The organism is Candidatus Polarisedimenticolia bacterium (genome assembly GCA_036001465.1).
In the GTDB taxonomy this organism is placed as follows: Bacteria; Acidobacteriota; Polarisedimenticolia; order Gp22-AA2; family Gp22-AA2; genus Gp22-AA3.
The window spans coordinates 1-46,339 of the sequence record DASYUH010000053.1 but is presented as its reverse complement, the minus strand read 5'-3'; the positions used below and the strand labels follow the sequence as shown (position 1 = coordinate 46,339).

General features: G+C 70.6%; 26 protein-coding genes. 21 read left to right on the top strand and 5 right to left on the bottom strand.

Features of this window, described 5'->3' with window-relative positions:
* Window positions 1-46: 46 nt before the first annotated feature.
* On the top strand, window positions 47-3,403 hold the full coding sequence (locus VGV60_10780) for a S41 family peptidase (protein HEV8701743.1): 3,357 nt from the start codon (window positions 47-49) through the stop codon (window positions 3,401-3,403).
* 36 nt (window positions 3,404-3,439) lie between these two features.
* Here VGV60_10780 and VGV60_10775 read toward each other — a convergent pair whose 3' ends face one another.
* The gene (locus VGV60_10775; GenBank protein ID HEV8701742.1) at window positions 3,440-4,414 is read right to left on the bottom strand and encodes a DUF6268 family outer membrane beta-barrel protein; all 975 of its coding nucleotides are present in this window, start codon (window positions 4,412-4,414) and stop codon (window positions 3,440-3,442) included.
* Window positions 4,415-4,560: 146 nt separating this feature from the next.
* Here VGV60_10775 and VGV60_10770 point away from each other — a divergent pair, with 146 nt between their 5' ends.
* The 19 genes from VGV60_10770 to VGV60_10680 all read left to right on the top strand — a co-directional run bounded on the left by VGV60_10770 (window position 4,561) and on the right by VGV60_10680 (window position 41,080).
* Window positions 4,561-5,139: a hypothetical protein gene (locus VGV60_10770; GenBank protein HEV8701741.1), complete on the top strand. Its 579-nt coding sequence runs from the start codon at window positions 4,561-4,563 to the stop codon at window positions 5,137-5,139.
* A 348-nt stretch (window positions 5,140-5,487) separates the two neighbouring features.
* Complete coding sequence (locus tag VGV60_10765; protein HEV8701740.1) at window positions 5,488-9,699, top strand: putative metal-binding motif-containing protein; 4,212 nt, start codon at window positions 5,488-5,490, stop codon at window positions 9,697-9,699.
* Between the two features lie 133 nt (window positions 9,700-9,832).
* The gene (locus tag VGV60_10760; GenBank protein HEV8701739.1) at window positions 9,833-11,056 is read left to right on the top strand and encodes an efflux RND transporter periplasmic adaptor subunit; all 1,224 of its coding nucleotides are present in this window, start codon (window positions 9,833-9,835) and stop codon (window positions 11,054-11,056) included.
* A gap of 10 nt (window positions 11,057-11,066) precedes the next feature.
* Complete coding sequence (locus VGV60_10755) at window positions 11,067-19,463, top strand: SDR family NAD(P)-dependent oxidoreductase (protein ID HEV8701738.1); 8,397 nt, start codon at window positions 11,067-11,069, stop codon at window positions 19,461-19,463.
* Entirely contained in the window at window positions 19,463-24,430 is a 4,968-nt protein-coding gene (locus tag VGV60_10750; protein HEV8701737.1) for a beta-ketoacyl synthase N-terminal-like domain-containing protein, read from the top strand. Before VGV60_10755 ends, VGV60_10750 begins: the two co-directional genes overlap by 1 nt.
* A complete protein-coding gene (locus VGV60_10745; protein ID HEV8701736.1) occupies window positions 24,430-24,753 on the top strand; it encodes an acyl carrier protein in 324 nt (107 codons plus the stop codon). The genes VGV60_10750 and VGV60_10745 overlap by 1 nt, the downstream gene beginning before the upstream one ends.
* The gene (locus VGV60_10740) at window positions 24,750-26,369 is read left to right on the top strand and encodes an alkaline phosphatase family protein (GenBank protein HEV8701735.1); all 1,620 of its coding nucleotides are present in this window, start codon (window positions 24,750-24,752) and stop codon (window positions 26,367-26,369) included. Before VGV60_10745 ends, VGV60_10740 begins: the two co-directional genes overlap by 4 nt.
* Window positions 26,370-26,385: 16 nt before the next feature.
* Window positions 26,386-27,279 carry an alpha/beta hydrolase gene (locus VGV60_10735; protein ID HEV8701734.1) on the top strand — a complete coding sequence of 298 codons (894 nt, stop codon included), beginning with the start codon at window positions 26,386-26,388 and terminating at the stop codon, window positions 27,277-27,279.
* Window positions 27,276-27,938, top strand: coding sequence for a hypothetical protein (locus VGV60_10730; protein ID HEV8701733.1), 663 nt, complete (start codon window positions 27,276-27,278; stop codon window positions 27,936-27,938). The genes VGV60_10735 and VGV60_10730 overlap by 4 nt, the downstream gene beginning before the upstream one ends.
* Window position 27,939: 1 nt before the next feature.
* A complete protein-coding gene (locus VGV60_10725; GenBank protein HEV8701732.1) occupies window positions 27,940-30,873 on the top strand; it encodes a class I SAM-dependent methyltransferase in 2,934 nt (977 codons plus the stop codon).
* Window positions 30,866-31,945 (top strand): methyltransferase domain-containing protein, encoded by a 1,080-nt coding sequence (locus tag VGV60_10720; GenBank protein HEV8701731.1) that lies wholly within the window; start codon window positions 30,866-30,868, stop codon window positions 31,943-31,945. Before VGV60_10725 ends, VGV60_10720 begins: the two co-directional genes overlap by 8 nt.
* Before the next feature lie 26 nt (window positions 31,946-31,971).
* Entirely contained in the window at window positions 31,972-32,757 is a 786-nt protein-coding gene (locus VGV60_10715) for a class I SAM-dependent methyltransferase (GenBank protein HEV8701730.1), read from the top strand.
* Window positions 32,757-33,689: a class I SAM-dependent methyltransferase gene (locus tag VGV60_10710; protein HEV8701729.1), complete on the top strand. Its 933-nt coding sequence runs from the start codon at window positions 32,757-32,759 to the stop codon at window positions 33,687-33,689. Before VGV60_10715 ends, VGV60_10710 begins: the two co-directional genes overlap by 1 nt.
* Window positions 33,676-34,527 (top strand): SDR family oxidoreductase, encoded by an 852-nt coding sequence (locus VGV60_10705; protein ID HEV8701728.1) that lies wholly within the window; start codon window positions 33,676-33,678, stop codon window positions 34,525-34,527. Before VGV60_10710 ends, VGV60_10705 begins: the two co-directional genes overlap by 14 nt.
* A complete protein-coding gene (locus VGV60_10700; protein HEV8701727.1) occupies window positions 34,524-35,276 on the top strand; it encodes an SDR family oxidoreductase in 753 nt (250 codons plus the stop codon). The genes VGV60_10705 and VGV60_10700 overlap by 4 nt, the downstream gene beginning before the upstream one ends.
* A 13-nt stretch (window positions 35,277-35,289) precedes the next feature.
* Window positions 35,290-36,252: a PHB depolymerase family esterase gene (locus VGV60_10695; protein ID HEV8701726.1), complete on the top strand. Its 963-nt coding sequence runs from the start codon at window positions 35,290-35,292 to the stop codon at window positions 36,250-36,252.
* 16 nt (window positions 36,253-36,268) lie between these two features.
* The gene (locus VGV60_10690; protein ID HEV8701725.1) at window positions 36,269-37,405 is read left to right on the top strand and encodes a tetratricopeptide repeat protein; all 1,137 of its coding nucleotides are present in this window, start codon (window positions 36,269-36,271) and stop codon (window positions 37,403-37,405) included.
* Complete coding sequence (locus tag VGV60_10685; protein ID HEV8701724.1) at window positions 37,402-39,738, top strand: PqqD family peptide modification chaperone; 2,337 nt, start codon at window positions 37,402-37,404, stop codon at window positions 39,736-39,738. Before VGV60_10690 ends, VGV60_10685 begins: the two co-directional genes overlap by 4 nt.
* 322 nt (window positions 39,739-40,060) lie before the next feature.
* Window positions 40,061-41,080 (top strand): hypothetical protein, encoded by a 1,020-nt coding sequence (locus tag VGV60_10680; GenBank protein HEV8701723.1) that lies wholly within the window; start codon window positions 40,061-40,063, stop codon window positions 41,078-41,080.
* A gap of 4 nt (window positions 41,081-41,084) precedes the next feature.
* On the opposite strand, the gene VGV60_10675 is transcribed toward VGV60_10680, so the two are convergent.
* The 3 genes from VGV60_10675 to VGV60_10665 all read right to left on the bottom strand — a co-directional run bounded on the left by VGV60_10675 (window position 41,085) and on the right by VGV60_10665 (window position 45,007).
* Complete coding sequence (locus tag VGV60_10675) at window positions 41,085-43,130, bottom strand: PAS domain S-box protein (GenBank protein ID HEV8701722.1); 2,046 nt, start codon at window positions 43,128-43,130, stop codon at window positions 41,085-41,087.
* A complete protein-coding gene (locus VGV60_10670) occupies window positions 43,130-43,597 on the bottom strand; it encodes a GAF domain-containing protein (protein HEV8701721.1) in 468 nt (155 codons plus the stop codon). The genes VGV60_10675 and VGV60_10670 overlap by 1 nt, the downstream gene beginning before the upstream one ends.
* 225 nt (window positions 43,598-43,822) lie before the next feature.
* Window positions 43,823-45,007, bottom strand: a complete 1,185-nt coding sequence (locus VGV60_10665; GenBank protein HEV8701720.1) for a zinc-dependent metalloprotease family protein — start codon at window positions 45,005-45,007, stop codon at window positions 43,823-43,825.
* A 266-nt stretch (window positions 45,008-45,273) separates the two neighbouring features.
* On the opposite strand from VGV60_10665, the gene VGV60_10660 reads away from it, so the two are divergent.
* Window positions 45,274-45,483 (top strand): dodecin family protein, encoded by a 210-nt coding sequence (locus tag VGV60_10660; protein ID HEV8701719.1) that lies wholly within the window; start codon window positions 45,274-45,276, stop codon window positions 45,481-45,483.
* 100 nt (window positions 45,484-45,583) lie between these two features.
* On the opposite strand, the gene VGV60_10655 is transcribed toward VGV60_10660, so the two are convergent.
* Window positions 45,584-46,339 (bottom strand): hypothetical protein (locus VGV60_10655; GenBank protein ID HEV8701718.1); only part of this gene is annotated, 756 nt, incomplete at its 5' end.

Here is a 46,339-nt window from a genome sequence, read left to right as displayed (position 1 = left end):
CCACAACGGGTAGAAACGCGGCGCACCGCCAACCGAGGAGCCCCCGATGCGCCGCGCGCCGTCCCACCGCCTCGTTCCGCTGATCGTCGCCGTCCCGGCCATCCTGCTGGGCGCCCTGGCTCTGGCCTTGCCCCGGGGGTCGCCGGCGGCGGCCGAGCCGGACGAGGCGGCGGCGACCCGCCTGCTCCGCTTCCCGACCCTGTCGCGCGATGCGATCGCCTTCGCGTATGCCGGCGATATCTGGAGCGTGCCGCGCGCGGGGGGCGTGGCGCGGGCGATCACCACGGACCCGGGGATCGAGATGTTCCCGCGCTACTCTCCGGACGGAACGATGATCGCCTTCACCGGTCAGTACGACGGCAATCGGGACGTCTACGTCGTGTCCGCCTGGGGGGGCGAGCCGCGGCGCCTGACCTTCTGGGCCGACACCGGCCAGCCGAGCGAGCGGGCCGGGCCGAACAACATGGTGATCGGCTGGACGCCCGACGGAAAGCGGATCCTGTTCCGCTCGCGCCACCAGGCCTGGGAGGACCGCGCCGGGCGGCTGTACACCATCGAGCTCGACGGCGGACTGCCGGAGCCGCTGCCGATGCCCGAGGGCGGTCTCGCCGCCTACTCCCCCGACGGCCGGCGCGTGGTCTACAACCGGATCTGGCTCAACTTCCGCACGTGGAAGCGCTATCGCGGCGGAATGACCCCGAACCTCTGGATCTACGATCTGTCCGGGAACCGGCTCGACAAGCTGACGGAGAACGACAACAGCTCGACCGAGCCGGTCTGGATCGGCGACCGGATCTACTTCACCTCCGACCGCGATCGGACCGGCAACCTGTTCTCGATCGATCCGGCGTCCCGGCAGGTGGCGAAGCTGACCGACCACAAGGAATACGACGTCCGCTGGGCGAGCGGCGGCCCCGGGGGGATCGTCTACGAGAACGGCGGAGACATCTTCTTCTACGATATCGCCGCCTCACGCTCGTCGAAGGTCGCGATTCGCGTGCCCTCCGAGAGGCCGGCGGCGCGCCCCGGGTTCGTCGCGCTGGCGGACAAGATCACCGAGTTCGGCCTGTCGCCGGACGGCAAGCGCGCCTTGTTCGTGGCGCGCGGCGAGGTGCTGACCGTCCCCGCCGAGAAAGGGAACACGCGCAATCTGACCAACTCCTCCGGAGCGCACGATCGGGGGGCCTCATGGTCCCCCGATGGAAAGTGGATCGCCTACCTGTCCGACCGGACCGGCGAGGAGGAGATCTGGATCGCCCCGCAGGACGGCTCCGCGGAGGCGCGCCGCCTGACGACCGACGGCCACTGCTGGCGCTTCGCGCCCCTCTGGTCCCCCGACAGCCGGAAGCTCGCCTTCGCAGACAAGGACCAGAAGCTCTTCTGGGTCGACGCCGCGACCGGCAAGGCGACCCTGGCGGACCAGGCGAAGGAGTTCGAGATCTACGACTACGCCTGGTCTCCGGACAGCCGCTGGCTGGCCTACAACAAGCAGGACCCGGACCAGATGCGCCAGATCTTCCTCTACTCGCTCGACACCGGCAGGGTGACGCGCGTCACCTCCGAGATGAGCGACAGCCGCGCTCCCGTCTTCGATCCGCAGGGGCGCTATCTCTATTTCCTGTCCGACCGCGACCTCAACGCCAGCATCGGGAGGTTCGACCTGTCGTACGTCTACAACAACCTGACGCGCGTGTACGCGCTGACCCTGCGCCGGGATCTGCCGTCGCCGCTGGCCCCCGAATCGGACGAGGTCAAGCCGGGCGGAGCCGGGGAGAAGGCGGAGGACAAGAAGAAGGAGGAGGGCGCCAAGGACGCGGCCAAGGAGGTCCCGCCGCTCCGCATCGACCTGGAGGGAATCGAAGAACGCATCGCCGCTTTCCCGATGGAGCCCGCGACCATGTCGCACCTCGCGGCGGGCAAGACGATCGTCTACTACATGACCGGTCCCTCGCCGACCCTGGGCGGGGCGGGAGGCGGCGACGACGGGCCGAAACAGGCCCTGCACGCCTTCGATCTCGAGAAGCGGAAGGACGCCGTCGTGATCGAAGGGATCGACGAGTACGACCTGTCGGCCGACGGCGCCAGGATCATCTATCACTCGAAGGACAAGTACGGCCTCATCGACGCGAAGCCCGGCACGGCGCCGGCCAAGGTCGGCGACGGAGCCCTGAAGCTGGACGGCATGTCGATGCGCCTCGACCCGCGCGCCGAGTGGCGCCAGATCTTCGACGAGGCCTGGAGGCTGGAGCGCGATTTCTTCTACGTGCCGACCATGCACGGCGTCGACTGGCCGGCGATGAAGCGGAAGTACGGCGTGCTGCTCCCGTACGTCGCCCACCGCGAGTCCCTGACCTTCCTCATCGGCGAGATGATCGGCGAGCTGAACATCGGGCACGCCTACGTCGGGGGCGGAGACGCCCCGAAGGCGAAGACCGTCCCGATCGCGCTGCTCGGCGCGGACTACCGGCTCGATCCGTCGAGCGGCCGGTACCGCATCGATCGGATCCTGGAGGGGCAGAACTGGGTCGACGCGCGCCGCTCGCCGCTCACCGAGCCGGGCGTCGACGTCCGCGCCGGCTCATACATCCTGAAGATCGACGGCGTCGACCTGAAGGCGCCCGGCGTCCCCGACGAGCTCCTGCAGAACAAGACTTCCGGCACCGTGACGCTCACCGTCAGCGGCCGGCCGGACGGGAACGGGGCGCGCCAGGTCACGGTCCGGCCGCTCGCCGACGAGGAGGGGCTGCGCTACTTCGACCGGATCGAGACGAACCGCCGGAAGGTCGACGCGGCGACCGGCGGGAAGGTCGGCTACGTGCACATCCCGAACATGGGGGGGGACGGGCTCAACGAGTTCGTCCGCCAGTACTATCCGCAGATCCGCAAGCAGGGGATGATCATCGACGTGCGCAACAACGGCGGCGGCTTCGTGTCGGAGATGATCCTGGAGCGCCTGCGCCGCGTCCTGGCGGGCATGGGGAACAGCCGCAACGGCGGGGTCGGGACCTACCCCTCGCAGGTGTTCTACGGCCCGATGGTCTGTCTCATCAATCACTACTCGGCGTCCGACGGCGACATCTTTCCCTATTTCTTCAAGAAATACGGTCTCGGCCCGCTCATCGGCACGCGCACCTGGGGCGGCGTGGTCGGCATCCGCGGCTACTCGCCGCTCGTCGACGGCGGCTATGTCACGCGCCCCGAGTTCGGCACGTACGGCCTGGACAACCAGTGGATCATCGAGGGGCACGGCGTCGACCCCGACATCGAGGTGGACAACCGCGACGACCTGGTCGTGAAGGGACAGGACCCGCAGCTGGAGAAGGGGATCGAAGTCGTCCTGGCGGAGATGCGCAAGAGCCCGAAGACGCTGCCGCCGGTGCCGCCGCCTCCGACGAAGAACTAGGAGCCTGCAGAAGCACAGTGCCGGCTCGTTGGAGGGCTACTTCTTCCAGTCGTCGAGGATGCTCTTGCCGAAGGTGAAGCGCGCACCGACCTTCAGGTAGCCGGTCGCCACGGTGCTGTCGTCGACGAACTTGTCGCCGCCGATGTTCTCGTCGCCCGAGAAGGCGAACTGGAGGGTCTGCGTGGTTCCGCCCTGAGCATAGAGGGACACGGCGTCTCCCGTCTTCCATTCGAGCTCGGCGGTCAGCCGGCTCTGCAGGGTGCTCAGGTAGACGATCTCCGGCTGCCCGGGAAACTCGCCGTCGTTGGCGAAGCGGTAGCGATTGCCGGCGAACCCGAGGGCCAGCCGCAGCGCCAGGTCGTCGCGGATCCGATAACCCGCGCTGACCGAGAAGGGCAGCGTCCCGATCAGGGTCCACTTCGGGTTGATCCACCAGACCATTCCGAGGACGGGGAGCGCCAGCCCCTTTCCGAGCTGGTACGTCGCCGCTCCTCCGTACACCAGGGTGATCCACTCGCGGACCTTGTGGGTCCCGAGGAACAGGGCGTAGGGGCGCGCCTTGAGGTCGTGAATGGTGCGATCGTCCTCGGCGAAAGAGCCCCCGGCCGACGCGACGTACAGGTTGCTGTTCTTGCTCAGCCAGACGCCGCTCGCGGCCAGGACGCCGCTGTAGAGCTGGCGCTGCTCGCCGGTCAGGAACGAGATGTTCGGCGTCGAGCGCGAGGCCAGCACGTGGGCGAAGAACTGCGAGCCCCGGTACTTCTTGTCCCAGCGCACGTGAGTCTTGCCGAGCGGGATGTTGGCTGCGAACGACAGCGCGTCCGATCCGTACTCCTCTCCGGGCTGCTCGTCGAACGGCTTGTCCTGGAAGGTCTCGCCGGACAGATCGATCTGCGGCCGGAACAGGCGCAGGTCGATGTCCTCCTGCGCGAAGACGGCGGAGCCGCGGCCGATGAGAACGGACAGCGAAGCCAGGACGAAGCGCGCGGAACGGGACACGTGCGTGGCCACAGCCGCGCATCATACTTCATGGTCCCTCCCGTCGAACCACTGTTGCCGATCCCACCGTGCCGTGGTAGAACGTCCGGGACTTCGCAGCACGGGAGCGGCGCGGTCGGCACCCGATCATCCATCCGCAATTCAGGAGGGCGAACTCGATGAGACGAGCGAGCATGCGCATGGCGCCGGCGTTGGCCTTGTTGTTCTTCGTCGCGGGTCTCATCGGTCCGACGCTCGCTCATGCGGACTCGAAGGGGAACGTGAACTTCATCATCGGCGGGAAGGGGCTCGACAGCGACTGGGAGCCGAACGAGGACCAGGGGGAGTTCGGCGCCGAGGTGACCTGGGGTCCCGCCGACTGGCCGATCGCGTTCGCGACGGACATCCTGGCGTCGAGCGCCGGCGGCGATCTCCTGGGGATCGAAATCAACGATCAGTCTTCGGAGCTGGCCTTCGGCGTGCGCAAGATCTGGGAGGCAGGCCGCGCGCGCCCCTACATCGGCGGTGGCATCGCCAAGATTGACGCGCAAAGGGAAGCGAACGGCGTCACGAACGAGGACTCCACGCTGGGGGGCTGGATCGGTGCCGGCATCTTCTGGCGACTCGGATCGCGCTTCAACATCGGTCTCGCCGCCCGCGTCTCGCGCGGCGAGGTGACGGTGGCCACGACGAAAGGCGAGGCCGGCGGCTCGCACGCCGGACTCATCCTCGGCTGGGGCTGGCCGGCCCAGAAATAGCCTCGAAATCTCCCGGGCCACGACTCGAGGACGGCTTCCGTCCATACGGTGAACTGTGGCAGCGGAACGCCGAGAAACGGCTTGACAGTAAAGGACATTTGGCGTATTAGTCCACGCACAAATCACCCTTCGATTCGTCAGTACGGACGGGGATTTCGCGGCCAGGGGGTTGGTGCAGGCGAGAGCGGTCCACGCAGGTGCCCGGGGGAGTCCAAGGCGTGGATGGCCTTCCTGATGCCATTCCTTGTCATGGGCCGCCAGGTACACGATTGAGACGGTCGGTACGGTGTCCATTATTCTTTCACACATCCCATCCATGCTTCCGCCAACAGGCCAGGAGACACTACGATGAGTGACGTCAGGGGATTGAGAGTCTGTCGCGCGTTCGGACTCTGCGCCGTGCTCGCCTGCTTGATGCTGCTCCTGGCGATGGGCGGCGTGACGCCGGCCTACGCAGACTGCACCGACGACGACGGAGACGGCTACGGATCCCCCGCCAGCGGCGACTGCACCCACCCGGAGCTCGACTGCAATGATTCCTCCGCCAGTATCCATCCCGGGGCGACCGAACTGTGCGACGGCATTGACCAGAACTGCGATGGCAACGACACCGACACCTTCGACGTGGGCGATCCGTGCTGGATCGGCGATCCGTCCGGGTGCTCGTTCGGCGATGCCGGCGGCTGCTGCCTGACGGTTGGCGTCAAGACCTGCACGGACGACCACCTGGCCACCTTCTGCAAGCTCGGTCCGGAGGGCCAGAACCTCCAGTCGACCGAGGGACCCGCGGGGGCCGCGAGCTGTTTCGACGGCCTGGACAACGACTGCGACCTCCTGACCGACCACGAGGAGACCGACTGCCAGACCGCCGAGATCTGCAACGGCTTCGACGATGACAACAACGGCGCCGTCGATGACGGCTTCGGGCTGGGGTCGGCGTGCTCGGTCGGCACAGGCGCCTGCGAGAACTCCGGCACGGTCATCTGCAACGAGACCCATACCGGAACGACCTGCACCGCCACGGCGGGAGCCCCCAAGTCCGAGAACACGCCGCTGACCGGCCGGTGCGTCGACGGCATCGACAACGACTGCGACGGACTCACCGACCTCGCCGACCCCTCCTGCCAGACCGCCGAGAAGTGCGACGGCCTCGACAATGACGGGGACGGCACGGCGGACGAGGATTTCACCGATCTGGGGGACTCGTGCACGGTGGGGGCGGGCATCTGCCAGGCCAGCGGCACCATGATCTGCAGCCCCGACAGGACGGCGACCGTCTGCAGCGCCGTCGCGGGCGTGGCGAGCGTCGAGGGACCGAGCGGAACCACCTGCCACGACACGCTCGACAACGACTGCGACGGCTTCGCCGACGCGCTCGACGCGAGCTGCAGCTCCGCCAACCTGTCGGTCTCCTGCGCCCTGCCGTACACGACCGGGGCAAAGGGCAACGACTGCGGCGGCAAGCAGCAGAGCCGGATCAGCTTCAATGTCACCGGAGGCGGGCCGGCCGCCGTGGTCACGGCCGAGCTTCTGGCGCTCGACGTGAACGGCAACGTCCTGAAGATTCTCACGGTCCAGAACGGCGACATGGCGCAGCTGGCGAGCCGGAAGGATCCCTTCGATTTCAGGGCCGAAAGCAGGACGAACTCCAAGGGGACGGTGCACCAGGTGTTCGCGCCGATCCCTCTCCTGCGCGTCACGGTCCAGGACGGCCAGAACAAGGCCCAGGCGTTCTGCTCCAACATCCCGTACCTCGACGTCCTCGAGCCCTCCGGCACGGTGGTGACGGAGGGGGCGGGCGATACGACGCACGTCCTCGCCGCCATCCCGCTGGTGAACCCGGCCACCCTGCTCATCAAGGTGGACGGCGTCAACGTGGCGACGGCGCTGGGCCTCGACCCGGCGACCGCCTTCCCGGGCGGCCCGTACAGCGGCGACATCACGATCCACGGCGAGACGGTGCACGTCTCGGAGCTGATCGTGCGCAGCGGCGCGGTGGACGTCCTCAGCTCCAACACCGTCTCCCTGGATCTCGAGGGCCTTCCCTGCGGCGGCCACGTGATGGTCGTGGACGGCGACAAGCGGCCCGGCTCCTATCCCGACTTCCCGGCCGCCGTCTGCGTCGTGGACGACCTGCGCGACAAGGGGACCTCGATGTCGTTCAGCATCGACATCACGTCGCCGACCCCCCTCGAGGTCACGTCCGCGGTGCCGACCCCGGTCCAGGGGGAGATCTGCCACGGGCTGCAGATCGCCAGCGCCAGCGTCAACGGGCTGGATCTGCCGACCGCGGGGGCCGTCCTGACCCCCGGTGACGGCGAGGACTCGGGCGACACGTGGAAGCTGGCGATCAACACCGCCCTCGGCCAGACGGACATCGCCCAGGACCTGGCGACTGGGGACGTGGCCCTCGGCACCTTCGACGCCGGCTCGAACCGCCTGGTGGCCGATGCCACCGACGTCCAGGGGAACCGCGCCTTCAAATCGCTGATCTTCGCCACCGGCGACGTCGCGGCCCCGGGTGTCGGCTCGGTCGCCGCCGGCCGGTTCCGGTCCGACCTGCCGGACCAGGTGCGCGGCATGATCCTGAACGGCCTGATCACCGAATCCGGCAGCGTCGACATCCCGAACTCGTTCGTCGTCGGGCTGTCTCCGGCGGCCGTCCAGACGATCGTCACCAAGGGGTGCGAGACGGCGGCGACCATCTTCGTGAACGCCATGCACACCCAGATTCCGAACGGCAAGGTGGTCGACACGCGCGAGGTCAGCGGCGGGTGCTCCTGCAACCCGACCGTCACGACCCGCGTGCAGAGCATCGACATCGACCCGACGGCAATCTCCTGCCCGGTGACGTTCGAGAACGACAAGATCAAGGTCGCCATCAACCTGCCGCCCATGTCGGTCACCCTGCACGCGGGCGGCTCCTGCAAGACGACCGCCAAGGTCTGCATCCCGTTCACCGACATCTGCTCGCCGGGCGTCTGCCTCGCCGAAACGATCGTCGACACCACGTTCTCGATGACGGTGTCCAACATGGGCGTGAAGTTCGACATCACGGAGGGGCAGCTGGAAGGGACCTCCCCCCCGAACCCGCCGACCTCCGGCCACTGCGAGGCGGACCCTAGCATCCTGTGCTCGGCGCCGAGCGACTGCCCCGGCGCTCCCCCCAAGTGCATCGTGGCCACCTTCTCGACGGGCGGGCAGGTGACCGCCGAGGTCAACTGCCTGGCGTCGGTGTGCAACTGGATCCTGGACGGCCTGATCGCCATCAGCAACACGATCTTCGGCACCAGCTTCGACCCGGTCCTGGTCAGCTTCTCGTTCAGCCCCGACTTCACCACCGAGATCGGCGCGAACGAGCCGGACCCGATCGAGCTGGGGGAGATGAAGGTCGATCCCGAGCGCGTCGAGGCGTTCGGCCAGTCGCTGCGCGGTGATCTGGTCGACGTCGAGATCAACCCCAGCGGGCTGCGCGGCAGCCTGACGGGCCAGTTCGCCACGCTGACTCCGGATCCCGGCCAGCCCGAGACGCCGGGGGCCGTGCTCACGCCGGCGCCGCCTCCCGCGCCGCCGGTTCCGGGGGCGGGGAACGCCTTCGTGGTGGTCGCCGACGACACCCTCAACCAGCTGTTCGCCAGCATGACGTCTTCCGGCACGCTGCAGACCGGCTGCCAGAACTCCGGCAAGACGATCGGCGACCTGCTGCCGGCCAACTGCGAGCTTTTGACCGGGTCGACCTCGGGCGCCACGGCCTTCCTGCAGGGCGTCTGCCACGCCATCCGCGGCCACGACTGCGAGGCGCTGCCCGGGGCGACGTCGCCTGTCACCACCGGCGACCAGGCCACCGAGCAGGGGACCTGCCACGGCGTCAAGAGCGACAACTGCCTGGCCATCCCGATCACGACCGGCGGCGGGCTCGGGGCGACCGAAGTCCTCGCCTGCACCACCGCGCAGCTCCTGCACCTGAACATCGGTCTCGCCGCCAGCCAGCCGCTGCTGTTCTGCGTCAAGACCGAGATCCCGCCGCGCCTGTTCATCCAGGACGTCGCCGCGACGCCCGGCGTGGAGACCAAGCTCCGCGTCAACGACCTGGTCGTGGCGATGGTGGTCGACCGGAACGCCAACGGCCTGGACGGCACTCTGGCCTCGACACCGAACTGCTTCGGCACGGGGGCGACCGCCACCGGGGACTGCAACGCGTTCGGGGTGTGCATCGACTTGAACCTCAGGACCAGCCTGCAGTTCGAGACCTGCGCGGACGGCAAGCCGGGACTGACGGCCCACTACCTGGGGCTCGAAGCGCTCAACCGCCGTGCCGGGGTGATCTGCAGCGCCCCGACCGCCACCTCGGACGACGTCATCACGGGAGTGGCGGCCGAGAACAGCACCATCAACGTCCTGGGGACCAAGGTGGACGCCTTCACCCCGCCGGTGTGCGCCAACGGGCTCACGCTGAACGGGTTCGTGAACTTCCTCAATCCGAAGCTGATCGCGGTCGAAACGGACGGTGACACGACGTTCCAGGACTACATCGGCATCACCGGGGACATCGCACCCTGATCGCCGGCAAAGAGATCGAAGGCCCGGCCGCCTGACCGCGGCCGGACCCGTTCCCTGACGGGCTGGCCTCTCCGGATGCGGAAGAGTCGGAGAGGCCAGTCTATTTCGGGGAGCCATACGGAGGACGACGAGCATGCCCCAGACAGCCACAGGACCCCGTCCGGCGCCGTCGGTCCCGCCCGCGCCGGCCGACGCGAAGGGGCGGGCGGCACGCGATCCCCGGGGAGCGGCCGCGCAGAAGAAGCGCTCGTGGTGGAGGACGGTGCTCGCCTGGACCATCCGCCTGGGGATCGTCGCCGTCATCCTGTGGGCCCTGTTCCTCCCCTACCCGTACCAGACCGGCGGCCCGTTCCGCTTCCTGCCGGCGAAGCGCGTCGAGGTGCGCTCCGAAGTCGAAGGCCTGGTGGACACGATCCTGGTGAAGGAAGGCCAGTGGGTCGAGAAGAACCAGAGCCTCGCCACGCTCTCGGGCCGCACCCATCAAAAGAACCTGAAGGCGGCCCAGGCCAAGCTCGACGAGGCCAAGGCGGACCTGCAGCTCCTGAAGGCCGGGGCCCGGCGGGAGGAGATCGAGCGGGCGCGGGCCGACGTGCGCACCGCCGAGACGAGCCTCGCCTGGAGCGGGCCGCGCGCCGATCGCTTCGCCCAGCTGTTCGAGCAGAAGCTGGTGTCCGAGCAGGAGTACGAGAACGCCCTGAGGCAGCGCGACGTCGACAAGGCGATGCTCGAGGAGGCGAAGGCGAACCTGAAGGTCGTCACGAGCGGCGCGCGCCCCGAGCAGGTCAAGGCGGTCCAGGCGGAGATCCGCAGCCTGCAGGCGCTGGTGGACAACTACCGGACCGACGTGCAGCGCACGACGCTGAAGAGCCCGATCGCGGGCTGGGTGGTCACCCCGCGCATCGAGGAGATGGCCGGGACCTACCTGAAGCCGGGGCAGCGCGACCTGGTCGTGCAGATCGAAGACTCCCGGACCATCCGCGCCGAGGTGGAGGTGCCCGAAGAGGACGCGGGGGCCGTGAGCGTGGGGGCCGGGGTGAAGGTCGTCCCGTGGGCCTTCCACGAAGTCACCTTCCACGGCAAGGTCGTCAGCATCGCGCCGGTCGCGGCGAGCAACGCCGCCGAATCGAGCACGGCGACCGTCGTCGGAGCGGGGCAGGGGGGGACGCAGGTCTCGCTGTCCGGCTCTCCGGAGCGGGCCGTGCGCGTGATCACCGAGATCCCGAACCCGGACGGCGTCCTCAAGACCGACATGACGGGGTACGCCAAGATCGCCACGGGCAGGCGTCCGGTCTGGGACGTCCTGTTCCGTCCCATCATCCGCTGGTTCAAGGTGGAAGTCTGGTACTGGATTCCCTGAGCCTTCTGATATGCGCGAGTTCCGCATTCTCTGCCTGACACCTCCGGGGCCGGCCGACCCCGCGGTCGCCGCCGCGGCGTCCCGCGCCGGCGCCCTGGGCGTTCTCGATCTCGAGCTGTGCTTCGACGAGCCGGGTGCCCGCCTCGCCCTCGGCCGGCTGGAGCGCCTGGCCCGCGCGGCCTGCGGCGTGAAGCTCGACGGGACGCGCATCCCCTTTCTCGATGCCATGGCGCGCGCCCTCCCCGACCGGGTGCGCACCGTCATCCTGACCCCCGGCGACCCGGCGCTCCTGGGCCCGCGCATCGGCGCCTGGCGCGCCGCCGGCATCGAGGTCCTCCTGGAGGCGGTGTCCACGGAGGAGGCCGCTCTGGGCGCCGATCTCGGCGTGGACGGCCTCATCGCCAAGGGACACGAGGCGGCCGGCCGCGTGGGCGACGAGACGACCTTCATCCTGCTGCAGCGGCTCCTGACGCGCGGCTCCCTGCCGGTCTTCGCGCAGGGCGGCATCGGGCTGCACACCGCCGCGGCCGCCTGCGCGGGCGGCGCCGCGGGCATCGCGCTCGACGCGCAGCTTCTCCTGACGCGCGAATCGCCCCTGGGGCGCGCCGCGCGCGAGGCGATCGCCCGCATGGACGGCAGCGAGACGACCCTCTTCGGCTCGGCCCTCGGAGAGACCTGGCGCCTGTACGACCGATCCGGCCACGCCCCGTCGGACGACCTGCGCGGGGTCGAGCGCGTCCTTCAGGATGGCGGGCCGGCAAGCGCCGGGCGACTGGCGGACTGGCGGCGGGGGATCGCGGAGCGCGCCGGATGGGACGACCCGAAGCGCCGCGTGATGGTCCTCGGCCAGGACGCGGCGTTCGCCGCGCCTCTCGCGAAGAGCTTCCGGACGGTCGGCGGGGTCGTCGAAGGGATGCGCCGGGCGATCGAGTCGCATGTCAAGGCGGCGGTGGCGCTCAAACCCCTCGAGCTGGGTTCCCCCCTGGCCCGCTCGCACGGGACCCGCTATCCGATCGTGCAGGGACCGATGACGCGCGTGAGCGACACGGCGCCGTTCGCCCTCGAGGTCGCGAAGGGAGGCGGCCTGCCGTTCCTGGCGCTGGCCCTGATGCGGAAGGCCGAGGTGCGCGCGCTGCTCGAGGAGACCCGCCGCGTGCTGGGGGACAGGCCCTGGGGCGTGGGCATCCTCGGCTTCGTGCCGATCGAGCTCCGCCAGGAACAGCTCGACGCGATCGACGAGTTCCATCCTCCCTTCGCGCTGATCGCCGGCGGGCGCCCCGACCAGGCGAGGCGGCTCGAGCGCGACGGCATCGCGACCTACCTGCACGTCCCCTCGCCGGGCCTTCTGAAGCTCTTCCTGGAAGGGGGCTCGCGCCGCTTCGTGTTCGAGGGGCGCGAGTGCGGCGGCCACGTCGGCCCGCGCTCGTCCTTCGTGCTCTGGAACTCGATGGTCGACACGCTTCTCGAGTCGCTCCCCGCCGACCAGCTGGCGGAGTGCCACGTGCTGTTCGCGGCCGGGATCCACGACGCCCTGTCGGCCTCCATGGTGGCGGCCCTGGCGGCCCCCCTGGCCGAGCGCGGCGCGCGCGTCGGCGTGCTCCTCGGCACGGCCTACCTGTTCACCGAGGAGGCGGTCGCGTCGGGCGCCATCGTCCCCGGATTCCAGGAGTCGGCCGTGCGCTGCCGGCGCACCGTCCTCCTGGAGACCGGACCCGGGCACTCGACGCGCTGCGTCGATTCGCCGTTCGCCGCCGCCTTCGAGAGCGAGCGCCGCCGGTTGACGGCCGAGGGCCGCCCGGCCGAGGAGATCCGCAACGCCCTCGAGGCGCTCAATCTGGGACGACTGCGCATCGCCTCCAAGGGGGTCGATCGCCACCCCGGCTTCGGCCGCGACCCGGGCGCCCCGAAGCTCCAGCCGCTGACTCCCGAGGAGCAGCAGGTCCAGGGGATGTTCATGATCGGCCAGGTGGCCGCCCTGCGCGACGCCACCTGCACCATCGAGGCGCTGCACCGGGACGTGTCGGTCGCCTCCACCGCGCGCCTGGCGGAACGTGCCGCTCCGTCCGTCGTCACGGCCGGGGCCGCCACCCGCGAGAAGCCGTCGGACGTTGCCATCGTCGGCATGGCCTGCCTCCTGCCCAAGGCGCCGGGACTGTCCGCGTACTGGGAGAACATCCTCGACAAGGTGGACGCGATCACCGAGGTCCCGGAGGACCGCTGGGACTGGACGCGCTACTTCGACCCCGATCCGAAGGTGCGCGACCGGGTCTACTCGAAGTGGGGCGGCTTCGTGGACGACGTGCCGTTCGACCCGATGCGCTACGGCATGCCGCCCAATTCCCTGTCCTCGATCGAGCCGGTCCAGCTCCTGACGCTCGAGGTGGCGCGCGCCGCCCTCGAGGACGCCGGCTATCTCGACCGCGCCTTCCCGCGGGAGCGCACCTCGGTCATCCTGGGGGCCGGCGGCGGCATCAGCGAATTGGGGAACCTGTACGCCTTCCGGTCGCAGCTCCCGAGCTTCTTCGACGCCCCCATGCCCGAGCTCATGGCGCGCCTCCCGGAGTGGACCGAGGACTCCTTCCCCGGCATCCTGCTCAACGTTGCCGCGGGGCGCGTGGCGAACCGCTTCGATCTCGGCGGCGCCAATTTCACCGTGGACGCCGCCTGCGCCTCGTCGCTCGCGGCCCTCTACCTGGCGGTCAAGGACCTGGAGACCGGCAGCAGCGACATGGCCCTGGCCGGCGGCATCGACACGGCGCAGAACCCGTTCATGTTCCTGTGCTTCAGCAAGACGCGCGCCCACTCGCCGCGCGGCCGCTGCCGCACGTTCGACGAGACCGCCGACGGCATCGTCATCAGCGAAGGGCTCGCGATCCTGGTGCTGAAGCGCCTGGCCGACGCCGAGCGCGACGGCGACCGGATCTACGCCGTGATCAAGTCGATCGCCGCCTCGAGCGACGGGCGCGACAAGGGCCTCACGGCGCCGCGGCCCGAGGGGCAGGCGCGGGCCCTCGATCGCGCCTACGCCAAGGCCGGGTTCTCCCCCGCCACCGTCGGGCTGATCGAAGCGCACGGCACCGGCACGGTCGCCGGCGACCAGGCCGAGGCGACGACCCTGAAGCGCGTCTTCGAGGCGGCGGGAGCCTCCCGCCAGTCGTGCGCCATCGGGTCGGTCAAGTCGATGATCGGCCACACCAAGTGCACCGCCGGCGTGGCCGGCATGGCGAAGGTCGCGCTGGCGCTGTACCACAAGGTCCTGCCGCCTACATTGAATGTGGAGAGGCCGAACGCCACGGCACGCTTCGAGGAGAGTCCGTTCTACGTCAACTCCGAGCTGCGCCCGTGGCTGTCGCCGGCGGCGGGGCACGCCCGCCGTGCCGGCGTGTCGGCGTTCGGATTCGGGGGCACGAACTTCCATGCCGTCCTCGAGGAGCACGCCGACGAGATCGCTCCCGACAGGCCCGCGCTCCGGGAGCGCTCCGCGGCCGAGATCTTCCTGTGGCGCGGCCCGTCGCGGAGGGAGATCGAGGACGGGGTCGGGAGGGTCCAGGCCGCCCTGGGGCGCGGCGCCCGCCCGCAGATGTCCGACCTGTCCTGGACGCTCTGGCGGCGCGCCGCCGAGAGATCGGACCCCACGCTCACGCTCGCCGTCATCGCCTCGTCGGCCGAGGAGCTGGATCGGAAGCTCCAGGCCGCGCTCGAGCGCCTGCGCGCCGGCGCGACGTCGATCTTCGATCCGTCGGGGACGTATTTCACCGAGGCGCCGTTCGGCAGGGGCGGGCGGATCGCCTTCCTGTTCCCCGGTCAGGGCTCGCAGTATCCGGACATGCTGCGCGACCTCGCGGTCCGCTTCCCCGAGGTGCGCCTCGAGTTCGAGCGGGCCGAGGCCGCGCTCGCCGGCCGGCTCCCGCTGCCGCTCGGTCGCTACGTGTTTCCGCCCCCGGCGTTCACGCCGGACGAGGAGCGCGCCCGCCGGGAGGCGCTGACGCGGACCGACGTCGCCCAGCCGGCCCTGGGGGCGGCGGGCCTGGCGGCGCTGCGCCTGCTCCACCTGTTCGGCGTGCGCGCCGACATGGTCGCCGGACACAGCTACGGCGAGTACGCCGCCCTGTGCGCCGCCGGCGTGTTCGACGAGGAGACCCTGGCGCGGCTGTCGGAGGCCCGCGGGCGCTCGATCCTCGAGACGGCGAAGGACGACCTCGGCACCATGGCGGCCATCGCCGAGACTCCCGCCCGGATCGCCGAGGCCCTGCGGCCGATCAAGGACGTCTGGATCGCCAACCTGAACGCCCCGCGCCAGACGGTGATTTCCGGGACGCGCGAGGGGGTGCGTCAGGCGATCGATCGCCTCAAGGAGGACGGCATCGAGGCCCGCCCCCTGCCGGTGGCCTGCGCCTTCCACTCACCGGTCATCGCGCCCGCCCGGGACCGGCTCGCCGCCGTCCTCTCCGAGGTGACCTTCACCGCGCCGCGGATGGAGGTCTTCTCCAATTCGACCGCAACCCCCTACCCGCGCGATCCGAAGGCGGTCGCCGCGCTCCTGGCCGAGCACCTGGTCGAGCCGGTGCGCTTCGCCGACGAGGTCGAGGCGATGCACCAGGCCGGCGCGCGGCTGTTCGTCGAGGTCGGGCCGAAGAACGTCCTGACCGGCCTGACGCAGCAGATCCTGAGCGAGCGCCCGCACCTGGCGGTCGCGTCCGACGTCCCGGGACGTCCCGGGCCGGTGCAGATCCTGCACCTCCTCGGGCAGCTGGCGGCGCACGCCGTGTCGATCGACCTGGAGGGTTTGTTCCGCGGCCGGACGGTGCGCGACCTGGACCTGAAAGACCTCGAATCGGACGCCGCCGCCCTGCCGCTCTCTCCGGCCACCTGGATGGTCAACGGCGCCTCGGCGCGCCCCCTGGGCCAGCCGCCTCGTCGCCTGACGCCTGTCTCCCTGCCGCAGCCGCCCGCTCCGGAGCCGGCTGCCCCGGAGACCCCCTTCGCGGACGCTCCGGCCGCAACCCCCGCCGCCGCGACCGAAGCCGCAACCGGCGAGGACGCCACGGCGCAGGTGGTGCTGCAGTTCCAGCAGCTCATGAGCCGCTTCCTCGACACCCAGAAGGACGTGATGCAGGCCTTTCTCGAAGGGAAGGGAGCCGCCGCGATCGGCGCGCCGGCCGAATCGCTCCCGGCCCCGTCCGCCTCGAGCAGACCGGCCGCCGAGGCTGCGACCCTGCCGGTCGCCGCCGTCGTCACGGCGTCCCTGCCGCCTGAAGATTTGAAGCGGCGCCTCCTGACCATCGTCGGCGATCGCACCGGCTACCCGCCCGAGATGCTCGATCTCGACCTCAACATCGAGGCCGATCTCGGCATCGATTCGATCAAGCGGGTCGAGATCCTCGGCGCCTTCCAGCGCGCCTGCCCCGCCGACCTGCAGCACAGGCTGCAGGATTCGATGGAGAGCCTGTCGCGCATCCGGACGCTGCGCGGCATCCTCGACCTCGCGGCCGCCGCGGGGACCGCCGCTGCCCCTGCCGCGCCGCCGGCGGGCCCCGCGAACACGGCCTCGTTGTCGGCGGAGGAGATGAAGCGGCGCCTCCTGGCCATCGTCGGGGATCGCACCGGCTATCCGCCCGAGATGCTCGATCTCGACCTCAACATCGAGGCCGATCTGGGCATCGACTCGATCAAGCGGGTCGAGATCCTCGGCGCCTTCCAGCGCGCCTGCCCTGCCGATCTGCAGCACGCGCTCCAGGATTCGATGGAGAGCCTGTCGCGCATCCGGACGCTCCGCGGCATCCTCGACCTGGCGGCCGCCGCAGGGACCGCCCCGGTCGCGCCGCTGCCGATTGCGTCCGCGCCGGCCTCCGTGCCGGCAGCTTCTGCACCGGCCGCTGACTCCGTGGCCCCGGCCCGCCCGGCGGGGAGCGCCGGGCGGAGGGAGGCACAGGACGTTCCGCGCTTCCTGCTCCGCCCGGTCGAGCTGCCCGCGGCCGGCGGGCCGCCGTATGCGCCGGGGGACCGCACGGTCCTGATCACCGACGACGGGCTCGGGACGGCCCGGTCCCTGGCGGCGATGATCCAGGAGCGCGGCGGACGGGCCCTCATCACGGACCCCGCCGATGAATCGGGAATCGCCGAAGCGCTCGCCGAAGCGCGGGCGCAGCACGGCCCGATCGGGACGGTGGTGCACCTCCGGCCGCTCGCGGCCGGGGCGGCCGGAGCCGACACCGATCCGGCGGCCTGGAAGCCGGCGATCGATCGCGAGATCCGCGGCCTGTTCGAGCTGGCGCGGGCGGCGAGCGCCGACCTCCGGGACGCCGGCGACGCCGGGCGGCTCCTGGTCGCCACCGCGATGGGCGGCGCCTGCGGTCTCGATCGGAAGCCGGCGGACCCCTTCTTCCCCGGGCAGGGAGGCCTCACCGGGCTGATCAAGACGATCGCCCGCGAATGGCCGGAGACGCGCTGCAAGACGGTCGACTTCGACGCCCCCTCGACGCCTCACGAGCGTGCGGCCCTCCTGCTCCAGGAGCTGGCCGCCCGGGACGACGAGGTGGAGGTCGGGTACAGGGGGTCCCGCCGGATCGCGGTCCGCCCGCTGCCCGCCGCTCTCGCCGGCGATGCCGCCCGGGAGCCCGGGCCCGATTCGTCCTGGGTGGTCCTGATCACCGGAGGAGCGCGCGGCATCACCGCCGAGATCGCGGAGGAGCTCGCCGCGCGCTACCGGCCGACGCTGGTCCTGACCGGACGGACTCCTCTTCCCGAGACCGCCGAGCCTGCCGCAACCTCGGGCGCCGCCTCGTCTTCCGACCTCAAGGCCGCCCTGATCGACGAGGCGCGCCGCTCCGGCACGGCGCAGACGCCGGCGGCGATCGAGACGGACCTCAAGCGCATCCTCCGGGACCGGGAGATCCGCGCCCGTCTCGAGTCGATGCGACGGGCCGGGGCCACGGTGCGCTACGAGCCGGTCGACGCGCGTGACGACCAGGCGTTCGGGCGGCTCATCGACGACCTGTACCGGGACTACGGCCGGATCGACGCCGTCATCCACGGCGCCGGCGTCATCGAGGACAAGCGGATCGAGGACAAGACCCCCGCGTCGTTCGATCGGGTGTTCGGCACCAAGGTGGACGGGGCGCTCACGCTGGCCCGCCGACTGCGGCCCGAAGATCTCAAGCTCTTCGTCCTGTTCGCCTCGGTCGCGGGACGCTTCGGCAACGCCGGGCAGTGCGATTACGCGGCCGCGAACGAAACGCTCAACGCCCTGGCGCTCCATCTCGACCGTCTCTGGCCCGGGCGGGTGCTGTCGATCAACTGGGGCCCCTGGCGGTCCGGCATGGCCTCCGCCGAGGTCCAGGAGCGCTTCGCCGCCCGGGGTGTGCAGCTGGTCTCCCCCGCCGGCGGCCGCCCCGCGTTCATCCAGGAGATCGAGCGGGGGGCCAAGGGGGAGGTTGCCGTGGTCCTGGGGGACGGGCCGTGGCGCGCGTACGCGGGGGCGTCCGCTCCCGTGACCGCCCGGGCGGCACGCATGGCGCTGCCGCTGCTCGACGGCCTGGAGGCCCGGGCCTCGGACGGCGGCGGAATCGAGGTCCGGCGCCTTCTCGATCCCGCGACCGACCTGTTCCTGCTCGACCACCAGATGGACGGCAGGCCGGTCCTCCCGGCGGCCGTGGCGATGGAGCTGTTCGCCGAGATCGTCCGCCATGGCTGGCCCGAATGGGAGGTCCAGGCCATCCAGGAGTTCCGCGTCCTCCAGGGCGTCGTCCTGAAGGACGGGCCGCGGGCGATCGTCATCCGGGCGCGCGCCGCCACGCAGCCCGGCCAGGAGAGGCTCGAGCTGTCGGTGGACGCCGTCATCGCCGATCCCGAGTCGGGGCGGCCCTTCTACCAGGCCACCGTCCTCCTGGGGGACCGGCTGCCGCCGCCCGCCTCCGGGGCCCCCGCGCCCCTGCGCGACCCGCGTCCCTACCCGACGAGCGTGGAATCGGCGTACGAGAGCCTTCTGTTCCACGGCCCCCTGTTCCAGGGAATCCGCACCATCGAGGGCCTGGGAGAGGAGGGGATCTCGGGCACGGTCCTCCCCTCGACGCCCGCCCGCTGCGTGCGCGGCGCCGGCACGGGGGACTGGCTGATCGATCCGGTGGTGGTGGACAGCGCCTTCCAGCTCGGCATCCTGTACGCGCGCTCGCACTACGACATGACGCCGCTGCCGGCGCGCTTCCGGAGCTTCCGTCGCTACGCCCCGTTCAACGGCTCCCCGATCCGCTGCGAGTTCCGCTCGCAGGCGCGCGCCGGCGGCCACGTGCTCGACATCCAGATCGCCTTTCTGGACGGGAGCGGGCGCCTGCTCGGGGCGCTCGAGGACATGGAGCTTTCCTGCAGCCGCGAGCTGAACCGCCTCGCCGGACCGCGGGGGCGCGCCTGATGACCCCGGGCCGGCGTGACATCGCCATCATCGGGATGGCCTGCGTCTTCCCGAAGGCGCCGGATCTCAGGACCTACTGGGAGAACATCCTGGGCTCGGTGGACGCCATCGGCGATCCTCCGGCCGGCTCCGGCACGGAGCGGGTCTTCGATCCGTCCTCGAACGACAACGACCGGCTGTACACCAAGCGCGGCGGCTATCTCGGCGACATCGTCCGGTTCGATCCTCTGGAGTACGGCGTCATGCCGCGCGCGGTGGACGGCTCCGAGCCGGAGCACTTCCTGGCGCTGCGGCTGGCGCACGACGCCCTGAAGGACAGCGGCTACCTCGAACGGCCGTTCAACCGCAAGGCGGCGGGGCTCATCCTCGGGCGCGGCACGTACGTGAACCGGGGCGTCATCTCCTGCTTCCAGCACACCATCGTCGTGGACGAGGTCCTGTCGCTCCTCAGGACGCTCCACCCGGAGCACGGCCCGGAGGATCTGGAGGCGATCCGGCGGAGCCTGAAGGCCGGCCTGCCGCCGTTCAATCCGGAGACCGCCCCCGGCCTGGCGCACAGCGTCATGGTCGGCCGGGTGGCGAACCGGCTCGACCTGATGGGCCCGGCCTTCACGGTGGACGCCGCGTGCGCCTCGTCGCTCATCGCCGTGGACGCCGGCATCAAGAGCCTCGCGACCGGCGAGTGCGACCTGGTCCTGGCCGGCGGCATCCAGGCCTCGACGACCTTCCCGATCGCGCTCCTGTTCTCGCAGCTGGGGGCGCTGGCGCGCAGCGGGCGGATCCGGCCGTTCCATCCCGACGCCGACGGGACGCTCCTGGGAGAAGGGGCCGGCATCGTCGTCCTGAAGCGGCACGCCGACGCCGTGCGCGACGGCGATCGCATCTACGCCATCATCCGGGGCCTGGGCACGTCGAGCGACGGCAAGGCGATGGGGATCCTGGCGCCGCGCCTCGAGGGCGAGGAGCTGGCGATGCGCCGCGCCTACGAGTCCTCCGGCATCGATCCCCGGAGCATCGGCCTGGTCGAGGCGCACGGCACCGGCACGCCGGTGGGGGACGCCACCGAGATCGAGGCGCTGCGCCGCGTGTTCGGCGACGGCGACGGGCAGCCGCGCCTCCCGGTGGGCTCGGTCAAGTCGATGATCGGCCACTGCATCCCGGCGGCGGCCGCCGCGGGCCTGATCAAGACGGCCCTGGCGCTGCATCACAGGATCCTGCCGCCGACGCTCGGAGGGGACGCGCCCCATCCGAAGCTCCTGGGGAGCGGCTTCTACCTCAACACGCAGACCCGGCCCTGGATCCACGGCGGCCACGAGCCGCGCCGGGCCGGCGTGAGCGCCTTCGGCTTCGGCGGCATCAACGCCCATGCGATTCTGGAGGAGGCCCCTGCCCCGGCGCGCGCGATCGCGCGATCGGCCGCCGTCTTCCTGTCGGGGGCGCAGGCGGGCGTCGCGCCGGCCGAAGCCCCGGCCCCGCGGCTCCTGCATGCCCGGCGCGACTCGGAGCTCTACGTCGTCGCGGCCCCATCGCGCGACGAGCTTCGCGCGCGCGTTTCGGCCCTCGGCCGGTTCGCGAAGGTGAACCCCTCGGTCGCACCGCACGACCTGGCCCTGACGGTCAACTGTCCCGCCTCCGCCGCGCCGGGGGGCGCGCACCGCCTCGCGATCGTCGCCGCGTCGCTCGAGGACCTGGAGAAGAAGGCGGCCTACGCCGCCGAGCGCCTGGGGGATCCGGCGTGCGGCCGCATCAAGGAGAGGAGCGGCATCTATCATTTCGGGGAGCCGCTCGCGGAGGCGGGAGGGCTCGCGTTCCTGTTCCCCGGCGAAGGGGCCCAGTACGCCGGCATGCTGGCCGACCTGTGCCTGCACTTCCCGGAGGTGCGGGAGTGGTTCGACCTGATGGACCGGGCGTTCCGCGATCACGATCGCGGCTTCGTCCCGAGCGAGGTCCTGTTCCCGCCGCCGGCGGTCGGGCGGATCGAGGCGGCCCAGCGCCTGTGGGAGATGGACAGCGCCATCGAGTCGGTCTTCGCCGCGAACCAGGGCCTTCTCGCCCTCCTCGATCTCCTGGGCGCGCGCCCCGGGGCCGTCGTCGGCCACAGCACCGGGGAGTACTCGGCGCTCCTGGCCGCCGGGGCGGCGCGGGTCCCCGACGAAGCGAGGCTGATCGACTACATCCTCGACGGCAACCGCGCCACCGAGCGCGCCCGCAAGAGCGGCAAGGTGCCGTCCGCGGCGCTGCTCGCGGTGGGCCCGGCCGATCCGGAGCTCCTGCGCGTGCTGACCGGGAGCGCCTCGGGGCTCGACCTGGCCATGGACAACTGCCCGCACCAGATCGTCGTGTGCGGCAGCGACGAGGCGATCGCCCGCGCCCAGGCCGACCTGCGCGCCCGGGGCGCCGTCTGCCAGCGCCTGCCGTTCAGCCGCGCCTATCACACCGCCCGCTTCGCCCCCGTCGTCGAGGAGCTGCGCGAGTACTATGACCGCGGCGACTTCGCCGCCCCGGAGATCCCCCTCTACTCCTGCGCCACGGCCGGCCCGGCGGGGACCGATCCCGTGGAGATCCGCCGCGTGGCCCTCGAGCAGTGGATGAAGCCGGTGCGCTTCCGCGAGACGATCGAGGCGATGTACGCGGCCGGCACCCGCATCTTCGTGGAGGTCGGGCCGCGCGGCAACCTGACGGCGTTCGTCGAGGACACCCTGCGCGGCCGGCCGCACCTGGCGGTGGCCTCCAACTTGAAGTCGCGCTCCGGCATGCTGCAGCTGCACCATCTGCTGGCGCTGCTGGCCGCCCACGGCGTCCCCCTGACGCTCGAGCCTCTCTATGCGGACCGCGGCGCCCGCCGCCTGCCGGAGGAGCCGGTCCGCGAGGGGACGCGCCTGCCGGCGAAGCCGGACCGGTCGATGGCCCTGGCGTTCGACCTGCCGCAACTCCGTCTGGACGACGCTCTCGTCCGCGGCGTGGCCGCGCGCGCCGAGGCCGCCCGGAGGGAGGTGGCCACCCGGGCCGCCGCTGCCGGATCGGCCGCCGCCCAGCCGGCGGAGCCGACCGGCGGAACGCAGGCGGTGATCGCCCGCGCCACGCCCTCCCCGAAGGGAATGTCCGCCGCGATGAGCGAGTACCTGCGCACCATGGACAGGTTCCTCGCCACGCAGAGCGAGGTGATGCAGGCGGTCCTGGCGCGCGGCGGCAACGGCCGGGCCGGCCGGGTCGCGCCCGCTGCCCCGCCGATCGCCGCACCCGAAGCCGCCCCGGCCGCGGCCCGCCGGACCCTCGCGTTCCTCGCGGATCCACCGCGGCGCGAGCCGGACGGCTCGCTGGTGTTCCGGAAGGCGCTCGATCCGGACGAGGAGAGATTCCTGCTGGACCACACCCTCGGCGGGCGGATCGCGGAGGATGCCTCGCTGCGCGCGCTGCCGGTCTTCCCTCTCGCCATGAGCCTCGAGATGATGGCCGAGGCCGCAGTCCTCGCCCTGCCGGGACTGCGCGTGATCGGGGCGCGATCGGTCCGCGTGCACCGCTGGCTGGCCTTTCCGGGAGGGCGCGTGAGCCTGGAGGTGACGGCCGCCCCGAACGCCTCCACCCGCGAGGTGACGGTGCGAATCGCCGAAACCGCTGCGGCGGCCGGGGGCGCGCCCCTTCCCACGGTCGAGGGGACGATCCTGCTCGGCGAGCGCTTTCCCGACGCGCCCCCCGCCGGCCCGGCCGACCTGGGAGAGCCCCGCGCGTTTCGCTGGGCGCCGGAGGAGCTGTACGCCGAGGGGAGGCTGCACGGCATGTTCCATGGCCCCTCCTTCCAGGGCGTCGTGTCGATCGATCGGGCCTTCGACGCCGGGGCGGAGGGGACGCTGCGCGTGCTGCCGGCGCGCGGGCTGTTCCGCTCGCGGACGGACGCGGAGCTCGTCCTCGATCCGCTGCTCCTGGACGCCGCCAGCCAGGTGGTCGGCTTCTGGACGGCCAATCGCCTGGACCGCGGCTTCGTGGTCTTTCCCGTCGGCTTCGAGCGCCTCGATCTGTTCGCGCCCGCCCCGCCGCCGGGGACGGAGGCCGCCTGCCGGATCCGCGCCCGGCTCGCCGCCGGGGAGCAGATCCTGGCCGACCTGGAGGTGGTGGCGCCGGACGGACGGGCCCTCCTGCGCCTTTCCGGCTGGGACGTGAAGCGCATGGATCTGCCGGAGCGCTTCTACGCCTACCGGCTGTCGCCGCGCGATGTCATCCTGAGCACACCCCTTCCGGCCCCGCTCCCGGTGCGCGACAGCGTCGTCTGCTGCCGGCTCGACCTGCCGGACCGCCTGATGGAGGGGGACGGGCGGATCTGGCGCGAGGGCCTGGCGCACACGGTCCTGTCCCACGGCGAGCGGCAGGCCTGGCGGGGCCTGCAGGGGTCGGAGGGGCGCCGGACCGAGTGGCTCCTGGCCCGGTCCGCCGCCAAGGATGCCGTGCGTCTCTTCCTGAAGGAGCGGCGCGGCCTCTCGGTCTATGCGGCCGACGTGGAGATCGGCGCCGACGCCCTGGGGCGCCCGATCGCCTCGGGCGCCTGGGTGGAGCGCGCCGGGGGCGCCCCGGTCCTGTCGATGTCTTCGGGCGGCGGGGTGGCGGTCGCGGTCGCGGGTGAAGGCCGGAGGGATCGCGGGCTGGGCATCGTCGCCGAGCGCGTCTCGCCGGCCGGCGCGCGCCCGGAGGACGGATCCTTCAGCCCGGAGGAGGACCGTCTGCTGGGCGCCCTGGAGATCGCCGAGCGGCCGGAATGGACCCTGCGGATGCGCTGCGCCAAGGAGGCCGGGGCGCATGCGCTGGGGCGGGGGATCCCTTCGGCCCGCGGCGCGCTGCGGGCGCTGTCGATCGACGCCGGGCGCGGCACCGTCCGGATGGGGGTCGACGGCCTCGACGCCGCGGACGTCACGGCCTGGACCGGCAGGGATGGAGATCTGATCGTCGCCACCGCACTGTGCGAAGGGGGTCAATGATGGAGAGTCAGCAGGCAGGCGCCGCCGCCAGCCCGCGGGGAACCGTCCTGGACGGCGTCGTGGACATCCTCGAGGAGATGACCAAGGAGTGGGACACGGGCTTCTCGGGTCGCATCGGCCCCGAGACGTTCCTGATGAACAACCTGACGTTCGAGTCGATCGACATCGTCATGCTGATCGTGGCCGTCGAGGAGCGGTTCGGGAAGAAGGGGATGCCTTTCGAGGAGCTCCTGATGGTCGACGGCCACTATGTCGACGACCTCAAGGTGTCCCAGATCGCCGCCTTCCTCGAGAAGCAGCTCGGCGCGGGGGCCACGGCATGAGCCGGACGCTCCTCCTCGGCCTGGACGGCGCCACGTTCACCGTCCTCGACGCCCTGATGTCCCGGGGCCTCATGCCGACACTCAAGAGGCTGTGCGACGCCGGGGTGCGCGCCGGCCTCATGTCCACGGCCAACCCGCTGACGCCGCTCGCCTGGACCTCGCTCCTCACCGGGCGCAGCCCCGGGCATCACGGCATCTTCGACTTCGTGCGGGTCGAGCAGCACTCCAGCCATCCGCATTTCCGCCTCGCGACCTCCAGCGACATCCGCTGCCCGACGATCTACGCGCGGATCGGCGAGCAGGGACGACGGAGCGTCTCGCTGAACTTCCCGGTGATGTTCCCGCCGCGGCCGATCGACGGCTTCCTGATCCCCGGGTTCGTGCCGCACCGGCACCTGCAGCGCGCCATGCACCCGCGCGAGCTGTACGAGCGCCTGAGCGCCCTCCCGGACATCGCGCTGAAGGACCTGCCGGTCGACTTCGAGGACGAGCGCCGATCGGTGCAGGTCCTCGCTCCCGAGCGCCACGAGGAGTGGGTGCGTTTTCACATCCGGCGCGAGCGCCAGTGGTTCAACGTCCTCGATCACCTGATGCGGACCGAGCCCTGGGACCTGGCGTCGGTGGTCTTCGACGGCGTGGACAAGCTGCAGCACGCCTGCTGGCGGTTCATCGACGACGGCCTGTTCGCCACCTTCGGGGCCTCCGAATGGGCGCAGCGGGTGCGCGAGCTGTGCCTCGACTACTTCCGGCAGCTCGACGAGCTGATCGCCCGGGCGATCGATCTGGCCGGTCCGGAGACGCGCGTGTTCCTCGCCTCCGACCACGGTTTCGGCCCGTCGGACGAGATCTTCTACGTCAACACCTGGCTGGCGGAGCAGGGCTTCCTGGCGTGGAAGGACGACGCCCCCGTCGCGCCCGAGGGGTACATCAACACCGAGGGGATGAAGGCCGCGGCGTTCCTGTTCGACTGGAGCCGGACCAGCGCCTACACCCTGACGCCCGGGAGCAACGGCATCTACATTCGACCGGGCGGCGTGCCCGGCGCGCCGCCCATGAGCGACGCGGAGCGCGCCTCCCTGCGCCGGCGGATCATCGACGGGCTTCTCGCGGTCGTCAACCCGAAGACCGGCGAGCGCGTCGTCCGCCGGGTCATGACCCGCGAGGAGGCCTTCCCCGGCCCGCACTCCGGCCTGGCCGCCGATCTGACCCTGGTCCTGCGCGATTTCGGCTTCGTCTCGGTCACCCGGTCCGACGCCATCATCAAGACCCGGAAGGAGGTCGCGGGCGTGCACAACCCGCGCGGCATCTTCCTGGCCGCGGGCCCCGGCATCCGCCGCGGCGCGACCGTGGGGGATCTGTCGATCCTGGACGTCACGCCGGCCCTCATGCACAGCCTCGGGCTGCCGGTGCCGGAGGAGTTCGAGGGGCGCCTGCCGGTCGAGATCTTCGAGGACGCGCACCCCGTGACGCCCGCCCCGATGGCGTCGATCGCCTCCGGAGCAGCCCTGCCGGCCGAGCCGGTCGCCGCGGCGATGGCGGCGGCCGAGCCCGGCATGGACGCCGAGGGGGAGGCGACCGTCATGGAGCGCCTGCGGGCGCTCGGCTACATCGAGTGAGCCGGAGAATCTGACGATGCCGCAGGCCGTGCTCGACGGAACCCGCATTCATTACCAGAGCGTGGGGGAGGGTCCCGACCTGGTGATGGTGCACGGCATCGCCGCCAACATGGCGTTCTGGTTCCCGCGCATCGCCCGGGAGCTGGCGCGCCGGCACCGCGTGACGGTGTACGACCTGCGGGGGCACGGCATGTCCGCCATGCCCCCTTCGGGCTACACGCCCGCCGACATGGCGACCGATCTGGGGAGACTCATGGATCATGCCGGAATCGGGCGCGCCGATCTGGTCGGCCACAGCTTCGGTGGCACGGTCTGTCTCGAGTTCGCCGCGCGCCATCCCGATCGGGTGCGCTCGCTGACGCTGGCGGACGCGACCGTCCATGCGCTCCAGTCGATCGATTCGGGGCAGGACTGGGCCTACTGGAAGGCTTGGCGCGGGCAGCTCGAGTCGATCGGGATCAAGGTCCAGGCCGGGACCCCGAAGGCGACCTTCGGGCTCCTGGAGGAGCTGGCCGAGCCGGGGCTCGAAAAAGCCCGGCAGACGAAACACGCGGGGGATTTCTTCGTGCCGTTCGGCCGCTGGAACGGCGCCCGGCGCACCGCCAACCAGTGGCTCCGGCTCCTGCGCACGACGGAGGCCTGGAAGGAGATGCAGTCGGGCGGCCCGACCCTGGACGAGATCCGGAAGCTCGATCGGCCCGCGCTCCTGATGTTCGGCGAGCGTTCGCGCTGGCTCCGGACCTGCCACGCCCTGGCGCAGGCCCTGCCGGGCTCCGAGACGGTCATCGTTCCGGCCGCGGGGCATTTCTTTCCGCTCCTGAAGCCCCTGGTGTTCGTGGCGCACCTCGCGGCGTTTCTCGAACGCGTCACGCAGGGGGCCCCCGTCTCCGTGGCGGAGGCGCGGCCATGAAGAACCTGCAGCTGATGCTGCACCTGCAGCGCCTTCTGGACGGCGAGCTTCCCGACACGGGGCTGGACGATCTCGAGGACCTGGGCACCGACGATCTGGAAGGGGGCGAGGCCTCGGACCTCGACGATCTCGCGCCCATCATGGAGGAGCTGGACGAGATGAACGCGGAACGGGACGATCCCCTGGACGGGCTCGACACGGATCTGGACGGCATGGAGGCCTTGCTCGAGCCGGACGATCCCGGCGGCGCCCTGGGACAGGGGGGGGCCGACGACGATCTGGCGCGCCTGGAGGAGCTGATCCGGCCGGCGGGCTCGCCGGGCGCGGGTCGCTCCCGGGCGGCGGCGTCCGCGCGGCGCCCCGCGTCCGGGAGGTCCGGGGCGTCCGGCCGCGGGGCCGGGGGCCGGAGGCGCGACGGCCGCCTGCAGCGGCTGCTGCGCGTGCTCGACGACGCCGACGACACCGATCCCGTGGAGGAGGACGTCAGGCGCCTGCGCCGCCTCGTCACCTCTCGGATGGCCGCCGGCGGACCGGCCGGACGCAGAGACCCGTTCGACCCGGTGATCCTGAGGCGCCGGGAGCAGATCCGCGAGTTCCTGGGTGCCTGGCGTGAGACGCTGCGCGCGGCGCGCCGCCGGGACCGCGAGGACAAGCCCTGAGATGATCGAGCCCGCGCCCCGCACCGGGAAGAACGCCCCCTCCCCGAGGGAAGGCCGGCCCACCGGCCTGCGCCGCGGCAACTTCCGGCTCATGGCCGACGGGGGGTTCGGCGATCCGCGCAACAGCTATGCGCACTGCATGAACTGGTTCCGCGGCCGGCTGTACGTCGGGACGACGCGCAACATCTTCCAGCTCGTCAGCATCGCCCCCGACCAGTCGACCGACGCCTTCCACCTGTGGCCCGTGCCGGTCCCCCGCGGCCTGGACGCCACGGGGCTGGAGCAGAACTGCCAGATCTGGCGCTCGTCCCCTCTCGGCGGCCCGTTCGAGATGGCGTTCGAGTCGCCCCGCATCGACTCGCAGGACGGCCGGTACAAGGTGTGGCGGGACTTCGGCTACCGCAGCATGGTGGTCTGCCGGACCGAGAGCGACGACGCCGAGGCGCTGTACGTCAGCACGATGTCGTCGTCCAAGGCGCCCGGGGCCCTCATCCTGCGATCGCCGGACGGCGAGCGCTTCGAGGCGGTGACCGACCCCGGCATCGGCGACAGCCGGATCAGCTCGTACCGCGCCCTGATCGGCTTCAAGGGACGGCTGTTCGCGGCGCCCGCCGGCAGCGGGCGCATGTGGGCCAGCGCCTTTCCAGGGGTCGTGCTCGAGTGCCGCGACCCGCGCAAGAAGGAGTGGCGCGCCGCCTCCGAGCCGGGGTTCGGGGATGCGACGAGCGCCGGCGTGTTCGAGATGGCGGTGTTCGACGGACACCTTTACGCGGGAGTCGCCAACCCCTACACCGGCATCCAGGTCTGGAAGACCGATGCCTCCGGCAATCCCCCCTACCGCTGGACGAAGGTGCTCTCCGACGGAGCCGGCAGAGGGAAGCTGAACCAGGCGGTCATGTCGATGTGCCCCTTCAAGGACGCCCTGTACGTCGGCACCGGGATCAGGCGGGGCGGTTACGACCGCGAGTTCGAGACCGGCCCCGCGGCCGGGGAGCTGATCCGCATCTTCCCCGACGATCGCTGGGAGCTCGTCATGGGACAGGAGCGCCGGATCGGCGGGACCGACATGAAGCCGCTCGGCGGCCTGGGCCCGGGGTTCGACAACGGGTTCAACGGCTACATCTGGTGCATGACGGAGCACGACGGCTGCCTGTACGTCGGCACGTACGACTCGAGCATCTTCGTCTGGTGGATCGATCCGAACCGCGTGCCCAAGGGGGTGCATCCTCGCCTGCGCCTCCTCGGCGCCCAGAAGATCGTCGACCGCGAGGCCGGCTTCGACCTGTGGCGCACCCCCGACGGCGTGCACTGGTTCGAGGTCAGCCGCGACGGGTTCGGCAATCCGTACAACTACGGCGTGCGCACCCTGCACGGGCGCCCGGAGGGCCTGTTCGTCGGCACCGCCAACCCGTTCGGCCCCCAGGTCGCCGTGCGGACCGCCACCGGCTGGACCTATGCCGACAACCCGCGCGGAGGCTGCGAGGTCTGGATGGGCCGGCCCGACATCGAGCCGGACGAGGATCGGCCCGCCCACACCATCTCCGGCGGGGCGGTCAACGTGCACTACGACCGCGCCATGTACGAGCACCCGCTCCTGCGCACGGGCGAGTACTTCAGCTTCAGCCACTACTCGAACTACGGTTTCTGGGAGGAGGACACGCCGAGCCAGAAGGAGGCGTGCGAGAACCTGATGGAGCGGCTGCTGGGCTTCCTGCCCGGGCGGGCCGGCCGGATTCTCGACGTCGCCTGCGGGCTGGGGGCCACGTCCCGTTACCTGGGCGGCCAGTTCGGGCCCGGGAACGTCACCGGCATCAACATCTCGGACAAGCAGATCGCCACCTGCTACCAGACGGCGCCGGGCTGCGAGTTCCTGGTGATGGACGCGACCCAGCTCGACTTCGAGGACGAGAGCTTCGACAACATCCTCTGCGTCGAGGCGGCGTTCCACTTCAGGACGCGGGCCCGCTTCCTGCGCGAGGCGCTGCGGGTGCTGAAACCGGGCGGGCGGCTCGTCCTGTCGGACATGCTGTTCACGCAGGCGGCCATGGAGAAGAGCCCCGTCCTGCACCCGAAGAACTACGTCTCCGGACCGGGTCAGTACCGGGCCGCGCTCGGGGCGGCCGGGTTCGAGGACGCCTGCGTGGTGGACGCCACCGAGGAGTGCTTCATCCGGTGCAACGACCATTTCATCCGCTACGCCGTGGGGAAATACCAGGACGACGAGATCGACGCCGCCGGCTTGAGCTCGGTCATGGCGAACCGGCTGGCGCTTCTCCTGAGCCTGCGCTACTACGTGCTCGCCGGCGCGCGCAAGCCCCCGGGAGCGCGGGTGCGGGGCCGGGACGGCGAGCCCTCGGCCGCCCCGGGAAAGACGGGACAGTTGAAGGCATTTGAGCGGGAGGCCTACAGGCCTTCCTGGCTGGAGGCGTTCATGAAGCGTGACGGGAAGAAGGCGGTCGAAACGCGGGGCCGGGTGCGGCGGTCGGCGAAAGCGCACTGGCTCCTGGCCTCGGTGACCAAGAGGCAGAGCCAGCTGCACCGCGAGCTGGCGCTTCTCCTCGACAAGGAGGCCGAGGCGCACGACGCCATGGCGCGCTGGGACCAGGCCGCGGCCGGGGATGGGACGCGGGATGGATCGGCCGCGGGCGCGGCGGCCGGATCCGGCGCGACGGCGCCGGGCGCTCCCGGGGCGCATCCGTCCGATCTGCACGCCCCTCTGCCCGCGAGCGGCCCCGAATCGCCCGGCGACCGGAAGGCGGCCGGCGTCGCCCGCATCGAGGCGCGCGCGCACCGCGACCTGGCCCTGCGCGCCGACGCGCGCACGTTGTGGCACAAGACGGTCACGGCGCTTCTCCTGCGCAAGGGCATGCCGGACGGCCCGCGCGTGCACGTGTCGGCGGCGGACGCCTCGGACACCGGGGACGATCGTGACTGAACGCGGCACCGGGATCCGGTCGCACTACGAGCAGTGGATGTCGGAGGATTCGCTCCTGGGCCCCCAGGGCGAGTACTTCGAGGGGAGCTGCTTCGCGAACTACGGCTACTGGGAGACGGAGACCAGGGGGGCGCGCGAGGCCTGCGAGAACCTCATGGAGAAGCTCCTGGCCCTGGTCCCCGACAAGTCGGGGACCATTCTCGACGTGGCGTGCGGCGTCGGCGCCACGACGCGCCACCTGCTCCGTCACTACGCCCCCGAGAGGATCACGGCCGTCGATTTCGCCGAGAAGAACCTCGAGGTCGCGCGCCGGTTCACGCCCGGCTGCACCTTCCGGCAGATGGATGCGACGCGGCTGGACTTCCCCTCCGAATCGTTCGACACGGTGATCTGCGTCGAGGCGGCGTTCCACTTCCAGCCGCGCAGCCGCTTCCTGCAGGAGGCCTGGCGCGTCCTCAAGCCGGGCGGCCGGCTCGTCCTCGCCGACATCCTGTGCGAGCGCTGGGCCGATTCGGTGAGCCGGATGCTCCACCCGCAGAACCACGTGCGCGATCCGCAGGCGTACGCGGCGGTCCTGGTCCGCGCCGGATTCGACGATCCGGAAGTCCAGGACGTCACCGAGGAGAGCTGGGTGCGATCGAGCCGCTCGATCACCCGTTACCTGTGCGGGCTGTTCGAGGCGGGGCGCATCAACCGCAAGACGTACAACCAGTTCATGACCCGCCGGCTGGTCAGCGCCCTGAGCACCCGCTACTACGTCCTGGCGGCCGCTCCCAAGCCGGAGGTGCCGCGGGAAGACGACGGCGAGACGGCCGGCGTCGAGGAGACGGTGCCTCCCGGGGCCGAATGGCTGGGCCCCTCCCCCGGAAAGCCGAACGGGTTCCGCACCCTGGTCGATCACGCCCGCCTGGCCGGGACCGAGCGCGCCATGCGGCTGCGCCGCATGGCCCGCCTGGAGGAGGCCTGGGCGCAGATGCTCACCCGCGAAGGGGACCGGCCCGGCGCCCGCAAGCACGCGGCGCGCGCGCTCCTCTACCTCGAAGCGGCGCGCGCCCTGCGCCGGGCCCGGTAGATCGGCCGGGACGGAGAGCCACCCTCATGCCGGGCGCCCGCTTCGATCGGATCATCAACGAGCGTTACGACCGCTCCATGTACGGGGACCTGGCGCACGCCCTGTACGAGGGGAGCGACTTCCACAACCTCGGCTACTGGTCCCCGACGACGGGCTCGCTCAAGGAGGCGTGCGAGAACATGGTCGAGAAGCTCCTGTCGTTCATCCCCGACAAGACGGGGGGGATCCTCGACGTCGGTTGCGGGAAGGGGGCGACGACGCGTCACCTGCTCAGGAACTACCCGCCGGAGGCGGTGACGGCGATCAACATCTCGACGAAGCAGCTCGCCACCGGGCGCGCCAACGCCCCGGGCTGCGCCTTTTTGGCGATGGACGCGACGCGGCTCGCCTTCCCCGATGAATCGATCGACAATGCCATCTGTGTCGAAGCCTGCTCCGATTTCAACACGCGCGAGAAATTCCTCTACGAAGCCTACCGCGTGCTCCGCCCCGGCGGGAGGCTGGTCTTCTCGGACATCCTGGTGGAGTGGTGGCTGGAGAGCCGCTCGCCGGCGCGGCGCGGCGCGAACTTCGTCCGCGGGATCGCCGAGTACCGGGCCCTGTTCCGCCGCGTCGGGTTCCGCCGGGTCGAGGTGGAGGACGCGACCGACCGGGTCCTCGTGCCGTACGTGCGGCATTACACGCGCTTCCTGAGGCGGCGGTTCGACGCCGGCACGATCGATCGCAAGGGCTACAACCGGGCCATGGCCGCCCTCGGCCTGACCCTTTTCTGGATGCGACACTACGTGGTCGGATGGGCGCTCAAGAGCTGATGGACAACGCGGCCGCCGGTCCGGGGACGATCGACACGTCGTACGACCCGTTCTCCCGGGAGCCGTCGTACGTCGAGCTGAACCGGGATTTCGTCCGGAGCCTGGAGCTCGGCGGCGTGCCGCGCTCCGGCGGGATCCGTGTCCTCGACCTGGCGTGCGGCACCGGGACCATGACCGAGCTGCTGCTCGACGAGCTTCGCGGGCCGGATCGGATCCTCGGCGTGGACCTGTCGCGGGCGTCCCTGGCCCACGCGCGCCGCCGGCTGCTCGAAGCCCCCGTCGAGCCGAGGCGCGCGGACCGGGTGCGGCTGGTCAACGCTTCGGCGGACCGCCTGCCGGTCCTGTCCGCGGACGCCGACGTGGTCCTGATGGGCAACGCCATCCACTACTTCAAGGAGCCGGGGCCGCTCCTCGACGAGGTCCATCGCGTCCTGCGCCCCGGCGGCCTGTTCGCCTTCAACACCTCCTTCTTCGCCGGGACGTTCCTTCCCGGAACGGAGCGCTTCTACGAGGAGTGGGTCAAGGAGGCGCTCAAGTATGTCCTGCGCCGGGACGCCGAGGAGCGGAGCCAGGGGCGGCCGGGCCTCACGCGCGCCCGCGGGCGGGGGGACGCCCCTTTCCTGCGCCGCTGGCCCTCCCCCGACGAGTACACCGCCGCCCTGACGGGCCGCGGGTTCGCCATAAGGAGCGTGAACCGGCGCACCGCGGTCATGACCCGCAGCTCGTTCGAGGCGATCGGCGCCTATGCAGGATGCGCCGGCGCCCTCCTGAGCGGCTTCCCCGTCCCCCTGGCGAGCGAGGCGCTGGCGCGATCGGTCGCCCCGGTCCTCGAAGCCACCGGCCGGCAGACGGTCCCGCGGCTGTGGCTCGAGGTGATCGCCGTGCGGAACGGCGAGGCGACCGGGCCGGGAGGATCGCATGACGCCGCCTGAGGGCCCCCCGCCGTCCACGGTCCCGGACGCCGGGCCGCCCCTGCTCGGCAAGGTCGCCGTGGTGACCGGCGGCAGCAGCGGCATCGGCCGCTCGGCCGCCGTCGCCTTCGCGCGCGCGGGGGCCTCGGTGGTGGCCGTCGGGCGCAGCGCCTCCCGCCTGGAGGAGACGATCGCGGAGGCCGGGAAGGCCGGCACGGCGCCCGGAGCCGGGCACCTGTCCCTGGTGCTCGACGTGGGGAGCGAAGAGGACATGGCGCGGATGGCCGATCGCGTGCTCGAGCGCTTCGGCCGCATCGACATCCTGCTCGCCTCGGCCGGCATCCTGAGAAGCGGCAAGGGCCCGAAGACGGCGACCGAGCTCACGCTTCTCGACTGGAACGCCATCCTGCGCACCAACCTGCGCGGCACGTTCCTGTCGAACCGCGCCGTCCTGCCGGCGATGACGAGCCAGAAGAGCGGCGACATCATCAATGTCTCGTCCACCTCCGGGTTGCGCGGCTTCGCCTACGACGCCGCCTACTGCGCCTCGAAGTTCGGCATCATCGGCCTGAGCGAATCGCTGTCCGAAGAGGTGCGGCGCTCCGGCATCCGCGTGACGACCATCTGTCCCGGCCCGGCGTCGACGGCGATGTGGGACCAGAACCTGCCGGTCCCCCCGCCCGAGAAGACCATGCCGGTCGAGCGGGTCACCGAGCTCATCCTGTACACCGTCCTGCTGCCGCGCGACACGGTGCTGCACAACCCGGTCATCGTTCCCCTGCGCAGCCACCGCCGGCCCGCCTTCCGGGCCCCCGGCCCCGGGGCCTCGATCGGACGGGGCGAGGAGCCGGTCGCGTGAGCGGGCGTCTCGAGGGACAGGCGGCGATCGTCACGGGTGGCGCCAGCGGCATCGGGCTGGCGGTCGCGTCGCGTCTCGTGCGCGAGGGGGCCTCCGTCCTGGTGGCCGACGTGAGCCCGGAGCGCACCGCGGAGACCGTCCGAGGCCTTTTGGCCGGGCGCCCGGGGGCGGCGGTTTTCGGCCGGGCCGTGGACGTGCGGCGGGAAGACCAGGTGAACGCCATGCGGGACGAGGCCCTCGAGCGCTTCGGCCGCATCGACATCCTGGTGGCGAGCGCCGGCATCCTGCGCGGCGTGCCGGGCAAGCCGCAGACGCTCGCCGACACCTCCGCGGACGCCTGGGACCGGGTGATCGAGACGAACCTCACCGGCATGTTCCTGACCATCCGCGCCGTCCTTCCGGTCATGCAGAAGCAGAGGCGCGGCAACATCATCACGCTGTCCTCCATGTCGGGGCGCAAGGGGGTCGCCTGCGACTCGGCGTACTGCGCCTCCAAGTTCGGCGTCATCGGGCTGTCCGAGAGCCTGGCGGAGGAGGTCCGTCCGTACGGCATCCGCGTGCAGTCGGTCCTCCCCGAGGTCGTGGACACTCCGATCCTGGCCCAGAACGGCCCCATCTTCCGGCCCAGGGACATGCTGTCGGCGGAGCGCGTCGCCGACTTCATCCTGTATCTTGTGGCCTTGCCCGAAGACACGTGGCTGCTCAATCCCGTGATCGCGCCGTCCCGTGCCCGGCGCTCCACGACATGAGGAGGAGGACCACTTGAGACTTCCGTCCACCATCGCGGGCCCTCTCGTCGCCCTGCCGCTCTGCCTGTTCGCCGTCTGCACCTATGCCCGTCCGTCCGCGCCCCCCGAGGCGCCGCCCGCCCGGGGCGAGTGCACCCTCAAGCCGGGGGACAGCAACCGGACCATCATGGTGAAGGGGAAGAAGCGCGAGTACGTCCTCCACGTGCCGCCGTCCGGCGCGGGCAGGGCGCGGCCGATGGTGATCACCCTGCACGGCGGCGCCGGGTCCGGCCCGAACGTGAAGGGATTTTCCATGATGGACCCGGCGGCGGACGCGAACGGGTTCATCGCCGCCTACCCCTCGGGAATGAAAGGCCTCATCGGCGGGACCTGGAACGCCGCGGAGTGCTGCGGGCTGGCGATGGAGAAGGGATCGCCGGACATCGAGTTCATGTCGGCCCTGATCGACGAGCTGGTCGGGACGGGGTGCGTCGACCCGAAGAGGGTGTACGCCACCGGCATCTCGAACGGCGGCATGTTCGCCAACAACCTGGCGTGCGACCTGTCCGACAAGATCGCCGCCATCGCCCCGATCTCGGGGGCGATGATGGACTCCACCTGCACGCCGAAGCGCCCGGTCTCGGTCCTCATCTACCACGGCACGGGGGACAAGTTCGTCCCCTACAAGGGGGGCGGGGACTTCAAGGGGGCCGGCGCCAGGCACCCCTTCCCCTCGGTGGAGGAGTTCCTGCAGACCTGGCTGAAGATCGACCGCTGCTCGCAGGACCACCGGCCGCTCTACAACAAGGGAGAGGTCTCCTGCGAGGTGTACGACCGCTGCGCCGACGGCACCGCGGTCGGGCTCTGCCGCATCGAGGGGGGCGGCCATTCCTGGCCGGGCGGCAAGCCGGTCATGACCTGGTACATCGGCAAGACGACCAAGGACATCTCGAACGACGTGATGTTGAAGTTCTTCGCCGAACACCCGATGCCGTAGGGCTTTGAGAATAGCGATGCGACCCGATTCGGACGAGACGAACGAACCCGGCGAGCCGCCGATCCCGCGGCTTCGCCCCATGGGGAAGGGACCCGAGACGCGCATCGTCATCGGCAACCTGTATCTGAAGCAGAAGAAGTACGCCGAGGCGATCCGGGAGTTCGAGGCGGCCCTCGAGGAGAAGCCCGACTCCGCCATGGCGCACTTCGGTCTCGGAAACGTCTACCTGAGGCAGAGGCAGGGGGACCGCGCCGCCGCGTGCTACGCCGCGGCCCTGGAGCACAATCCCGACCTGGCCGAGGCCCACTACTGTCTCGGACTCATCCACCTCCAGGAGAAGCGCCTGGACGAGGCCGCGGAGGAGTTTCTCCTGGTCCTGCGGCAGAACCCGGACCGCCCCTTCGTCCACTTCACCCTGGGGAACGTCTATCTGGCCCAGAAGCGCCACGTCGAGGCGGCCGAGGAGTTCAGGGAAACGCTCCGCCTGAAGCCCGATTTCCTCCTCGCCTCGTTCCGCCTCGGCCGGGCCCACCTGGCCATGGGCCAGGACGCCGAGGCCTTCCAGGCGTACGAGGGGGCGCTGCAGACGAACCCGCAGCTCGCGACGGCGCACGTGCAGCTCGGAGACCTGCTGGCCTCGGGCAGGAGGCACGCCGAGGCGATCGCCGAGTTCGAGGCCGCGCTGGCCATCCGCCCCACCCTGGTCGTGGCCCGCCTGAGGATCGGCGATCTGCATGCCGAGCAGGGGAAATACGCCGGGGCCCTGGCGGCGTACCAGGAGGCGCTGCGCCTCAAGCCGAACCGCGCCGGCGTCCATCTCCGGATCGGCAACCTGCACCTGGCGCGCGACCGGCCCGCCGAGGCGATCGCCGCCTTCCAGGAAGCGATCCGGCACAACCGGCTCTACGCCGAGGCCCACCGGCGGCTGGGGAACGCCCACGCGCAGCAGGCGGACTACACGCGCGCCATCGCCGAGTACCACGCATCGATCCGGATCAACGCCCGCAAGGCGGCGGCGCACCTCGACCTGGGGGATGCCTTCCGGGCGCTGAACGACGCCCGGAGCGCGGCCGCGGCCTACCGCAAGGCGCTCGAGATCGAGCCCGGCCTCGAGGCCGCGAAGGAACGCCTGGCGAAGGTCGAGGTCGGATGAGCGGCCGAGATGAAGGGTTCGCGGAGGGGCTGCCCCGACTGAGGAGCGACGTGGAGCATTTCTCCTGGCCGGCCAGGGGGGAGATGCCCGCGCAGCACTTCGTCCGCGACCCGAAGACCCTCCTCGTGTTCGAGTGCGGCGAGGCGGGCGCCTTCCTGTGCGAGAAGCTGGACGGCCGGACGTCCCTCGACGACATCTACGCCCTCTACGGCGAGAAGTTCGGGGCGCCGCTCCGCGAGAAGGACTTCGAGGTGTTCCTGGGCCAGCTGGCCGATCAGGGGCTCCTGGCCGACGTGAGCGCCCGGCAGCGGCGACGCACCTTCGCCGAGATCCTCGACCCCGAGGTCTTCCTGCCGCTCGCCCGGATCAGGCTGATGAAGGGAGACCGTTTCCTGGCGGCCCTCGGCCGCCGCCTCGGGTGGCTGTTCAGCCGCCCGGCGCAGTACGCCGGGGCCGCCGCGCTCGCCGCCTCCTCCGTCATCCTGGCGCTCCGCTTCGGCGCCTACACCCATGCCGTCTGGCTCCACTGGTCGCCCGGGTTCGTCGCCCTCACCATGGCGCTGTCGTGCTTCGTGGTCCAGAGCCCGCGGGCGCTGGTGCACGGCATCATGTGCAAGCGCTGCGGCGGGCAGGTCTCCGGAATCGGGCTGGGGCTTCTCTACTACGTCATGCCCGCCCTGTACTGCGACTGGGGGGAGATCATCTGGGTCGCCGGGAAGGAGAAGCGCCGCTGGGCGATCTTCTCCGGCATCTTCTACCAGCTCCTGGTCTGGGGAGTGGGGACGATCGGCTGGTGGCTGACCGCCCCCGGTTCCGCGGCCAACCTCTTCTGGCTGTCGATGTCGTTCGCCGCCGGGATGGGTCTCCTGCTCTTCGGGGCCAACCCGCTCGTCCAGATGGACGGCTACCTTCTCCTCGTCAGCATCATCGGGGTGCCGCGCCTGCGCGAGCGCTCGCTCGCCATCCTCGGCTCGTGGACGCTCAGGCGGCCCCTCCCCGAGATCCTCACGCGGCGCGAGAAACGCTGGTTCCTGCTCTACGGGGCCCTCACGTTCTTCTACGCCTTCCTGCACCTGGGGGTCGTGCTGTGGATGTTCTGGAGCCAGCTCACGCCGGCGTACGAAGGGGCCGGCGCGATCGCCACGATCCTGGTGGCGGTCTACTTCGCCCAGAAGCCGCTGTTCCACGTCCTCATGAAGCTGCGCCCGTTCCGCTGGCTGTGCGCGCGCGGCGGCGGCCCGCTCCGCTGGGGGGCGCGCCTGGCGCTGGCCGGCGCCATCGCCGCCCTCGGATTCATCCCCGTCGCCTACGAGACCGGCGGGCCGTTCCGCTTCCTGCCGAGGCAGCGCGCGGAGATCCGCTCCGAGGTCGAGGGGGTCGTCGAGCAGGTCCTGGTGAGCGAGGGGCAGTGGGTCGAGGCCGGCCAGCCGCTGGCCCTCCTCTCCGGGCGGGCCTCGACGCGGAACCTGGTCGCCGCGCAGGGCCAGGTCGACAGGGTGCGGGCGGAGCTGGCTCTCGTCGAGAGCGGCGCCAGGCCGGAGCAGATCGAGCGCGTGCGGGCCGGCGTGCGCAAGGCCCAGGCGGCCCTGGCGTGGAGCAAGCCGCGCGCCGAGCGCGTGACCCGCCTCTTCGAGGACGGCCTGGTCTCGGAGAAGGACTACGAGAACGCCCTGCACCAGCGCGACATGGACGCCTCCCGGCTGCAGGAGGCGCTCGCCGACCTCGACCTGATCATCAGCCCGTCCCGCGAGGAGCAGGTGCGTGCGCTCCTCGCCGATCAGAAGGCGCTGCAGGCCCTGGCGGACGACTACCTCGCCGATCTCGAAAGCACCACGCTGTCGAGCCCCATCGCCGGACGCGTCGTCACGCCCGACGTCGAGCTGGTCTCCGGCATGTACCTGAAGCCCGGACAGCGCGACCTGGTGATGGAGATCGAGGACGCGCGCACGGTGCGGGCCGAGGTGGAAGTGAGCGAGGAGGAGGTCAGCGAGGTCCGGCCCGGGGCGCCCGTCCGCCTGATCGCCTGGACGTGGCACGATACCCCGATTGAAGGCCGCGTGGTGAGCATCGCCCCCGTCGCGGCCCCCGCATCACGGACCTCGACCACCGCGATCGTCCAGGAGGACTCGGCCGATCTCGCCGCCCTGCAGATCCCCGGCGCCTCGACCCGCGTCCTGCGCGTGGTGACCGAGGTCCCGAACCCCGACGGCCTCCTCAAGTCCGACATGACCGGCTACGCCAAGATCGCCGCCGGCCGGCGCCCGCTCTGGGACGTGATCTTCCGCCCCGCCATCCGCTGGGCCCGCGTCAAGGCCTGGTACTGGATACCCTGAGAGCCCCTCCGACCGTCCGCCCGGGCCCCTGACCCGCGTAGCTTCTATGATGGCCGGCCGTCGGTTCGTAGAGGCTATGAATGACCGCGGGCGCTTCAAGGCCCGCAATCCATGATTCCCCCCGGGATCGGCGTGGAACGCGATTTGCAAACTTCCCGGGGTCCGATCAACACGACTGCTGCGGGCCGCCGCGCCTGCTCGAGGGGGAGTCATGAAAGCGCATCGTTTGCCCGTCCGCATGGCTCTCGCCGCGGGTATGGTCCTGGCCGGCTTCGCGCTCGGCCCCCGGCCGGCCTACGCCCAGGGTTGAGTCGCCGCGAGAATGAACGCGCCCGTGCTCGGCGCGGAAGAGGCCTTCGGCAAGCCGGACAGCTGGTCCGTGGCGTTCTCGTGGCGCTACCAGAAGTCCGATCGCCATTTCACCGGAAGCCATGAAGACACCGAACGCCAGGCCGAGGGGAGCCAGGTCATCAACCGGATCCACCAGCTCGAGCTGGCGATCACCCGGACGTACACCCCTCGCTGGAGCCTGACGGTCGGGATCCCCTATCTGATGGCGGTCCGATCGCAGGCGATCCGCGACCCGTTCCAGCCCCCCAACCAGTTCGGCAACGACCCGGTCGTCATGCGCTCCGAGACGCAGGCGCGGGGCATGGGCGACATCAGCATCACGCCGCGGCGCTGGATGTTCGATCCGACCAAGCAGACGAAATACAACATCGCGCTGGGCTTCGGGGTCAAGCTGCCCACGGGCGCCGACAACGTGCACGACACCCGGGTGATTCGCGACACGACGCCGACCGTGCCGGGCACGTTCGAGACCGAGAACGTGGTCCGCACCGTGGACCAGTCGATCCAGCCCGGCGACGGCGGCTTCGGCACGATCATGGATCTGCAGGGTTTCTACCGCTTCGCCAAGAACAAAGGCGCGCTCTATGTCACCGGGACGTATCTGATCAATCCCGAAGGCAAGAACGGCGTCGCGACCTACCGGAGCGGCGCCGGAGAGGAGATCATGTCCGTCGCGGACCAGTACCTCTACCGGGGGGGCGTGACCTGGTTTCCCACGCAGCACATCGGGCTGAGCCTGGGTGGACGCATGGAGGGGATTCCGACTCACGACCTGATAGGCGACAGCCACGGCTTCCGCCGCCCGGGCTACGCCACCTCCGTCGAGCCGGGCTTCAGCTACAGCAAGGGCTCCTACACCGTTTCGTTGATGGTTCCCTGGGCGCTGCACCGCGACAGGGTCAGGAGCGTCCCGGACATCGAAGACGGCGGCCAGGGGGACGCCGCGTTCGCGGATTACGTGGTGCTGGCCGGGTTCATCCGCCGGTTCTGAAGACTCACGGGGCCGGCCGATCCAGGACCTCACGGACTTTCTGCGTGAGCGACTCGATCGTGAAGGGCTTCTGGAGATAGGCCACCCCGGCCTCGAGCATGCCGTGCCGGGCGATGGCATCCCCCATGTACCCCGACATGTAGAGCACCTTCGCCGCCGGGCGGACCTTCGCCAAGTGTCCGGCCAGCACCCGGCCGCTCATCTCGGGCATGACGACGTCGGTGAGCACGAGGTGGATGACGTCGTCGTACCGCTCGCAGATCTGGAGAGCCTCGCGGCCTCCCTGCGCCTCGAGGACCTTGTAGCCGCGTGTCTCGAGGATCTCCCGCGCCAGGGAGCGGACGATCTCCTCGTCTTCCACGAGCAGGATGGTCTCGGACACCCCCGACGCCTGGATCGGCGCCCTGGGCGGCCTGTCCGGCGCGATCGCCTCGTCCACGCGCGGCACGTAGATCTTGAACGTCGTTCCGTGTCCCACTTCGCTGTAGACCCAGATGTAGCCGCCGCTCTGCTTCACGATCCCATAGACGGTCGCCAGGCCCAGCCCCGTCCCCTTCCCCTGCTCCTTGGTGGTGAAGAACGGCTCGAAGATGCGGGTCTGCGTGTCGCGGTTCATCCCCGTCCCGTTGTCGCTGACCACCAGCAGGACGTAACGGCCCGGCTGCGTCGGAACGTGCTGCCGGGCATAGGCCTCGTCGACGTCGGCATTCTGGGTCTCGATGAGGAGCTTCCCGCCCTGCGCCATGGCGTCCCTGGCGTTGACGACGAGGTTCATGACCACCTGCTCGATCTGTCCCGGGTCGGCCTTGACGTGCCCGAGATCCGGGCCCAGCTTCGTCCCGAGGTTGATGTCCTCGCCGATCAGGCGCTGCAACATCGGCAGGAGATTGCTGATGACCGAATTGAGATTCAGGACCTTCGGCGCCAGCACCTGACGGCGGCTGAACGCCAGGAGCTGGTGGGTGAGCGCCGTGGCGCGCGCCGAAGCGTCCTTGATGACCTCGAGCTCCCTCCGCGTCGAGTCGTCCGGGGCAAGGCGCAGGCGCAGGAGGTCGCAGCGCCCGCCGATGACGGTCAGGAGGTTGTTGAAGTCGTGCGCGATCCCGCCGGCCAGCAGCCCGACCGCCTCCATCTTCTGCGACTGGCGCAGCTGCTCCTCGCTCTTGCGCAGGGCCTCCTCGGCCTTCCGGCGCTCGCTCAGATCGCGGACGTAGCCCGTGAACAAGGGTGTCCCGGGCAGCGGGATCCGCGTGATGATGATCTCCACGGGGAACTCGGTCCCGTCCCGGCGCATGGCGGTCATCTCCAGACGGCGGTTCGCCATCCGGCTCTCCCCCGTCCGGACGGTGCGCTCCAGCCCCGCCCGGTGCTTCCCGCGCAGGTTCTCCGGGATGATGAGCTCCGCCATTTCCCGGCCCATCGCCTCGGCCCGCGCATACCCGAACATCTGCTCCGCGGCCCGGTTGAACTCCGTGATCTTCCCGAGATGATCGATGGTGAGAATGGCGTCCAGGGCCGTGTCCAGGATGGCCCCCTTGCGGGCCTCGCTCTGGCGCAGGACCCTCAGGTCCGACACGTCCTGCAGCATGACGATCGACTCATCGACCGCCCCGGCCAGCGATCGGATGGGCATCGCCGTGACGTAGATGTCCCGGGATCCCCCGCCCGTCTCCAGCCGCATCTCATGGTGGGCCACCGTTCCGGAGGTGAAGGCCCGCGCGGCGGGACACTCCTCGCACGGCTCCGGACGAACGCACAGGATCGAGTTGCAGGCCTTGCCGAGGATCGAGCCCGCGTCGTTCGCGCCGCCGAACCGCCTGCCGAACATCTCGTTGGCCCAGACCACCCGGAGCGACGAGTCGAAGGAGACGAAGCCCGCGTCCGTGTGGTGCAGGAGCGCGGAGAGCTTCTGCCGCTCCCGCTCGAGGACTCTCAGCCTCTCGTCGAGCGAGCGCAGACGCCGTTCGCCTTCGGCGACCTTCCGCTCGTGGGCGCTCTCGGAGAGGTCGGGGTCGGCTGCCTTGCGGGCGTTCCGGGACGCGGCACCCATTACGGGTCCACCGTCTTGAGGTAGGCTCCGGCCAGGTAATCGGCCACCTGTTCCACTTCGGCGACGGTGGCCGCATCGAAGGCGTCCAGGTCGTGGCTGTCGATGTCGATCTGCGCGAAGATCCGGTCCCCCTTGCGGATCAGAACGACCAGCTCCGAGCGCGTCGACGTCGAGCAGGCCAGGTAGTTGGGGGCCTTCGAGACGTCCGGGACGACGATGTTGCGCTTCTCCGCCACCGCCGTGCCGCAGATCCCGCGGCCCACGGCGATGAAGACGTGATCGGTGGGGGCGCCGATGAACGGTCCCAGCCGCAGGACGCTGTCGGGATACAGCTCGTAGATGCCCGTCCAGTGAAACCTCGGATTGGATCGGTGCAGGTGGTCGACCGCGGCGGCCAGCATCTTCTCCAAGCCGGCCCCCTCGTTCATCATGGTCTCGAGCGCCCGGCAGATCTGCTTTCCGGTCACACCAACCCCCGAGGTGATACGCCTCCCAATATCGAACCTGGGGCCGTTTCGTGCAACCTCATGGTGGTGCGGAGGTTGTTGCAGACAGCGGCCGACCCCGGGCGGGGGTCCGGGGTCGGCTCAACGAACTAGACTAAGCCACCTATTTACTATAATTTATGTGACAAATCCCACAAGCTCTGCACCACCACGGTCGTCATCCGGTTGACGTAGGACCGCCGGCGCTCAGGGGGCCGCGTACCCTACCGCGTGCCCGCGGACGACCGCCCCGCTGAGGACTCCGAAGTTCAGCGACGCGAAGTTGACCGCGTTGAACATCAGCGTGCACGGGGAAAGATCGTTGGGGCCGGCGCTCGACAGGTTCCCCTCCACGCAATTGGCGTAGTGGTGGTGCGCCCCCATCAGGTGCCCCATCTCGTGCGCCATGACTTCGGCCGTCGCATCGACGTTGGGGTTGAGGCCCAGAGCGTTCAGCGTGCCGGTCGTCCCGGTCTGCGGATCCTCGATCGAGCGGATGTCGCTGACGACGAAGAACGAATGCTCGTCGAAGCGGACGCCGCCGATGCAGTCGGCCTGCCCGACCACCGTCGCGCCGCCGGCGATGGCCTGCATCTCCTTGGTCGTGAATACGCCGACCAGATCGATCCCCCGAGGGGGGACCCCGCCCACCGTCGCCTTGGCCGCGGCGATGAGGTCCTCCGAGACCGAGGACGTGTAGGAGACGGCCTTCGTTTTTTTCAGGACCAGGTTGATGCCGAGCGGCGCGTACGACTCGGCGGCGCGCGCCATCAGCTGTCCGGCGACGGTCGCGTCGGTGCCGTCGAGGAGCAGCATGACGGAGAGCTCGATGGACTGCCCGGCGTCGGTCACCCCGGGGACGCCGGCGTCCGACGGGACCGCCTCGAGGCAATCGGCCCCGTCGGCGTCGACCGCCTGCTCGCGGGTCTTCATGGCGACGCCCCGGTAGGTCGAGCCGGGGGTGATGAGGAACGGCTGCACCCGCACTTCGTAGAACGTCGAACTGGTGTTCTCGATCACGACCGATTCGTTGCCGTCGCCGTCCGCCTGGCTCGCGACCAGGACCCCCTGGTCATCGTAGACGAACAGGTCGTAGTCGTCGTCTTCGAACCCCGCCTCGGGCGAAATGGCGATCAGGACCCGCCGGATCGAGCCGCCGTCGATGGTCAGGCGGAAGTGATCGCACAGCGGATCGGAGCTCGTCGCGCAGGCGGCTGGATTGGGGGCGTAGAAGGTGCCCGTCCAGGTCGCCTCGTCGTTGCTGCCGCTGAGCGTGCCGCTGGACGGCTCGGCCGCTCGTATCGTCGCCGCAGGTCCGGCGATCAGCATGAGGATTGCGGCGATGCCGTACGGAAGACTTCGAAGGATCGATCCAATGCACCGCTGGCTCATGGCCTCACTCCTCCCTTAGGTTGTGGGACGCTCGACGCGACACGCGGCCACTCAATTTCGCGGCAGATATACGCCGTCGGCGTCCGCGAGTCTTTCAGGTGATCACCTGATTGGCAGGCGGGAAAACACGGATGTCGCCGGGGTGAATCCCCGGGCACCGGAAGAGCGGTTCCCGGTGTAGGCTGCAGGCGCACGGCCTCGCTGCGGATCGACCGCCCGAGGACCGCATTCAATCGCCGGGAGCAGGCGGCCCGGAGGAGGACCGAATGGCCGAAAGCGTCTACAAGATCATCGAGCTGGTCGGAACGAGCAGCGAGTCCTGGGAAAAGGCGGCGGCCGCGGCCGTCAAGCGCGCCTCGCAGACCCTCAGGGATCTGAGGGTCGCGGAGGTGGCCACGCTCGACATGCAGATCAAGGACGGCAAGGTCGAGGCCTACCGCGCCAAGCTGAAGGTCTCGTTCAAGTACGAAGGCTAGGAGCCTGCCCGAGGATTCGGGCAGGCTCCCGGGCCAGCCCGGGGCCGGCCGCTTCCACAGCCGCGCCGGCCCCAGGCGCCTTCCCCATGGGTCGGACATTCTACGGCGCGGTGGCGTCCGGGAACGGAGGGCGCCTGATGAGAGTCGGGCGCGGCTCCGCGTGGACGTCGATTTGCGTGTCGAAGCACCTCGAGCCGTTCTGCGACAGGAGGGCGTCGATGAGCGGGAAGGCGTCGCCGCCCGCGATCCAGCCGCTGTCGTAGCGCGCCGGCTCCTCCCGGCCCACGGAGAGCAGGAGCGACAGGCGCTGCTGCGACGCCCCGTCCCCGCCGAACGTGTAGAAGCCGGCCCCCCGGATCGGCGTCCCCGAGGACGTGGTGGCCAGGGGACTCCGCTGCACGAGCCAGCGGACGTCGACCACGGCGAACTGTCTGAAGGGCGCCTCCGACGCGAGGGAAACCAGGGCGAAGTTCCCCTTGATCGGCAACAGCGGACCGATGACACAGTCACACATCTCGAAGCAGCCGCGCTGGAAGGTACTCTTCTCCGTCAGCCGGTAGGGAGTGACCTGGTCGGCGGGGACGGGCGACGCATGGATTCTGAAGACGGTGTCGAAACAGTATTGGTTGTTGATCGAGATCGTGATCGCGATCACCGGGAAGGGGGCCGGGCCGGTCACGAGACCGCTGGTGAAGCGCTCGACCTTGTTGTCCCCGACCTTCAGGTCGAGCGTCAGCTCCTGCTGCAGCGCGAACTCGCCGCCGATCCGGTAGGTGCCGGACCCGGTGATGAAGGTCTCGGTCCCGCCGAGATTGACCGACCAGTTGATCCCGGTGACGGTGTAGTTCGTGAACAG

Excerpts from the sequence above, each read along its gene's own strand:
- VGV60_10780 (HEV8701743.1), top strand. The coding sequence starts at position 47 with ATGCGCCGCGCGCCGTCCCACCGCCTCGTTCCGCTGATCGTCGCCGTC.
- VGV60_10770 (HEV8701741.1), top strand. The coding sequence starts at position 4,561 with ATGAGACGAGCGAGCATGCGCATGGCGCCGGCGTTGGCCTTGTTGTTC.
- VGV60_10765 (HEV8701740.1), top strand. The coding sequence starts at position 5,488 with ATGAGTGACGTCAGGGGATTGAGAGTCTGTCGCGCGTTCGGACTCTGC.
- VGV60_10760 (HEV8701739.1), top strand. The coding sequence starts at position 9,833 with ATGCCCCAGACAGCCACAGGACCCCGTCCGGCGCCGTCGGTCCCGCCC.
- VGV60_10755 (HEV8701738.1), top strand. The coding sequence starts at position 11,067 with ATGCGCGAGTTCCGCATTCTCTGCCTGACACCTCCGGGGCCGGCCGAC.
- VGV60_10750 (HEV8701737.1), top strand. The coding sequence starts at position 19,463 with ATGACCCCGGGCCGGCGTGACATCGCCATCATCGGGATGGCCTGCGTC.
- VGV60_10745 (HEV8701736.1), top strand. The coding sequence starts at position 24,430 with ATGGAGAGTCAGCAGGCAGGCGCCGCCGCCAGCCCGCGGGGAACCGTC.
- VGV60_10740 (HEV8701735.1), top strand. The coding sequence starts at position 24,750 with ATGAGCCGGACGCTCCTCCTCGGCCTGGACGGCGCCACGTTCACCGTC.
- VGV60_10735 (HEV8701734.1), top strand. The coding sequence starts at position 26,386 with ATGCCGCAGGCCGTGCTCGACGGAACCCGCATTCATTACCAGAGCGTG.
- VGV60_10730 (HEV8701733.1), top strand. The coding sequence starts at position 27,276 with ATGAAGAACCTGCAGCTGATGCTGCACCTGCAGCGCCTTCTGGACGGC.
- VGV60_10725 (HEV8701732.1), top strand. The coding sequence starts at position 27,940 with ATGATCGAGCCCGCGCCCCGCACCGGGAAGAACGCCCCCTCCCCGAGG.
- VGV60_10715 (HEV8701730.1), top strand. The coding sequence starts at position 31,972 with ATGCCGGGCGCCCGCTTCGATCGGATCATCAACGAGCGTTACGACCGC.
- VGV60_10710 (HEV8701729.1), top strand. The coding sequence starts at position 32,757 with ATGGACAACGCGGCCGCCGGTCCGGGGACGATCGACACGTCGTACGAC.
- VGV60_10705 (HEV8701728.1), top strand. The coding sequence starts at position 33,676 with ATGACGCCGCCTGAGGGCCCCCCGCCGTCCACGGTCCCGGACGCCGGG.
- VGV60_10690 (HEV8701725.1), top strand. The coding sequence starts at position 36,269 with ATGCGACCCGATTCGGACGAGACGAACGAACCCGGCGAGCCGCCGATC.
- VGV60_10685 (HEV8701724.1), top strand. The coding sequence starts at position 37,402 with ATGAGCGGCCGAGATGAAGGGTTCGCGGAGGGGCTGCCCCGACTGAGG.
- VGV60_10680 (HEV8701723.1), top strand. The coding sequence starts at position 40,061 with ATGAACGCGCCCGTGCTCGGCGCGGAAGAGGCCTTCGGCAAGCCGGAC.
- VGV60_10675 (HEV8701722.1), bottom strand. The coding sequence starts at position 43,130 with ATGGGTGCCGCGTCCCGGAACGCCCGCAAGGCAGCCGACCCCGACCTC.
- VGV60_10665 (HEV8701720.1), bottom strand. The coding sequence starts at position 45,007 with ATGAGCCAGCGGTGCATTGGATCGATCCTTCGAAGTCTTCCGTACGGC.
- VGV60_10660 (HEV8701719.1), top strand. The coding sequence starts at position 45,274 with ATGGCCGAAAGCGTCTACAAGATCATCGAGCTGGTCGGAACGAGCAGC.